The sequence below is a fragment of the Streptomyces sp. NPDC048637 genome, assembly GCF_040650675.1.
In the GTDB taxonomy this organism is placed as follows: Bacteria; Actinomycetota; Actinomycetes; order Streptomycetales; family Streptomycetaceae; genus Streptomyces.
Map to the genome: position 1 here is coordinate 111,307 of NZ_JBEZHQ010000018.1, position 42,803 is coordinate 154,109.

At 70.8% G+C, this 42,803-nt stretch carries 40 protein-coding genes and 1 pseudogene (1 of these 41 running past the window's edge); 17 read left to right on the forward strand and 24 right to left on the reverse strand.

Going from position 1 to position 42,803, the window contains the following annotated elements:
* Positions 1 to 85 (forward strand): annotated as a pseudogene (locus AB0C46_RS22730) (MFS transporter); its annotated part reaches 1,006 nt to the left of the window's first position; the annotation flags it as partial.
* Positions 86 to 222: 137 nt separating this feature from the next.
* Here the strand turns inward: AB0C46_RS22730 and AB0C46_RS22735 are convergent.
* Both AB0C46_RS22735 and mshA read right to left on the reverse strand, forming a co-directional pair.
* Entirely contained in the window at positions 223 to 723 is a 501-nt protein-coding gene (locus AB0C46_RS22735) for a YbjN domain-containing protein (protein WP_362829899.1), read from the reverse strand.
* Between the two features lie 55 nt (positions 724 to 778).
* Positions 779 to 2,149 carry a D-inositol-3-phosphate glycosyltransferase gene (mshA, locus tag AB0C46_RS22740; protein ID WP_362829838.1) on the reverse strand — a complete coding sequence of 457 codons (1,371 nt, stop codon included), beginning with the start codon at positions 2,147 to 2,149 and terminating at the stop codon, positions 779 to 781.
* A 208-nt stretch (positions 2,150 to 2,357) separates the two neighbouring features.
* Here mshA and AB0C46_RS22745 point away from each other — a divergent pair, with 208 nt between their 5' ends.
* Positions 2,358 to 3,194 carry a class I SAM-dependent methyltransferase gene (locus AB0C46_RS22745; protein ID WP_362829839.1) on the forward strand — a complete coding sequence of 279 codons (837 nt, stop codon included), beginning with the start codon at positions 2,358 to 2,360 and terminating at the stop codon, positions 3,192 to 3,194.
* A 12-nt stretch (positions 3,195 to 3,206) separates the two neighbouring features.
* Here AB0C46_RS22745 and AB0C46_RS22750 read toward each other — a convergent pair whose 3' ends face one another.
* Positions 3,207 to 4,070, reverse strand: coding sequence for a helix-turn-helix transcriptional regulator (locus tag AB0C46_RS22750; protein WP_362829841.1), 864 nt, complete (start codon positions 4,068 to 4,070; stop codon positions 3,207 to 3,209).
* Positions 4,071 to 4,263: 193 nt separating this feature from the next.
* On the opposite strand from AB0C46_RS22750, the gene AB0C46_RS22755 reads away from it, so the two are divergent.
* Positions 4,264 to 5,271, forward strand: a complete 1,008-nt coding sequence (locus tag AB0C46_RS22755; RefSeq protein ID WP_362829842.1) for an aldo/keto reductase — start codon at positions 4,264 to 4,266, stop codon at positions 5,269 to 5,271.
* 87 nt (positions 5,272 to 5,358) lie between these two features.
* Here the strand turns inward: AB0C46_RS22755 and AB0C46_RS22760 are convergent, their stop codons facing one another.
* Positions 5,359 to 5,649: a DUF6087 family protein gene (locus AB0C46_RS22760; protein ID WP_362829843.1), complete on the reverse strand. Its 291-nt coding sequence runs from the start codon at positions 5,647 to 5,649 to the stop codon at positions 5,359 to 5,361.
* A gap of 261 nt (positions 5,650 to 5,910) precedes the next feature.
* Here AB0C46_RS22760 and AB0C46_RS22765 point away from each other — a divergent pair, with 261 nt between their 5' ends.
* Together AB0C46_RS22765 and AB0C46_RS22770 are read left to right on the forward strand one after the other, a co-directional pair.
* Positions 5,911 to 6,282: a VOC family protein gene (locus AB0C46_RS22765; RefSeq protein ID WP_362829845.1), complete on the forward strand. Its 372-nt coding sequence runs from the start codon at positions 5,911 to 5,913 to the stop codon at positions 6,280 to 6,282.
* Between the two features lie 238 nt (positions 6,283 to 6,520).
* Entirely contained in the window at positions 6,521 to 7,105 is a 585-nt protein-coding gene (locus AB0C46_RS22770; RefSeq protein ID WP_362829847.1) for an NUDIX hydrolase, read from the forward strand.
* On the opposite strand, the gene AB0C46_RS22775 is transcribed toward AB0C46_RS22770, so the two are convergent.
* Entirely contained in the window at positions 7,092 to 8,432 is a 1,341-nt protein-coding gene (locus AB0C46_RS22775; RefSeq protein ID WP_362829850.1) for a hypothetical protein, read from the reverse strand. The genes AB0C46_RS22770 and AB0C46_RS22775 overlap by 14 nt on opposite strands.
* Positions 8,433 to 8,642: 210 nt before the next feature.
* On the opposite strand from AB0C46_RS22775, the gene AB0C46_RS22780 reads away from it, so the two are divergent.
* Both AB0C46_RS22780 and AB0C46_RS22785 read left to right on the forward strand, forming a co-directional pair.
* The gene (locus AB0C46_RS22780; RefSeq protein WP_362829851.1) at positions 8,643 to 8,852 is read left to right on the forward strand and encodes a hypothetical protein; all 210 of its coding nucleotides are present in this window, start codon (positions 8,643 to 8,645) and stop codon (positions 8,850 to 8,852) included.
* Positions 8,849 to 9,034: a hypothetical protein gene (locus AB0C46_RS22785; RefSeq protein ID WP_362829852.1), complete on the forward strand. Its 186-nt coding sequence runs from the start codon at positions 8,849 to 8,851 to the stop codon at positions 9,032 to 9,034. Before AB0C46_RS22780 ends, AB0C46_RS22785 begins: the two co-directional genes overlap by 4 nt.
* A gap of 62 nt (positions 9,035 to 9,096) precedes the next feature.
* On the opposite strand, the gene AB0C46_RS22790 is transcribed toward AB0C46_RS22785, so the two are convergent.
* The 5 genes from AB0C46_RS22790 to AB0C46_RS22810 form a co-directional block, all read right to left on the reverse strand.
* Complete coding sequence (locus tag AB0C46_RS22790; RefSeq protein ID WP_362829853.1) at positions 9,097 to 9,516, reverse strand: NUDIX hydrolase; 420 nt, start codon at positions 9,514 to 9,516, stop codon at positions 9,097 to 9,099.
* A 128-nt stretch (positions 9,517 to 9,644) separates the two neighbouring features.
* Complete coding sequence (locus AB0C46_RS22795; protein WP_362829854.1) at positions 9,645 to 11,012, reverse strand: CHAD domain-containing protein; 1,368 nt, start codon at positions 11,010 to 11,012, stop codon at positions 9,645 to 9,647.
* Entirely contained in the window at positions 10,975 to 13,257 is a 2,283-nt protein-coding gene (locus tag AB0C46_RS22800; protein ID WP_362829855.1) for an RNA degradosome polyphosphate kinase, read from the reverse strand. Before AB0C46_RS22800 ends, AB0C46_RS22795 begins: the two co-directional genes overlap by 38 nt.
* 590 nt (positions 13,258 to 13,847) lie before the next feature.
* Complete coding sequence (locus AB0C46_RS22805; protein ID WP_362829857.1) at positions 13,848 to 14,894, reverse strand: ABC transporter permease; 1,047 nt, start codon at positions 14,892 to 14,894, stop codon at positions 13,848 to 13,850.
* Positions 14,891 to 15,976: an ABC transporter ATP-binding protein gene (locus AB0C46_RS22810; RefSeq protein WP_362829858.1), complete on the reverse strand. Its 1,086-nt coding sequence runs from the start codon at positions 15,974 to 15,976 to the stop codon at positions 14,891 to 14,893. Before AB0C46_RS22810 ends, AB0C46_RS22805 begins: the two co-directional genes overlap by 4 nt.
* 106 nt (positions 15,977 to 16,082) lie before the next feature.
* On the opposite strand from AB0C46_RS22810, the gene AB0C46_RS22815 reads away from it, so the two are divergent.
* From AB0C46_RS22815 to AB0C46_RS22825, 3 genes are all read left to right on the forward strand, one after another.
* The gene (locus AB0C46_RS22815; RefSeq protein WP_362829859.1) at positions 16,083 to 16,703 is read left to right on the forward strand and encodes a GNAT family protein; all 621 of its coding nucleotides are present in this window, start codon (positions 16,083 to 16,085) and stop codon (positions 16,701 to 16,703) included.
* Between the two features lie 127 nt (positions 16,704 to 16,830).
* Positions 16,831 to 20,202, forward strand: a complete 3,372-nt coding sequence (locus AB0C46_RS22820; RefSeq protein ID WP_362829860.1) for a PQQ-binding-like beta-propeller repeat protein — start codon at positions 16,831 to 16,833, stop codon at positions 20,200 to 20,202.
* Between the two features lie 13 nt (positions 20,203 to 20,215).
* The gene (locus AB0C46_RS22825) at positions 20,216 to 21,541 is read left to right on the forward strand and encodes a hypothetical protein (RefSeq protein WP_362829861.1); all 1,326 of its coding nucleotides are present in this window, start codon (positions 20,216 to 20,218) and stop codon (positions 21,539 to 21,541) included.
* 257 nt (positions 21,542 to 21,798) lie between these two features.
* Here AB0C46_RS22825 and mshD read toward each other — a convergent pair whose 3' ends face one another.
* On the reverse strand, positions 21,799 to 22,716 hold the full coding sequence (mshD, locus tag AB0C46_RS22830) for a mycothiol synthase (protein ID WP_362829900.1): 918 nt from the start codon (positions 22,714 to 22,716) through the stop codon (positions 21,799 to 21,801).
* A gap of 175 nt (positions 22,717 to 22,891) precedes the next feature.
* Between mshD and AB0C46_RS22835 the strand changes: the two genes are divergently transcribed.
* Positions 22,892 to 24,700, forward strand: coding sequence for a bifunctional metallophosphatase/5'-nucleotidase (locus AB0C46_RS22835; RefSeq protein WP_362829862.1), 1,809 nt, complete (start codon positions 22,892 to 22,894; stop codon positions 24,698 to 24,700).
* 118 nt (positions 24,701 to 24,818) lie between these two features.
* On the opposite strand, the gene AB0C46_RS22840 is transcribed toward AB0C46_RS22835, so the two are convergent.
* The 4 genes from AB0C46_RS22840 to AB0C46_RS22855 form a co-directional block, all read right to left on the reverse strand.
* Positions 24,819 to 25,637, reverse strand: a complete 819-nt coding sequence (locus AB0C46_RS22840) for a class I SAM-dependent methyltransferase (RefSeq protein ID WP_362829863.1) — start codon at positions 25,635 to 25,637, stop codon at positions 24,819 to 24,821.
* Positions 25,638 to 25,729: 92 nt separating this feature from the next.
* Positions 25,730 to 26,206, reverse strand: a complete 477-nt coding sequence (locus AB0C46_RS22845; protein WP_362829864.1) for a hypothetical protein — start codon at positions 26,204 to 26,206, stop codon at positions 25,730 to 25,732.
* Positions 26,207 to 26,228: 22 nt separating this feature from the next.
* The gene (locus AB0C46_RS22850) at positions 26,229 to 26,441 is read right to left on the reverse strand and encodes a hypothetical protein (RefSeq protein ID WP_362829865.1); all 213 of its coding nucleotides are present in this window, start codon (positions 26,439 to 26,441) and stop codon (positions 26,229 to 26,231) included.
* A 197-nt stretch (positions 26,442 to 26,638) separates the two neighbouring features.
* Positions 26,639 to 27,604, reverse strand: coding sequence for a helix-turn-helix domain-containing protein (locus AB0C46_RS22855; protein ID WP_362829867.1), 966 nt, complete (start codon positions 27,602 to 27,604; stop codon positions 26,639 to 26,641).
* A 49-nt stretch (positions 27,605 to 27,653) separates the two neighbouring features.
* Here AB0C46_RS22855 and AB0C46_RS22860 point away from each other — a divergent pair, with 49 nt between their 5' ends.
* On the forward strand, positions 27,654 to 28,034 hold the full coding sequence (locus AB0C46_RS22860) for a DUF6415 family natural product biosynthesis protein (RefSeq protein ID WP_362829868.1): 381 nt from the start codon (positions 27,654 to 27,656) through the stop codon (positions 28,032 to 28,034).
* A gap of 101 nt (positions 28,035 to 28,135) precedes the next feature.
* Positions 28,136 to 28,630 carry a hypothetical protein gene (locus AB0C46_RS22865; protein WP_362829869.1) on the forward strand — a complete coding sequence of 165 codons (495 nt, stop codon included), beginning with the start codon at positions 28,136 to 28,138 and terminating at the stop codon, positions 28,628 to 28,630.
* Between the two features lie 159 nt (positions 28,631 to 28,789).
* Here AB0C46_RS22865 and AB0C46_RS22870 read toward each other — a convergent pair whose 3' ends face one another.
* On the reverse strand, positions 28,790 to 29,395 hold the full coding sequence (locus AB0C46_RS22870; RefSeq protein ID WP_362829870.1) for a CGNR zinc finger domain-containing protein: 606 nt from the start codon (positions 29,393 to 29,395) through the stop codon (positions 28,790 to 28,792).
* Between the two features lie 66 nt (positions 29,396 to 29,461).
* On the opposite strand from AB0C46_RS22870, the gene AB0C46_RS22875 reads away from it, so the two are divergent.
* Positions 29,462 to 30,295: an alpha/beta hydrolase gene (locus AB0C46_RS22875; RefSeq protein WP_362829871.1), complete on the forward strand. Its 834-nt coding sequence runs from the start codon at positions 29,462 to 29,464 to the stop codon at positions 30,293 to 30,295.
* Between the two features lie 116 nt (positions 30,296 to 30,411).
* Here the strand turns inward: AB0C46_RS22875 and AB0C46_RS22880 are convergent, their stop codons facing one another.
* Positions 30,412 to 31,299: a helix-turn-helix transcriptional regulator gene (locus tag AB0C46_RS22880; protein ID WP_362829872.1), complete on the reverse strand. Its 888-nt coding sequence runs from the start codon at positions 31,297 to 31,299 to the stop codon at positions 30,412 to 30,414.
* A 104-nt stretch (positions 31,300 to 31,403) separates the two neighbouring features.
* On the opposite strand from AB0C46_RS22880, the gene AB0C46_RS22885 reads away from it, so the two are divergent.
* Positions 31,404 to 32,930, forward strand: a complete 1,527-nt coding sequence (locus AB0C46_RS22885) for an MFS transporter (protein WP_362829874.1) — start codon at positions 31,404 to 31,406, stop codon at positions 32,928 to 32,930.
* 34 nt (positions 32,931 to 32,964) lie between these two features.
* Here AB0C46_RS22885 and AB0C46_RS22890 read toward each other — a convergent pair whose 3' ends face one another.
* Complete coding sequence (locus AB0C46_RS22890) at positions 32,965 to 33,918, reverse strand: aminoglycoside phosphotransferase family protein (protein WP_362829875.1); 954 nt, start codon at positions 33,916 to 33,918, stop codon at positions 32,965 to 32,967.
* Between the two features lie 85 nt (positions 33,919 to 34,003).
* Here AB0C46_RS22890 and AB0C46_RS22895 point away from each other — a divergent pair, with 85 nt between their 5' ends.
* Positions 34,004 to 34,132, forward strand: coding sequence for a hypothetical protein (locus AB0C46_RS22895; RefSeq protein WP_362829876.1), 129 nt, complete (start codon positions 34,004 to 34,006; stop codon positions 34,130 to 34,132).
* Here the strand turns inward: AB0C46_RS22895 and AB0C46_RS22900 are convergent.
* Positions 34,111 to 34,968, reverse strand: coding sequence for an NAD(P)H-binding protein (locus AB0C46_RS22900; RefSeq protein ID WP_362829877.1), 858 nt, complete (start codon positions 34,966 to 34,968; stop codon positions 34,111 to 34,113). The two genes, AB0C46_RS22895 and AB0C46_RS22900, sit on opposite strands and share 22 nt — an antisense overlap.
* Before the next feature lie 298 nt (positions 34,969 to 35,266).
* Here AB0C46_RS22900 and AB0C46_RS22905 point away from each other — a divergent pair, with 298 nt between their 5' ends.
* Positions 35,267 to 36,652 (forward strand): DUF2993 domain-containing protein, encoded by a 1,386-nt coding sequence (locus AB0C46_RS22905; protein ID WP_362829878.1) that lies wholly within the window; start codon positions 35,267 to 35,269, stop codon positions 36,650 to 36,652.
* A gap of 57 nt (positions 36,653 to 36,709) precedes the next feature.
* On the opposite strand, the gene AB0C46_RS22910 is transcribed toward AB0C46_RS22905, so the two are convergent.
* The 5 genes from AB0C46_RS22910 to AB0C46_RS22930 all read right to left on the reverse strand — a co-directional run bounded on the left by AB0C46_RS22910 (position 36,710) and on the right by AB0C46_RS22930 (position 42,110).
* The gene (locus AB0C46_RS22910) at positions 36,710 to 38,191 is read right to left on the reverse strand and encodes a HAMP domain-containing sensor histidine kinase (protein WP_362829879.1); all 1,482 of its coding nucleotides are present in this window, start codon (positions 38,189 to 38,191) and stop codon (positions 36,710 to 36,712) included.
* The gene (locus AB0C46_RS22915) at positions 38,188 to 38,925 is read right to left on the reverse strand and encodes a response regulator transcription factor (RefSeq protein WP_362829880.1); all 738 of its coding nucleotides are present in this window, start codon (positions 38,923 to 38,925) and stop codon (positions 38,188 to 38,190) included. The genes AB0C46_RS22910 and AB0C46_RS22915 overlap by 4 nt, the downstream gene beginning before the upstream one ends.
* A gap of 120 nt (positions 38,926 to 39,045) precedes the next feature.
* Complete coding sequence (locus AB0C46_RS22920) at positions 39,046 to 40,116, reverse strand: trypsin-like peptidase domain-containing protein (protein ID WP_362829881.1); 1,071 nt, start codon at positions 40,114 to 40,116, stop codon at positions 39,046 to 39,048.
* A gap of 116 nt (positions 40,117 to 40,232) precedes the next feature.
* Positions 40,233 to 41,258 carry a LacI family DNA-binding transcriptional regulator gene (locus AB0C46_RS22925; RefSeq protein WP_362829882.1) on the reverse strand — a complete coding sequence of 342 codons (1,026 nt, stop codon included), beginning with the start codon at positions 41,256 to 41,258 and terminating at the stop codon, positions 40,233 to 40,235.
* A 24-nt stretch (positions 41,259 to 41,282) separates the two neighbouring features.
* Positions 41,283 to 42,110, reverse strand: coding sequence for a response regulator transcription factor (locus tag AB0C46_RS22930; RefSeq protein WP_362829885.1), 828 nt, complete (start codon positions 42,108 to 42,110; stop codon positions 41,283 to 41,285).
* Positions 42,111 to 42,803 lie beyond the last annotated feature (693 nt).

Here is a 42,803-nt window from a genome sequence, read left to right on the forward strand (position 1 = left end):
GGGACGGGAGGCCGGGGCCGCGGCGGGGGCCGGGGCGGCAGCGGGGGCCGGGGCGGGGACGGCGGCGGGCGAGCCGGTGGTGTGACGGGGCGCCAGGCGTCCAGGACCTGGCCGTGGTCGCAGGGTGTGCTCCGCTCCCCCGCGCCCGGCCCCGGCCTGCCCCGACCTGCCCCGGCCTCCCCCGCGCCCGGCCCCGACCTGCCCCGACCTGCCGTCGTACGGCTACGCGGAAGGCCGCTGGGTCAGATGCACGAAGGCGTCGAGGTTGCGGGTGGACTCGCCGCGGGACACCCGCCAGGCGTATTCCTTGCGGATCGCCGTGGCGAAGCCCATTTCCAGCAGGGTGTTGAAGCTGCCGTCGGCGTTCTCCAGGACCGTGCCGAGGATGCGGTCGAGCTCGTCGGGGGTGACGGCGGCAAGCGGGAGTTTGCCCACGAGGTAGATGTCGCCCAGCTTGTCGATCGCGTAACTGACGCCGTAGAGGCGGGTGTTGCGTTCGAGGAGCCAGCGGTGCACGGCCGCGTGGTTCTCGTCGGGGTGGCGGACGACGAAGGCGTTGATGGAGAGGGAGTGCCTGCCGACGATGAGCGAGCAGGTCGTGGAGAGCTTGCGGGTGCCGGGGAGCTTGATGACGTAGGTGCCGTCGGAGGGCGACTCCCATTCGAGGCCGGCGTCCTTCAGCGTCTGCTCGATCACGGTCTGCGCGGTCGCACCGGCGGCCATGGCTGTCCCAGCCGTCCCCTTGCCCGTCTCGCTCACACCGTGCTCCTCGCCCGTGTCACCCATGGAGCGATCGTAGGTGACGGCGGTGCTCCTGCATGGCGGCGGAGTAGACGTCGCCCGTCGCCGCGGCGGCGGTGTCCCAGCCGAAGGACTGGGCGTGGCGGGCGGCGTCGGTGCCCATACGGGCGGGCAGGTCCGGGTCCGTGACGAAGCGGGCGAGTGCGCGGGCGTAGTCGGCCGGGTCATGGCCGGAGACGAGGAAACCGCTGACGCCGTCGCGCACCGCCACCGGCAGACCGCCGACGGCGGCCGCGACGACCGGGGTGCCACAGGCCTGGGCCTCGATGGCGACCAGTCCGAAGGACTCGCTGTACGAGGGCATGACCAGCACGGATGCGGCGCGGTACCAGTCGGCGAGCTGTTCCTGGCCGACCGGCGGGTGGAACTGCACCAGATCCGCGATGCCGAGCCGGGCGGCCAGCTTCTGCAGGCCCTCGGGCTTGGCCAGTCCGCTGCCGCTGGGCCCGCCGACCACGGGCACCACCAGGCGGGAGCGCAGCGAGGGATCCCCGTCCAGCAGGGCGGCGGTCGCGCGCAGCAGGATGTCGGGGGCCTTCAGCGGCTGTATGCGGCCGGCGAAGAGCGGAATGACCGCGTCCTGCGGCAGACCGAGGCGGGCGCGGGCGGCGGCCCGGCTCTGGGCGACGTCGTCGCCGGTGGGCCGGAAGCGGTCGAGGTTGACGCCGGGGTGCACCACCGCGACCTTGCCGGGCTCGGCCTCGTAATGCCGGGCGAGCTCGTCCGCCTCCTCGGCGGTGTTGGCTATCAGCCGGTCCGCGGCCCGGACGATCTGGGTCTCGCCGATCACCCGGGCGGCCGGCTCGGGGGTGTCACCCACGGCCAGCGCGGCGTTCTTGACCTTGGCCATGGTGTGCATGGCGTGCACCAGCGGGACGCCCCAGCGCTCGCCGGCCAGCCAGCCGACGTGGCCGGAGAGCCAGTAGTGGGAGTGCACCAGGTCGTAGTAGCCGGGGCGGTGGCCGGCCCAGGCCTGCATCACGCCATGGGTGAAGGCGCAGAGCTGGGCGGGCAGCTCCTCCTTCGCCAGGCCCTCGTACGGACCGGCGTCCACATGCCGTACGAGGACGCCGGGGGCGAGCTCGACGGCGGGCGGGAGGGTGCCGGTGGTGGCGCGGGTGAAGATCTCCACCTCGATGTTGATCGAGGCGAGCTTCCTGGCCAGCTCGACGATGTAGACGTTCATGCCGCCGGCGTCGCCGGTGCCGGGCTGGTGCAGCGGGGAGGTGTGGACGCTGAGCATCGCCACCCGGCGCGGGCGGCGGGGGCTGCCGGGCAGCCGCAGCCGGGCCTGGCCGGGGAACTGGCCCTGGGGACGACTGCGGAGCCGGGACACGTATGGGCTCACGTCGGGCTACCTCCTAGGCGGGGCGGGCGGCGCGCCTCCGACCCCTCCAACAACAGACCCCGGCGATCCATTTCCGTCCGGCACGCGCTCCGCGTACTTTGCCAAAGCGTGACCAAGCGGGGCCCGGCGGGGCCTGGCCCGGCCTCGGCGGGACCCGGCGGGGCCTCGGCGGACGGCGTACCCGCGGCCACCCCATACTCTCGATGGCATGGCCCGCCGCCCCTCCGTCTCCGCCGCCGCTCCGGCGACCGCACCGTCCCGACCCGTCGGAAACGCCACCCGCGGGACCACCAACCCCAACCGGCTACGCCGTATGGACCGCTGGATCGCCGCGGAACACGGCGCCGTGCTGCGCCGCGCCGCCGACCCCGTCGCGGTCGACCTCGGCTACGGCGCCGCGCCCTGGACCGCGGTGGAGCTGCTGGGCCGGCTGCGTACGGTCCGTCCGGACGCCCGGGTCGTCGGCATCGAGATCGACCCGGCGCGGGTCACGGCCGCGCAGGCCCACGCGCGGCCGGGGCTGGACTTCCTCCACGGTGGGTTCGAGGTGCCGCTGCCGGGTCAGCGGACGCGGGCGCCGGTCCTCATCCGGGCCGCGAATGTGCTGCGGCAGTACGACGAGGACGAGGTGGCCGCCGTGTGGCGGCGGCTGTGCGCACGGCTGGCGCCCGGCGGGCTGCTGGTCGAGGGCACCTGCGATGAGATCGGGCGGCGGCACGTCTGGGTGGCGCTGGGCCCCGAGGGGCCGCGCACGGTCACCTTCGCCACCCGCCTCAGCGCCCTCCAAACACCCTCTGACCTGGCAGAACGCCTCCCGAAGGCGCTGATCCACCGCAATGTGCCGGGCGAACCGGTGCATGCCTTCCTCCGGGACTTCGACCGCGCCTGGGCCGCCGCCGCCCCGCTGGGCGCGCTGGGTGCCCGCCAGCGCTGGCGGGCCGCCGTGGCGGCGCTGGCCACGGACTGGCCGCTGGCCGGCGACCCGCGGCGCCGCCGCCAGGGAGAGGTCACCGTGCGGTGGGAGGCGCTGGCCCCCAGGAGGTGAGCGCGTCCGTCGCTACGCGGTCAGCAGCGGCTCCAGCAGCGCCCCCAGCTCCCGGATGCGCCGCTCCGTCTCCGAGCCGCGCGGGGCCGTGTACATCACCAGCGCCTGGTCCGGATCGGTGCTCAGCCGGAAGCTCTCGAAGGTGACGGTGAGCTCGCCCACCTGCGGATGCCGGATCCGCTTGGTACCGCGCAGGCACTCGTGCACCGCCTGCATCTCCCAGATCCGCCGGAAGTCCGGGCTGTGGGCGAGGAGTTCATTGACCACCTCGCAGATCCGCGGGTCGTCGGGGTGCCGGCCGCTGTCGGCGCGCAGATTGCCGACCACCTCCACGGCCTTCGCCTCCCAGTCCGGGTGCAGGGCGCGCGCCGACGGGTCGAGGAAGGCCAGCAGTGCGGTGTTCCGCCGGTCCGGGGCGAGCGCCTCCAGGTCGAAGCCGATCCGGCCGCCCAGCGGGTTCCAGGCCAGGATGTCCAGTCCGCGGCCGACCACCATGGCCGGGACGGTGTCCGCCATCGCGTCCAGGACCTGCTGGATCTCGGGGCGTACGGTCTGCCCGCGCGCGGGCACGGCGCAATAGTCCGCCGCGGGGCGCCGGGGCACGGCGATATTGCGCAGATACGTCACCTCGCCGCCGGACAGCCGCAGCGCCCGCGCGATGGCGTCCAGGACGGAGTCGGAGATAGCGGGCGCCCGGCCCTGCTCGATCCTGGTGTAGTAGTCGACGCTGATGCCGGCGAGCTGGGCGACCTCCTCGCGCCGCAGCCCGCGCACCCGCCGCCGGTTCACCCCGCCGGGCAGGCCGAGGTCGGCCGGGTCGAGCGCCGCGCGGCGCGCCTTGAGGAACGAGCTGATCTCGATTTCCGCGTACAGCATCGGTCCAGTATGCGACGCACGGCCGGTTGGGTGGTTCCCGCCGGCCCAGGATGCGACGGGCCTGGTCCGCTCCCCGTACGGGAAGCAAGGTGGTGCCCGGACGCCTCGGGGGCGCCCCGGAGGCACTCCGGCACGCCCGCGGAGCCGCCCCTGGGACAACCCCTGAGAACTCGCAGAGAAGGTAGGGCACCTCATGCAGCGCAGGATCCTCGGCGGAACCGGCATCTCGGTCAGCGAGTACGCGCTCGGCGCGATGATGCTCGGCGCCTGGGGCAACACCGATCACGACGACTGCGTACGGATCGTGCACCGTGCGGTGGACGCCGGGATCAACTTCGTGGACACCGCGGACGTGTATGCCGCGGGCGAGTCCGAGGAGATCGTCGGCAAGGCGCTCAAGGGACGCCGTGAGGAGGTCGTACTGGCCACGAAGGCGGTCAGCTCCATGGGCCCGGACGCCAACCACAGCGGCAGCTCCCGGCGCTGGCTCGTGCGGGCGGTGGAGGACAGTCTGCGCCGTCTGGGCACCGACTACATCGACCTCTACCAGATGCACCGCCCCGACCCGGCGACCGATATCGACGAGACGCTCTCCGCGCTCTCCGACCTGGTACGCGCCGGAAAGGTGCGGGCCATCGGCTCCTCGACCTTCCCCGCCGAGCAGATCGTCGAGGCGCAGTGGACCGCCGAGCGCCGCGGTCACCTCCGCTTCCGTACCGAGCAGCCGCCGTACTCGATGCTGGCGCGCGGGGTGGAGAACGCGGTGCTGCCGACCACTCAGCGCTATGGCATGGGCGTGCTGACCTGGGGCCCGCTCAGTGCCGGCTGGCTGTCCGGCCGCGACCTCTCGGCCAGTTCACGGGCCGGTCTGGAGAGCCAGAAGTTCGATCTCTCGATCCCCGAGAACGCCCGGAAGGCCGAGGCGGTCGGCGCACTGTCCAAGGTCGCGGCGGAGGCCGGCCTGTCCCTGCCCCACCTGGCGACCGCCTTCGTCCGCTCCCACCCCGCCGTGACGTCCGTGATCATCGGCCCGCGCACCCTCGACCAGCTCGACAGCATGCTGGAGGGCTCCGAGGTGACCCTCGGCCCGGACGTCCTGGACCGCATCGACGCCATCGTGCCGCCGGGCACCGACCTCAACCGGGCCGACGCCTACTACCTGCCGCCGGCGATCGCGGATGCTTCGCTGCGGCGGCGGTGAGGCAGGTGGGGCCAGCGCCGGCCGCCTCTCTGCGGGCCGGGACCAGGCATGGCGGGCGACAGCAGAAGACCGACTGCTTCCATTCATTCACTGCGGCTTGCGATGCCTGCCCCTGCCCGGGCGGAGCGGCTGGTACCCCGGCACCGCGGCCGGGGGCGTAGTGGCCTCGGGGTACAGGATGCGTTTCGCCTCTGCGAGGTTGGACGCGAACCCGTGGGGCTCCCAGGCGTATCCATTCCATCGCTGGATGGCGCGAGGTGCGTCCGGATTCAGATGGGAACCCCTGGGTCCCTCACCGGGGACAAGAGGCACAGCGCGAAGTCGTCCGATCTTCGCGTCACGGCGTTCCGCCCATTCCGACAGCGGTTCGTCGTCCACCTTGCTCCCCTGCCCCTCGGCGGCACCTTCTCCGGGAGAGTAGTGCGCACATGGGCATGATCGCTCAGCCGTTGCTCCGGTGGGATGGCGTGCCGGATGAGCGAACCTCGACCCAATACTCCAGCCGTAGATCGTGAGGTGACGGACGAGTGGCGGAAGATGCGGCTAAGGTCTCCGCGCTCGGCGGTCCTACATAGCGCCTTCCTGCGCGTCGGGCCGTGGCTCACCAGAGCCGGGGCCCGTGTTGTTGGAGGATCACCGGTGATCGGCAAGCTGCAGTGCGTGGTTTTGGACTGTCCGGATGTCCTAGAACTCGCCCAGTTCTACCAATCGCTCCTCGGCGGTGCGGTCAACGAGCCCGATCGCAGGTGGGCAGTCAGTGACGACTTTGCCACCCTTCACACAGGCTCTGGCCGGGTATTTGCGTTCCAGCGCGTGAAGGATCACCGGGCGCCGCGGTGGCCGGACGGCTCCTACCCGCAGCAGTTCCATCTGGACCTCGATGTTCCCGACCTTGACCGGGCCCAGGAGCAGGTCCTTGGCTTTGGTGCCACGCTGCTCCACGTCGACACCCGCGGTTGGAGGATCTTCGCAGATCCGGCCGGCCATCCCTTCTGTCTCCTACGGGGCTGACGAGGAGTGCTGGAGCAACGTTTTCGCCCAGCGATGCCGGTTTCCCGGCGGGGAGACGGGTGCGGCTACCGTTGATCATCCGATCCCCGACCGCTGCCGGGCCGCCGGGCTGGGCGAGGGAGGCGGGCATCCGCTCTTCCAGCAGGACGGGCGGGAGCGTTATCTGTTTCTCACTGTCGGCGTCGGCCGTACGGCCCTCTGGGATGCTTGAGGCACCACGTGAGAAGGGGCGGCGTTCATGCTGTGGAAAGCCCATGGGGAACGGCAGATCTACACCAACCAGTGGGTGAACCTGTGCCTCGTCGATGTCGAACAGCCTGATGGACGGCGCTGGGAGCATCACGTCGTACGCCTGCGCCATCTGGCCGTGGCCGCAGTGGTCAATGAGCGCCGCGAAGTCCTGATGATGTGGCGGCACCGGTTCATCACGGACTCCTGGGCATGGGAGTTGCCCATGGGGCTGATAGAGGCGGGTGAGACTCCGGAGCAGGCTGCGGCTCGGGAGGTGGAGGAAGAGACCGGCTGGCGTCCCGGCCCGATGAAGCCATTGATCTATGCCGAGCCGGCCAACGGCATCACGGACTCCCAGCATTACGTGTTCCGGGCAGACGGCGCGACACACATCGGCCCGCCCACGGAGAAGAACGAGTCCGACAGGATCGAGTGGGTTCCCTTGGAGCGGGTGCGCGGAATGATCGACCGGCGAGAGGTCGTCAGCAGCGGTTCGCTCGTCGGTCTGCTGTATGTCCTTATGGACCAGACGATCCGCGGCCCACACGAAGCGTCGACAGAGCCCGCCCCCGCGGATGTCATGCGACCTTGAGCCGCGCCACCTCCCGCGCCCGTTCGGACAGTTGGCGTACGGCGGGAAGCCGACGATACGGGCGCAGCCCCTCACCCAGAGTGGCGAAGTGCTCGTCCCCGCGAGCACTGGAGGTCCCGGTGTAGTCGTCCAGGAAGCGGTCCCACGCCTCGCAGGACTCCTCCACGTGGCGCAGGGCGAGGAGGCGTCGGGCGAGAAGTCCGTTGGCGTGCAGGCGTCCTTGGCGTTCGGGTGCCGGGCGGTAGCGGTTGGACCGGCGCAGCGCCCTGACCGATTCCGGGCGGTCGCCCAGCTCCCACAACACGTGGGCCACGTGGAATTCGTAGGCGGCACGGTCGTAGCCGCCGATGTGGTCGTTACGGCCGTCGGCCCGCGACAGGGCCTCTTCGGTCCCCCGTAGCCGGGTGAATGCCTGGCGGCGGTCCTTCACCATCGCGGCGCCGTGAGCCTGTTGCCCCCGGAGGAATGCGGTCAGACGGGGCCCCGCGACGGGGGCGGCTGCGGCGGCGGAGTCGGCAAGTTCAAGGGCTTTTGCGCCGTGGCCGAGGTTCGAGGCCTGCAGGGCCATGCCCCGCAGGGTGCGGCAGTAGGTGAGGTGGTCCTCGGCGGCACCGGCAAGTTTGAGGGCCTTGAGGTAATACCGCTGTCCGATGCGGTGTTCCCGTTCGTACATGGCCATCCAGCCCGTGAGATAGACCAGATCGGCGGCGGCCGACCGCATCGCTTTCCGGGCTTCGTCCGTGCCGCCTGCTTTCAGGTAGGGGCCGACGGTGTTGACGAGGAAGGCGGCGGCCATCGGCCGTGCGTGCGCTCCGCCGAGATCGTCGAGGATGTCCGCGATGTTCTCCGTCATCTTCCGGACCGTCTGAATGTCGCCCATGCCGATCCGTACCGTACGGCCGGCGGGCGTCGCTTCGGCCCTTCCGGCGACGGCGTCGAAGCCCGGCACGACCAGCACTGCCGAGTACAGTCCGGCGCCGAGTGCCGCGCGCCGTGAAGGGTCCATGTCGGCCCGGCCCAAATCCATCACTCCCGCCGCGACGTCCGCTGCTTCGCCCGGGTCGGCGCTTTCGCCGAGACCGGCTTCGACCAGCGTTACGGGGCGCTGCAGAAGCCGTGAGAGTGCCTCGGCGACCGCGCCGCGCGCCTCCACCTTCGGTACGGACCCCTTCAGCCAGTGGGACACCGAGGATTTGTCGTAGTGCAGCGTCACCCCGAGCTCTGCGGCGGCCCGGTTCACTGCCCGCGCGAGCTGCGCGTTTCCGATCCCGCCTTCCCGCATGAGGTCTGCGAGCGCGAGGTTCGGAGTTCTTGATCGCGGTGCCATCTCGTGGACCCCCGAGCGTTCAACCAGATCAACCGTCTCTCCACTCTGCTCCCTTACCCGGTGCGCGGTAAGGGAGTTGAGTGAATACCGGCCGTCGGAAGGTTTTCTCCGTCGGCTGCTTGACAGCCCTGCTCGCGCCTGCCCCTGAGAGGTTGGGCGCACGAGGCCACGAGGCCACGAGGCCTCCCCCGACCGATGAGGAGACACCCCGTGATCTCACACATCACGATCGACCAGCGGGACATCGCCTACGACTCACGCGCCCAACAGGCCGCGCTGTCGGTGACCGTCCACCACCGCGACGGCGCCACGGAACCGTCCTTGCTCGTCATGGACCCGGGGCAGGTGGAGCTGTACGCCATCCAGCTGGATCAGGCGATTGCCCAGCGGAAGTCCGCGCAGGAAGAGGCTTCGCGATGAATGCCCTTCCCGAGGTCGGTGACGAGGTTGAGGACCATGGCCGCCGGACGGTCGTGACCGATATCCACCAGGGCGTCTATCTGTTGCGGTGTGGTTCGCGCGTATGGCCTGCTGCGGACCCTGTGGGACTGCGGATCATTCGGACGCGGGCACAGCGGATCGCCGACGGCGACGTCCGGTGAGCGACGCACGCACGCACGCACGCAACGTCGAACGACAGGGCGTGCGGCCGGGACGCGGGCGCTCACGCCAGATGCAACGCTGCCAGCAACGCATCAACCAGCGGCCGGTCCCGTTCCTGGGTGAGGCGGGTGCGGGCCTCGTCGGGGGAGAGCCACTCCAGGCGGTCTACCTCGGTGTTGGGGGTGAAGGCGCCGGCCAGGGCCTCGGCGGCCCAGTAACGGACCTGTTTGGGGCGGCCGTTGGCGTAGTAGGAGGAGGTGGGCAGGGGGGCGCCGGGGCGGCAGTCCATGCCGGTTTCCTCCGCGACCTCGCGCACCGCTCCGGCCAGGGCGTCCTCGCCGCGTTTCAGCTTGCCTTTGGGGTGCGACCAGTCGTCGTACTTGGGGCGGTGGACGAGGGCGATCTCCAGCCCGTCCTCGGTCGTGGCGCGGCGCCACAGGACGCAGCCGGCGGCCCGTACCGGCTTCTGCGGGAACGTCACCTCGGTACCCCTTTCCGTGCGGTCATCCGGCCACTCCGTGCGGCCATACGGCCACTCCGTGCGGCCATACGGCCACCCTCTCAGCCCGGCCGCGCCCCGTCCGCGCGTTCATGTCCCGCGTCGCCTCCTCAGCCTTTGCGGTCCGGTGTCCGGGGCAGCCAGACACGGCCGAAGGCGAACCGGGCCGCCTCCACCTCGTGGCGCTGGTCGGCGTGCAGCACGCCCAGGGCGTAGGCGGTGGACGGGGCGATGCGGGGGGTGCGGGCCGCTGCGGCGGCGGCCGCGGCGGCCTCCGCGGCGTCCCGGTGCCACTCCAGGGCCCGGCCGGCCTCCGCGAGCCGGAGGTCGCTGGTCTCCGGCGCGATCACCTCCCGGGCGTAGCGGCTCAGCCGCACCAGCATCCGGACCTGGTGCCAGGGCGCGTCCTGGCGCTGGTCGGCGGCGAGCGCCGCGGCGTTGTACGGGTAGCCCGCGCGGGACAGCGGCAGTGCGGTGACCGCCTCCGCGAGCCGCCGGTGCGCCTGTTCGGCGAGCGGCGGGAGCGCCTCATCGGCCGGGAGCTCGCCGGCCGCCCCGGCCAGTGGCGCCTCGGAGGCGAGCACCGCCACGGAGTCGGCGACGGCGTGGAAGCGGGAGGAGCCCAGGGCCTGCAGCGCGGCGGAGTGGGCGCGGGTGCGGGCGAGGGTGAGCTGGCGGTCCAGCAGCGCCCCGGCGCGCGCCGCACCGGCCGCCAGTGCGCCGTCCGGGTCCGGGTCGCCGGGCGGAGGGGCAGAGGAAGCCGCGGAGGATGCGGCGGGGGGTGTGGCAGGCGAAGCGGCTGATGAGGCGGCCGGGCCGGTGGCCGGGCCCGTGGTCGGGCCTGTGGTCGGGCGGTCTCCTCGTTTCGCCCGCTCCCCCCGGCCCGCCCGGTCCCCGCGGTCGCTGCGTTCGGGGCCCCGGCCGGTCAGCCGCTGCAGGGCCGCCATCAGCCGTTCGCGGCGGGCCGCACAGGCCTGTTCGCGGGCCAGGGTGCCGGACAGCCAGCCCAGTTCGGAGCGGAGCTGGTCGGCCCAGGCCTCCTCGGTCAGCGGCCGGAAGGTGTGCAGGGTGGCGCTGATCCGGCGGGCGGCGCGGCGCAGCTGCCGGGCGGCCTCACCGGCGCCCTCGGCGTCCGAACCGCTCTCCCGGTGCAGCCGCAGACTGCGCAGGAAGTCCGCGGACTGCTGGTGCAGGTAGGCGGCGAGCACCTCGTCGGCCGTATGGGAGGCGAGGCCGGCACCGATGTCGGGGGCGGCACCGCGGTCGGTGCCGTCGTCGCCGGTGCGGGAGGCCGTCATCGGTCCGTACGAGGCGTCGTCGGGCCCGTACGTGCCGTCGTTCCCCCCGTACGGCCCGTCCACCACTGCGGAACGGGCTCCGGGTGCCCTGCCGGGCTCGTATCCGATACCGAGGAGACCCGCCGGTCCTCCGGTCGGCTGGTCATGTCGCTGGGCCACGCCGGCGCCTCCGGGCGTCAATGAGCATTTCCTGTACGTTGCGCAGCGGCGCGCCGTCCGCGTCCACTGCCTGCCGGGTCCAGTCGCCGTCCGGACCCAGGTGCCAGGACGAGGTGGAATCCGACGTCCCCCTCTCCAGCAGCCGGTTGAGGGAGGCGCGGTGCGCCGGGTCGGTGACCCGCACCAGCGCCTCGATCCGGCGGTCCAGATTCCGGTGCATCATGTCGGCGCTGCCCAGCCACACCTCGGGCTCCCCGCCGTTGCCGAAGATGAAGACCCGGGAGTGTTCGAGGAAGCGGCCGAGGATGCTGCGGACCCGGATGGTCTCGCTCAGGCCCGTGACGCCCGGCCGGAGCGCGCAGATGCCGCGGACCCAGATGTCGACCGGCACACCGGCCTGGGAGGCGCGGTAGAGCGCGTCGACGACGGCCTCGTCGACCATCGAGTTGACCTTGATGCGGACGTAGGCGGGACGGCCCGCCCGCTGGTTCGTGATCTCCTTGTCGATCCGCTGGACCAGGCCGTCCCGGAGGGACTTGGGGGCGACCAGGAGACGGCGGTAGGTCTCGCGGCGTGAGTAGCCGGATAGCCGGTTGAAGAGGTCGGAGAGATCGGCGCCGACCTGGGGGTCGGCGGTCAGCAGCCCGAGATCCTCGTAGAGCCGGGCCGTCTTGGGGTGGTAATTGCCGGTCCCCACATGGGAGTAGCGGCGCAGCATCTCGCCTTCCTGGCGGACGACGAGCGAGAGCTTGCAGTGCGTCTTGAGCCCGACCAGGCCGTAGACGACATGGCAGCCGGACTCCTCCAGTTTCCGCGCCCACTTGATGTTGGCCTGTTCGTCGAAGCGGGCCTTGATCTCGACGAGGACGAGGACCTGCTTACCGGATTCCGCGGCGTCTATCAGGGCGTCCACGATCGGCGAGTCACCGGAGGTGCGGTAGAGCGTCTGCTTGATCGCGAGCACGTCCGGGTCGGCGGCGGCCTGCTCCAGGAACGCCTGGACGGAGGTGGAGAAGGAGTCGTAGGGGTGGTGGAGGAGGACGTCGCGGGAGCGCAGGGCGGCGAAGATGTCCGGCGCGGACGCCGACTCCACCTCGGCGAGGTCACGGTGGGTGCCGGCCACGAACTTGGGGTACTTCAGCTCGGGCCGGTCCAGGGCGCCTATCCCGAAGAGGCCGGTCAGGTCGAGCGGGCCGGGCAGCGGGTAGACCTCGGCGTCGGAGATCTTCAGTTCCTGGACGAGCAGGTCGAGCACGGCCGGGTCGATGGACTCCTCGACCTCCAGGCGGACCGGCGGTCCGAAGCGCCGCCGCATCAGCTCCTTCTCCAGCGCCTGGAGGAGGTTCTCCGCGTCGTCCTCCTCGACCTCCAGGTCTTCGTTGCGGGTCACCCGGAACATGTGGTGCGCGCGCACCTCCATGCCCGGGAACAGCTCCTCCAGGTGGGCGGCGATGACGTCCTCGATGGGGACGTAGCGCTGCGGGGAGGCCTCCAGGAAGCGGGAGAGCAGCGGCGGCACCTTGACCCGCGCGAAGTGGTCATGGCCGCTGACCGGATTGCGGACGACGACGGCCAGATTCAGCGAGAGGCCGGAGATGTACGGGAAGGGGTGCGCGGGGTCCACCGCCAGGGGCGTGAGCACCGGGAAGATCTGCTGGCGGAAGAGGGTGAACAGGCGGGCCTGCTCCTTCTCGGTCAGCTCGGGCCAGCGGATCAGATGAATGCCCTGGTCAGCGAGCTCGGGGGCGATGTCCTGCTGGAAGCAGGCGGCGTGCCGGGCCATGAGTTCGCGTGAGCGCGTCCAGATGAGGTCCAGCACCTCACGGGGCTGCAGCCCGGACGCGGAGCGGGTGGCGACGCCGGTGGCTATCCGTCGTTTCAGGCCCGCGACCCGGACCATGAAGAACTCGTCCAGGTTGCTGGCGAAAATCGCCAGGAAGTTCGCCCGTTCGAGGAGGGGGGTGGCCGGGTCCTCGGCCAGTTCGAGCACCCGCTCGTTGAAGGCCAGCCAGCTGCGCTCCCGGTCCAGGAACCGGCCGCTGGGCAGCTCCTCGCCGTCCGCGCCCACCACGCCCTCGTCCTCGTACGCGTCGGGATCGGCGTCCAGGTCGGGCTCCAGGCCGGGCACCGTGCCCCGGACCGCCTGCGGACGGTGCGCAGCGATGGAGCCCACGGAAGGCTGGACCGACGGGCCCTGGGCCTGCGGGGGCTTCGTGGGGGGCATCTCGGGCTGGACCTGTGCCTGAGCGCTGGGCTGCTGGTTCATGGCCTTATTCTTCCGCGTTCCGGGGCATTCAGGCGCGTCAGGAGGTGGTGGCGGCGCGAGATGGAGCCTCGGGTTCGGGACGTTCGGCACAGCGGGCTGCATTCAGCAATGCTCGCAAGCGACGTTGAATCGCCGGTAACGCGGATATGGCGGACAGGCAAGCGGGGTGCTACTCCCAGGGGTTTTCGGGTCGGCACCGGGGCCGGTCGCCACGCCGGGGCGGCGCGGCTCGGAGGCCGGGACCGGAGGCCGATCGGCGGGCCGCGTCCCGTGCACTACCCCCTGGGCTGCCTTTGTAACACGCCTGGTGAGCCGGGAGAAATGCCGCGGATTTCTTGATCAAGGCATGGCACGGACGGCGACTTTGCGGAATGCGGCCGGACGGGATGGTGGAATGCGGCCGCGGCCGTCCGCCCCGCCGGGACGGGCCCCGCCGGGGCGAGCCCCGGCGGGCGCCGCCGTTTTCCCTCCCGGCCTCTCCGTAGCTGAGCCGGAATTCCGGGGCGGAATGCGACGGCGAAGGGCGCGGGAGGGATATCCCGTCATGGCCGGGAGGGGAAAACCGCCGGGATATCGGGGCGGGCGGATTTTCAGCCGTGCCGGCGGCGCATCACCCGGAAGGCGATCACGGTCAGTACCGCCGTCAGCACGAGCACGATCCCGCTCTCGATCCACGCCAGCGGCCAGTGGTGCGACGCCGGGTGGTAGTCCATGTACTGGCCCACCACATCGTGGGTGCGCAGACACGACTCGTAGTCGCCGGCGGAGTCACAGAGCGTGTCGGACAGATGGGCGCCGGAGCGGGTGTAGTACCCCCGCCCCACGAGCCAGGCGCTGTCCGGCAGCTGGGCCGACTGCTTGGGCCGGAACTCGGTGCTCCCCATCGGCATCAGATACGGCCTGAGCTGCTGGAGCGCGACCTGGAGCAGGACCATGGCGCCCAGCGTCACGCCCATCGTGAGCACCGTACGGCGCAGCAGCAGCCCGGCGAGCACCCCGACCGCCAGGGCCAGCAGGGAGTAGGCGACCGGCACCGGGCCGAGGGAGGCGAAGCCGAGCGTCGAGTACCAGTAGGAGCCGGAGACTTCGTCGCCGAGGACCTGCCACATCCAGGCGAACACCGCCGAGAGCGCCGTGGTGGCGGTCAGCACGACCAGCGCGGGCAGCGCGGCCTTCGCCGCCAGCCAGCGCAGCGGGCCGACCGACTGGGTCAGTACGAGCTTGTGGGTGCCGGCCTCCAGCTCGCGGGCGATCAGCGGCGCGCTGAGGAACAGGGCGATCATTACGGGCAGCAACAGCAGCCCCGCCTCGGCGAGTTGCAGGGGGCGGCCGTAGGTGCTGCGGAATGCGGTGACCGCCGCCTGGGTGCCTTCGCAGCGCGGGACCAGGGAGATCAGCGAGCAGCCGTCGATGTGCTGGGCCGCGATGAACCCGGCCGTCCGGTCGCGCAGTACCGCGCACCAGACCGCGCCGCTGACCACGGCGGCGAGCAGCACGCCGAAGAACAGCCGGTGCTGCCGCCAGACCAGCCAGCCGAGACCGCCCAGCCATCCGCGGCGGCCCGGCTCCCGGGCGCCGCCCGGATCGCCCGTGGTGGGCCCGGTCCCGTTCGCCCCGAGGTGTGCTGTGGTGGTCATGCCGCCGCTCCCTTGCCGCTGTGATGGTTGTGCCGTATGCGTGGTGTGCTGTCCGGCGGCTGCTGCCAGCCGCCCCGCAGGCCTGCCGGGCCGGGCGGCCCGTTGCGCGGCAGGCCGGGGATACCGGGCTTGTTGCCGGGCCCGCGGCGCACGGGCGCCGAGACCGGTTCTGCGCTCGGTGCGATCAGGTCGGGTGCGTCGGGCGTGCGCAGATAGGCGAGCAGAAGTTCCTCCAGGGACGGCTCGGCGGCCTCCCAGGGGCCGGCGGCGACCGGGCCCTTCCGCCGTACGACCGCGGTGAAGTGACGCCCCGACAGCTGCGCCTCGACCACCGGATGCGCGGCGATCTCGGGCGGCAGCGCCTCGCCCCGGCGCTGCCCCATCACCAGGGCGTGCGCCCCGATGACGTCATCGACCTCGCCCGCGAGCCGCACCCGGCCGCCGCCCAGCACCAGCAGATAGTCACAGACCCCGTCGAGCTCGGCGAGCAGGTCCGACGACAGCACGACGGTGGTGCCGTGCTCGGCGGCCTGGGCCAGCAGCAGCGCGGTGATCCGGTGCCGGGCGAGCGGGTCGAGACCGGCCAACGGCTCGTCGAGCAGCAGGAGTTCGGGGCTCCTGGCGAAGGCGAGGGCGAGCGCGAGGCGGGTGCGCTGCCCGCCGGAGAGGGTGCCGACCCGGGCGTCGGGGGAGAGATGGCCGTCCCGGACGATCCGTTCGGCGCACCGCCGGCTCCAGCGGCCGGGGTTGAGCTCACGGCCCAGCCGCAGGGTCTCGGCGACCGTCAGCCGGGGGTAGAGCGGCTTGTCCTGGGTGAGATGGGCGACCCGGTCGCGGGCCGGGGCACTGGCCGGCGCCTCGCCCCAGACCCGTACGGCCCCTTCGCGGGGGCGGGTCAGCCCGGAGACGAGCGAGAGCAGGGTGCTCTTGCCCGCGCCGTTGGGTCCGACCAGCGCACAGATACGGCCGGCCGGCAGCCGGAAGGTGCAGTCGCGCAGCGCCCAGCGGCGGCGGTACCGCTTACCGAGGCCGACCGCCTCGATGGCGGTACGCCCCGAAGCCCGGCCGGTCACCTGGTCCATGGCCCTCGACCGCATCCCGCACCCCCGAGTCATTCCACTAATTAAGTAGTGAAAGGGTGGGGGAAATGGGCTGCAGCTGTCAACCTCCGCTGCCTACGCTGCGCGGGTGGCCACCTCTTCCGCACCCGCGACACCACCGCTGCCGTACACCCCCGACTACCCGATCCGCACCGAACGCCTGGATCTGCGCCCCGTCGCCCACGACGACTTCGAGGCGATCTACGCCTACCAGCGCCGCCCCGACGTCTGCCGCTATCTCTACTGGGGCCCGCTCGACGAGGCCGGCTCCCGGACCTCCGTCACCACCAAGACCACCCGTACGACGCTGCGCGAGTCCGGCGACATCCTGCAGCTCGCCGTCGTCGTCCGGGACGGGGGCACCCTGGTCGGCGATGTCACCTTCGTCTGGAACAGCCGCGAACACCGCCAGGGCGGTATCGGCTATGTCTTCCACCCCGACCACGCCGGCCACGGCTACGCCACCGAGGCGAGCCGGGCGCTGCTGAAGCTGGGCTTCGAGGAGCTGCACCTCCACCGCGTCCAGGCCGAGTTGGACGGTCGCAATACCGCCTCGGCCCGGCTCCTCGAACGGCTGGGGATGCGCCGGGAGGGCCATCTGCGGGAGAACGAGTTCCTCGACGGGGAGTGGAGCGACGAGGTCATCTACGCGATGCTGGCGCGCGAGTGGCGGGCACAGCAGGCACACCGCTCCGTGTCGGGCACCTGACGGTCCGCTCCCCCGCGTGAATCCAGGTCCCGGTTGCGGGAGCGGGCGCTGAACGCTTGCGGACGACTTGATGAAAGTCGCCCCCTACCGACCGGAAACCGGGCAGCGTATCCCTAACGTCCCGTCCATGACACACATACGCACAGCGGCCGGGCTCGCCCTCGCGCTGCTGTTCCTCCTGCTGGGCGTCGGAGCCCAGCCCGCGTTCGCGCACGTGTCGCGCGAACATGCGGAACTCGTCATCGCGACCGGGAACCACGTCACCAGCGGTCGCCTCATCGTGCACCACGCCGTCGCGGCCCCCGAGCAGGCGGGTGCCTGGGCGGCCGGACTGCTGTCCGCCCCCTGCCCGGCCACCGGCTCGGGCGTGCCCGGCGACAACGGCGGAGTGCCCGGCGGTGTCGTCGTCGAACTGGCCTGGAGCTGCCACGTCGACGCGCTCGATCTGGCCCCGCTCATCGAGGCGGGCGGGCTGTCCCAGGTAGTCGTCGAATTCGACGGCACCGCCGTCGACGCCTCCGCCGGCACCCCGCTCGTCGACGTCCGGGGCGCGCACTCGCTGCCGGCCTCCCCCTGGTTCACCGTTGCCCTCGTCACCGCCGCCGGAGTGCTGCTGCTGATCGCCGCCCGGCGACTGCCGTCCCTGGTCGGTGCGGTGCGCCGCAACCGGCGCCGGTTCCGGCCGGCGGCCGCGGGCGCCGTCGTGCTCTCCTTCCTCGCGCCCCAGGCGGCCTTCGCCGAGGACACCGGCCCGGCGGCGGCCACCGCCACGGCCGAGGGCACCGTCTTCAAGGACCGCAACGGCAACGGCAAGCGCGACGCGGCCGAGCCGCCCATGCCCGGTATCGACGTCACCGACGGCGCCGCCTGGACCACCACCGGCGCGGACGGCTCGTACCGCCTGGACATCGACCCGGCGCGACGCGAGACCGACCTCGTCAGCATCGTCTCGCCCGACGGCTACACGCCCGCCCTGCGCAAGGACTACATCCCGCAGTTCTTCCACAAGGTGCCCGAGACCGGCGGCACGGGCCTCGACTTCGCCCTCGTCCCCGACCGCAACGCCTCGAACCCCACCGAGAAATGGGTCATGAACTCCGACCCCGAGGTCGGCAACCGCACCGACGCCGAGGCCCGGAGCGTCCTGCCCCAGTGGACCGGCCAGGTCCAGGCGATGTCCGAGGTCGACGGCGCGACGATGCAGATCGCGACCGGTGACCTGACCGTCACGGACTATGCGGCCGAACCGCGCCGCCAGGGCGGGTACGACCTGTTCAGCAAGGGCCTGGAGAAGGGGCGGCTCGGCCACCCCTTCTACCCGGTGATGGGCAACCACGACTTCGGCGGCACCGCCTCGTCCCAGGGCTACGCCGGAAGCCTGGAGCACTACCGCCGCAACCTCGCCCCCGAGTGGTACAGCTTCGACCGCAACGGCCGCCATATCGTCGTCCTGGAGGACAACTACGACGCCAGCGGACTCAAGCCGCAGCTGGAGTGGCTCCGCAAGGACCTCGCCCGGCACGCGGCCGGCAAGCAGGTCTTCGTCTTCGCGCACCGCTCGCTGTTCACCCAGTGGGGCCCGGGTGCGGGCATGCAGCCGACGATCGACGAACTCGCGAAGTACGACGTACGGATGGTGGCGGCGGGCCACAACCAGCAGGCCGAGTTCCGGCGGGGCGCCTTCAAGCGCTCGGTCGAGGTCAACAACCAGGGCACGTACGGCATCGACGGCGCCCACCCCGACTACAAGGTCCTCGACTTCAGCGCCATCACGGACAATCCGCGCACCCGCCGCAACGAGGACACCGGCCATGTGGCGGGCACCCACCGGCAGTTCGAGATCGACGACGACTCCGCCCTGGTCAGCCCCGCCCGGGGCAGCGTCCACGGCGCGCAGGCCGGAGTCCCCGTCGAGATCTACGCGGAGGACGACGGCCGTACGCCCGCGAAGGCCTCGCTCACCGTGCGGGACGGCCGGGGCCAGGTGGTGCAGCGGACCACGGTCCGCTTCGGCAGGGGAGCCGGCAAGCCCGGTACCGAGAACTGCTACACCCCGCCCGGCGGCAAGCCCGAGCCCTGTCCCGACGCACGCGGCGCATGGACCCGGGCGAGTCACACACTGCACGGGCTGCGGCCCGGCACGTACACCGCCGAGTCGGTCCCGTACGACACCCGGGGCGGGAAGTTCCCCGTGGTCAAGAACGAGTTCGAGGTCGTTCGGGACTCCGCGCTCGCGAAGCCGCGTACCGGGCAGGACTGGCTGCGGCAGGGCGGCGGCGAGGCCGGACGTTCGGCCAGCGGCGATGAGCCGGGCGCGAAGCTCGATCTGAAGTGGGCCCGGCAGACCGGCGAGCAGTTCAACCTGAACGGCTCGGTGATCGCGGACGGCAAGCTGATCGTCTCGTCCCGCGCCTTCGACTCGCCGTACAGCATGATGCTCGCGTACGACATCGCCTCCGGTCGCGAGGTCTGGCGTACCTACCTCGACGGCGACGCCGAGTCCGCGCCGACGCTCCACAACGGCACGGTGTATCTGACGACCGGGGTCGGACGGATCTACGCCCTGGACGCCGGAACCGGCCGTATTGCCTGGCAGTCGATCGACCGCGAGGAGACCCACGGCGACACCGTGCGCCGCTACGGCCGCGCGGGCGGGCCGGTCAGCGTCTTCGACCTCACCGGCAAGGACGCCCGGACGGTCGCCGTCCACCAGGACGCGGACATGATCCGTTGCCGTGACGCGAAGACCGGCGGGCTGCTGCCCGGCGGATTCGGAGCCGCTCTCTCGTGGGGCCAGTCCCACAGCACCGCAGTCCGCGAGCCCGGCTCCCACACCGCCTATCTGCACTCCTCGTCGAGCAACACCGTCATCGCCATGGACCTCGCGAGCTGCAAGCAGCTCTGGGTGAAGGACACGGCGGGCGACATCGACAGCCACTCCTCGCCCGTGCTCACCGACCCGGCCACCCCGGGCGGCGAGGCGAAGCTGGTGACGTTCACGGCGTACGGCACCCGCGGGCACGACCCGAAGACGGGGGCGGTGACCTGGGAGTCCAAGCTGGGCGGCGGCAGCGTCTGCGAGCCGGGCCGCGCCCCGCTCACCAGCCCGGCCGTGTGGGGCGGCACCGCCTATGCCGCGGGCCGGGACGGTGTCGTGCGGGCCTACGACACCGGGGCGGCCGACCCGTCGAAGCCGGTGTGGGAGTCCAAGTCCGGCTATCTGCCGGGGGAGAGCCCGCTGGACGACAAGTGGCGGGTCGCCATGGGCTGTTCGGCCGGCAGCGGGTCACCGACCATGCATCCGCTGGTCACGAAGGCACATGTGTACGTGGGGACCTGGGACGGACGGCTCCTCGTCCTGAACCGTGACACCGGCACACAGGTCGCCTCGTACAACCTCGGTGCGGGAGTGGCCTCGGCCCTCTCCGTCAGCGGCGACTGGGTCTTCGCCCTCACGGACGATGGCACGGTCCACGCACTGTCCGCACGCCGGGACTGAGGGGAAGCACCACGTGCGATCACTTCGTACCGGGGTGCTGCTCCTGCTGTCCGCCGTCCCCGCGCTGCTGTTCGGCAGCGCGGGGACGGCGCAGGCGCACCCCTTCGGCACCCCGCCCGTCGTCAAGATCGAGACGGCGGGCGGCGCCCCCTCGAACACCGTCGACGCGACCTGGTCCGCACAACCGGACGACATCGCCGTTCTGAAGCGGGAGTCCGGCGGCGACGAGGCGGGCTATCTGCGCGCGCACCTCGTCATACGCCAGCACGGCCGGCAGTGCCGCGTCGACCGGGCGGAGGGACGGACGCTGCGCTTCGTCTGCCCGCGACCGGTGGACCGGATCGACCTGACGGTCACCGCGCTGACGGACATCGACCCGGCGTACCGCACGCTGTCGGTGACGGATGCGGGCAGGGGCGGACTGCACACGGCGCGGGAGCCCACCCGCACGCTCGCCCTCACCCCGTCGGACACCGGATCCGGTGCGGCGTCCTCGGCGCGGGCCTGGACCACGGACCTGGCCTCGCTTCTGGACCACGGCGGCGTGCTCCCGGTGGCGCTGCTCGTGGCCACGGCGGTGGGCGCGCTGCATGCCTGTGCGCCCGGGCACGGTAAGTCGCTCGTCGGCGGATACCTGGTGGGCGGCCGGGGCCGGCCGCGCGATGCGGTGTGGCTCGGCGGGATCGTCGCCGTGATGCACACGTTCTCGGTCGCGGTCCTGGCGATCGGCTGGTGGCTGGCAGCGAACAGCACACCGGACATCGCGGCTCTCACGGGGTGGCTGCAGCTGATCGCGGCCCTGGTGGTGGCGGGGGTGGGCGTGAGCCTGCTCAGTCGGCATCTGCGCCATCGAAAGCACCACAATCACCACGCGCATGACCACGAGGACGGGGACGAGGACGGGGGCCAGGACGGGCCCAGGCACGGACACGGACACGGGCACGGGCACGGACCCGGACACGGACCCGAACACGGGCACAGTCATCACATCCCGGACGCCCATTCGCTGCTCACCTGGCGCGGTCTCGTGCTGCTCGGCGCATCCGGCGGCCTGTTGCCCTCGCCGTCGGCGTTCCTCGTCCTGCTCACCGGCCTGCTGACCGGGAAGGTCGCCCTCGCCCTGGCGATGGTCGCCGCCTTCGGTCTCGGCATGGCGCTGACGCTCACCGGCGTCGGCCTGATCGTGCTGCGCGGCCGGGACGCACTGCTGAACCGGGTCTCCCGTTCACCGGCACTGCGTACATGGAGCCTGCGGATTCCGCTGCTCGCCGCCTCGGCGGTGGTGGCCGGAGGGACGGTGGCCTCGGCGGTGGCGGCGGGCCGGCTTCTCGCGCCGTAGCCCCGGCGTGGCGTCCTCAAGCGTGCCTGCTGCGTGATCGCCTACCGCCGCGTCAGCGCATGCTGTCAGCGCCGCCGAGGCACGGCCGCGGGAGAAAGCCCCTGGGCGCACGAGCAAGCCCCGCTGCAAAGACGAAGGGGCGGACCACGAGGGTCCGCCCCTTCGTCTTTGCAGCGGGGCCGGTCTCAGGCCACCGCCCGATCGCAGGTCTCCGCCCGATCTCAGGCCACCACCCGACCTCAGCCCTACGCCCGGCCTCACGTCTCCGAGCGGTACATCAGATCCGTCTCGTGCGTCGCGAACCCCATCCGCTCGTACACGGTCACCGCCGCCTTGTTGTCCGCGTCCACGTACAGCATCGCCGTCGGCAGCCCCTGCCCGGCCAGATGGCGCAGCCCGATCGAGGTCAGCGCCTTGCCCAGGCCGCCGCCCTGGGCGCCCGGCCGCACCCCGAGCACATAGACCTCCCCGAGGCCCGCGTCGGCGTGCACCTTGGTCCAGTGGAAGCCGACCAGCCGCCCTTCCTTCTCCGCCAGGAAGAAGCCCTTGGGGTCGAACCAGGCCTCGGCCTTGCGGTCGTCCAGATCGCGCTGGATCAGCGAACCCTGCTCCGGGTGGTGTGCGAACGCCTCCGCGTTCACCTCCAGCCAGGCCGCGTCATCGGTGCCCGGCTGGAAGGTCCGTACGGACACCCCCTCCGGGAGCACCGGCTCCGGCAGCTCCAGATCCGTCAGCGAGCGCCGCATCTGCCGCAGCTCCCGGAACATCGTCAGCCCCAGGGTCTGCGCGAGGTGCCGGGCGGCCGGATGCCCGCCGTGCGCCCAGACCCGCAGCCGGCGCCCGGACTGCTCCAGCAGCTCACCGCCCAGCGCCCGGCCGTGGCCGCGGCCCCGGTGCCCCGGGTGGACCACCAGTTCGGCGGCCGGCGCCTCCACCGGGTCGTTGTCCTCCAGCTGCCCGTACGCGACCAGCTCCTCGCCCTCGTCGCCGCGCGAGTACACCAGCACATGGCGCACGCCTTCGCGTTCGCCCCCGCGCAGCTGCAGCCGCCCCTGCTCGGACACGGCGGGCTGCCCGTCCGTACGTGCGGCCCGCTCGATCAGTTCGAGGACGGCCACGCCCGCTTCCGGCGCCAGCTCGTCGACCACCTGGATCCTGCGGCCGGCCCGGCCCATCTCCTGTGCAGCGTCATTCATGTGTGAAGCGTACGACTCCGCCGGGTCCCCGGAGGGGCACCACCCGCACTCCGTCCCTTCCCCGGCAACCAGCTCGTCACCCGGGCGCCCCTGTTGCACTACGCGCGTCGACAATAAGCTGCCGTCCGCTCAGGAACATCCAGGAGGGGAACCCATGTCCGCGACACCGCAACGGCGCCGCACCGTACGAAGATTGACGATCGGCGCCACCGTTCTGGCCGCCGCAGGAATTGCCGCCACCGCCCTGCCGGCCGGCGCCGACACCGCCCACGCCGCCCGCACCGGCCGCACGGTCGATGTCCAGCTGCTCTCCTTCAACGACTTCCACGGCAATCTGGAACCGCCGCAGGGCTCCTCCGGCACGGTCGAGGAGATCCAGCCGGACGGCAGCAAGAAGAGCGTGCAGGCGGGCGGTGCCGAATACCTCGCGCAGTCGCTGCGGACGGCCCGTAAGGGCCACCCCTACTCGGTCACCGCCGCGGCCGGCGACCTGGTCGGCGCCAGCCCCCTGCTCTCCGGTCTGTTCCACGACGAGCCGACCGTCGAGGCGATGAACAAACTGGGCCTGGACGTCACCTCCGTCGGCAACCATGAATTCGACGAGGGCCGGAAGGAACTGACGCGCCTCCAGAAGGGCGGCTGTCACCCGAAGGACGGCTGCTACGAGGACGGCAAGAAGTTCCGGGGCGCCAGTTTCCCCTACCTCACCGCGAACGTCACCGACGACAAGACCGGTAAGCCGCTGCTCAAGCCGTACACCGTCTGGAAGCACAAGGGCGTCAAGATCGGCTTCATCGGGGTGACGCTGGAGGGCACCCCGGACATCGTCAACGCCGAGGGCATCAAGGGCCTGAAGTTCCATGACGAGGTCAAGACGATCAACAAGTACGCCAAGGTCCTCAACCGGCAGGGCGTGAAGTCGGTTGTGGCCCTCATCCACGAGGGCGGACTGCCCGCCTCCACCTCGTACAACTACAACTGCGACAGCCCCGGCCCCGGCGACGGTATCTCCGGACCGATCACCGAGATCGCCAAGCACGTCACGCCCCAGGTCGACGCGCTGGTCACCGGCCACACCCACCAGGCCTACGCCTGCACCGTCCCGGACCCGTCGGGCAGGCCGCGCACCGTCACCTCCGCCGCGTCGTACGGCAAGCTCTACACCGACACCACGCTCACCTACGACCGCCGCACCCACGACATCGTGCGGACCACCGTCAAGGCGCCCCATGCGGCCAACCACGTCGTCGACCGGACCCAGCCCAAGGCCGCGGACATGACGTCGCTGATCACCCGCTGGAACAAGCTGGCCGCGCCGGTCGCGGGCCGCCCCGTCGGCCATATCTCCGCCGATATCGCGGGCCGCGGCGCCAATGCCCCCGAGTCACCGCTCGGCGACGTCATCTCCGACGCCCAGCTGGAGGCCACCAAGGCGGACGGCAAGGGCGGCGCCCAGCTCGCGCTGATGAACCCCGGCGGAGTGCGCTCCGACCTCGCCTTCAAGGCGTCCGGCTCGGAGGGCGACGGGGTGGTCACCTACGGCGAGGCGTTCACCGTCCAGCCGTTCACCAACATGATGAACGTCGTCGACCTCACCGGCGCCCAGCTCCTGACCGCACTCCAGCAGCAGGTCAGCGGCCCCAACGAGGCCTCCCCCAAGATCCTCCAGGTCTCCAAGGGACTCACCTACACCCTCGACATGACCAAGAAGGGCGCCGACCGGATCGTCAAGGACTCGGTGAAGCTGAACGGAGCGGCCCTCGACCCGGCCAAGACCTACCGCGTCGCGATGAACGAGTTCCTGGCCGGCGGCGGCGACGGCTTCCCCGCCTTCAAGGACGGCAAGAACAAGTACGTCGGCCCCTCCGACCTGGACGCCTTCACCGCCTACCTGACCGCACACTCCTCGGCGGACAAGCCCCTCACCCCGCCGAAGGCTGATCGGATCACGGTGGTGAAGTAGCCCGGACCAGCCGGCCGGCGCCCCTCGACGACGTCGGGCACCGACCCGCCTCCCTCGCACACCGCGTCCCCGCTCCGGCTATGTGCCGGAGCGGGGACGTGGTCGTCGGTGGGACCGCTCAGCGAGTGCAGATGAGCATTCCGCCAAGACACCCGATCTCGAACGCGCCGTTCCTCTTGATGTGGTCGGACACGATCTCCCGGGCCCGCTCGACCGTTTCCTCGAACGGCACTGCATGGTGATCGGCCCACGCGCGGTACGACTTCATGTGAGCGATGACCGGCTCGGGACTGCGCACGGCGATGGTCCCCGGTAGCGCGATCGTCTCGACCTTGTCGAACGCCGCGCCAAGCAGGTCTGATGCCTGCTCCAAGGAGAAGCGGGCACTGAGGGAAATCCTGGTCGGCCCCTTGTCCACGCCGAGCACGTCGCCCGCAGAGCGCTCCCACAGATGGTCGAGTTCTGCTTTGTCGCGGGCGCTGTTGGTGGACGCAATCACGACTCCGCCCGGCTTGACGACTCGGGCGAGTTCCTTGACCGCCGTCGGAATGTCCTCGACGTGGTAGAGCATGTGAAGAGCGAGCACACCGTCGACGCTTGTCGACGCCAAGGGGAGCTGCGCGGCGTCTGCCACAGCCACTGGACGCGGTACTCCGGCGAGGATGCCGAGCGAGACATCGAGGCCGAGCAGCCGCATTTCGGGCCGGTCCCACCGCAGTCGCTCGATGAACTTGCCGTTGCCGCATCCCACATCGACGACCGTGCCTCGCGTCCCCTCCAACTGCTCGACGACGATGCCCGGTAGGTCATAGCGCGGCGTTTGCCACTGATAGAGCGACTGCCGAGCGGAAAGGTCCCGCCCGGTGTTGTAGGCACTACCAGTAAGGATTGCGCGATCGGTCACAGCGGCGTCGTGCTCGGCAGAGGGGTCGGTCACGTCAGCGGCTCCGATGAGTCAGCGGCGGACAGCACCACGGGCATAGCGGCGTTCACGATGCGCTCGCGCAGATGGGCGATCGCTGGCTGTGTCTAGTCGCGCGTTGCGCCCTCGGGCCAAACGATGTCCACGGGCACCCCTGTGCGCCGCGCGTAGGCCACCACGTCAGCCGTTCCTCCGAAGCCACGTGCGGGCTGCCCGTCCCATACAGCGATCAGCCGGTCGACGAGGCCGACAAGGATTTCGCTACCCGTCATATGCGCCTGTGACGTTGATTCCCTCATGCCCGTGTGATGCACCTCTACGGCCTGTTGGAGCAGTGCGTCGTAGGCAGTGTGATGTGTGGAAGGCAAGCCATCCCGGTACTGGACAGCAGGAATCACCACCTCAATCCGCCCACCAGCAGCGAGCACAGACTCGGCGAACCATGTGTCGGGGCCGTCCGCGATGCACGAGACACCACACAGCTCCGTCGGCTCGTGCTTCTTCACCTCGGCATCAAGGCCCGCCCTGACCAGCTTTTCGACAGCGGCTGACAGTCCGCGATGCCCCGTGATTCCGATCCTCACAGCAACGCCCCTTTCGTGGTGGTCACAGGAAAACGCCATAGAGACGTTCGTCGAAATCGCGCACGATCTTCGCTGGCGTTGCCGATGCATAGCCCCGGCGTAGCGCGCGGGCCCGTTCTACGATCCGTCCAGACTTGTACCGCAGGCCGATCTCCAATGCGCGCGAACCCAACCCAAACGCCGCGTCCAGGCGACCGCCTGCCAGGTGCCCGGACGCTACGTCGAGTGCCAGCAATGCCCTTTGCTTCTCATGCCCAGCTGTCATGGCCGCACCGGCTGAATCCTGGGCACCCGAAACCCATCGCGGAATCCCAAGGCGAGCGCCACAGGAGACACGACACGCTGCGACCTTGTTGTCGTTGAAGGTGAATACCCATGGCCATGGGGGCGATTCGTCGTCCGTGATCTTTTCCGCGCTACGAGCAGCAGCGGTCAGTGCCGCGTCCGCTGCTGCCTCGTCCCTCGCCGCAGCATGCGCCAGGGCCTCCACACTCGACAGCCACGCATCAGCGGTGTGTGGGCGCCCCCCAGCTGTTTGCGTGCAGCGCGGCACAGGTCCAACGCCTGTGAAGCATTGCCCGCGTGCGCTTCAAATTGTGCCAGGCTGCCTACCTGATATGCCGTCAGGAGAGGGTTGGCAGCGCTCCGTGCTGCCTTTACCGCTGAGCCGTACCATGTGCGGGCCGACCCGTAGTCGCCCATGTCCCATGACAGCCAAGCGGCAAGGCCGGCAACCTCGCTCCCCACAGCGGCGAGCCGTACCCGTTGCTCCTTCGTCTCAGCCTCGCCGGCCAAGCCTTGCGCAAACCGCAGGTGCGCCAAGACTGGTTCCACAAGAAGACGCGAGGCCGTCGAGCCGTCCATCCGCCGAAACGCTGAAGTCGCCACACGCAGTGTGGCAGCCTGCCCGCCGTCCGCAGGCTGCGGACGGGTAGCCGGGAAAGCCGAGAAGGCCGGCGCGGCGGCAACAGCCGCAGCACCCGCGAGAAAATTACGCCGTTCCACGTCAGTGCCCTCTACTTTTGCTTTCGCAGCGAGAGCCGCTGTGCGATCGGCGAGGCCGACCAGGTGCGGAGGGATCTGTAAGTGCTGTGCCGCTCCCGCCAATTGTGCAGTGTCGTACGAGTCAGACCCACGCTTCTCCAGACGGGACACAGCAGACTGGCTCGTTCCGCAGGCTTCCCCAAGCTGTTTCTGTGACACGCGACGTGCCGCACGTGCGAGCTTCACGACCTTGCCGTAGTCGCCTACTCGTGAAGCCTCCAGAATTGCCTGCGACGACCAACTCATCAGCCCCGCCCCTTCGGTTGTACAAGCGCTGCCCCCGACGCCCGCGCCACCATTCACTTTGCGCATAGCCGTATGCAGAACGCGGGTCATTCCTGGCTCGTCCAGCATGCCTGGCGATTGAGTCGGTTCACTACCCGTCACCGGGAGGGAACACACGATGACGACGCAACAGAGGGCTTCAGCGTGCGAGGCAACCGCAGCGGACCTCAACGGGCAAGACCTCGACCTCAACAGCGTGCGGTACGCGATCAGCCGCGCCCGCGGCCAGAGCAGCGCGCCGCTGAACCATGAAGCACTGACCGAGCTGGAAACCGAACTCTGCGGCTATATCGGCTCGTTGCTGCCGACCGCCAAGGCGGCTGTCGACAAGCTGTGGCACGGCGGCATCGCATGGCACCAGCAGATTTCCCGCCTGGATGGCATCGAACGCCAGGTCGGACAGGGTCTGGGTACAGGTGTGCTCTCGGCGCACGTTCAAGTGCAGCAGCTCGCAAAAGACTGCCAATGGCTCATCGACCACCAAGGGCAGCAGCAATGACAGACCGATCGAAGACGAGCCCGCCAAGGGTCACCCCCGCTCGAAGGCAGGGAACGCCGCAAGGACCATGGCGCCCGCCCGCGGGGGCGCAGGTGGTCCCCATGCGGATCGGCAAGATCCTGGACGTGGTCGAGGCCCCCGACGTCATCGGCACGGCAATGCTCGCTCTGGGGACCATTCCCGTTCCACACATCGTCGTCCCGGATGGCGACATGGTGCATTGGCTACTGCCGCGCGGCGCCGCCAACCGTCGTCCGTGGCCCTGGGCTCGCATCTCCCGTTACGTGAAGGTACGCACAGGCGTCACAGAGTTCGGCGTACCTGGTACCGACCTCACCGACGGGCCCGGCCCGCACTGGGCGTACCCGGATGGATGGGACGGCGGCCACATCGCTGACGAGTGGCTCGTGGAAGACCTCGCGGTCTGCACCCTCGCGCATCTCGGGCAGCCGGCGCAGCGCTGCGAGCTGTGCCCCGAACCCCTGTGGCCCGAGGACGGTGTTCGTGTCGTTCTCCCGCGCAGCCCTTTGCGGACGCTCCCCGACAACACCCTCCGCGTGCACAGGCCTTGCGCCCGAATGCATGGCCTCATGTGACCGTCGTCAAGCCCCACACCCACCGCATCAACTCCTGAGCGCCTCGGCGGACACATGCCGTGGGCGGCAGCCCGCGGTGCGGCCGCCGAGGCAGAACCCAAACTCCCGCCCTAACCGCCGCAAGAGGACAGCGACGAAGTCAGGCAACTCGCCAACCCGTCAAGGAGACACACTCCGGGTGGTGCCCGCGCTGTCGCGGGCCCGCCGGGCGCGGTGGTTGGCGACGTTGCGCCGGTTGCCGCACACCTCCGGCATGCAGTAGCGGCGCTTACCGGCTTTGCTGGTGTCGACGAACATGCCCTGGCATCCCTCGGCAGTGCAGTGCCGGAACCGCCCATGACTCAGGGTCCGCAACGCTCCCAGCAGCCCGACGCCCATGAGGACGGCCAACTCGTCAGCGAGCGAGGCCTCCGGCCGGGCCGCGACGCACCACTGCCATCGGCCTTCGCCGTCGCGGAACAACGAGGGGCCGATACCGGCGCGGGCCACCAGCCCGGCCGCAGCGTCCACGACGTCCTCTTCGGCGGGCGCCTCCAGGATGGCGCGGATCTCCTGCCGCAGCGCGCGCACCTGATCGAGATCGTCCGGCGTCGGCCTGCGCCCGTCGGCCAGCGCGTCCGGATGCAGATGGTGCTCGGCCAGAAACGCGGTCAGGGCAACCGGGTCGGCCAGCACTTCGCCGGCGCTGCGCACGCGGGGAGAGGTGTTGACGAGGCTGGTCGCCACCCCCGCCCCCAACGAGTAATCGGAAAAATCAAATTTCACGCCTTACTCCATGCTAGCGTAACCGGACTAAGTCGATTTTACCCCTTAGCGAGGGAGTGGGTTGCCGTGACCGTGCAGACTGCTGCGACATGGAAGCTGGACCAGCGCGTCAGCGTCTCGGGAGGCGAGGTCGCCACCGGCGTCTTCGGCCAAGGCCCCCCGGTCGTCCTCGTTCACGGCACGCCGGCCTCGTCCTACCTGTGGCGGGGCGTGGTCCCCCTCCTCGCCCGCGAGCACACCGTGTACGTATGGGACCTGCTCGGCTTCGGCGGTTCCCGCACGGCCCCGGGCGGCACGCCCTCGATCGCCCGGCAGGCCCGCACCCTGGCGGAGCTGACCGAGCACTGGGGCCTGGAGGAGCCCACCCTGGTCGGCCACGACATCGGCGGCGGGATCGTGGCACGGACCCATCTCGTCGAGCGGGTGCCCGTCCGCCGGCTGGTACTGCTCAACGCCGCCCTCCTGGGCCCCTGGAACACCCCGTTCACGGAGCACCAGCAGCGTCACGCAGACGTCTACCGCACCATGCCGGCCGACATCTTCGGCGACCTCATCGCCGCCCGCTTCCGCACCGCCACCCACCACCCGATGGCCCAGGAGACGGCCGACGGCTACCTCGCCCCGTGGGCAGGCCTCGACGGACAGCAGCGCTGGATCGACCAGGTCGCCGCCGTCAGCCACGAGGACACCCGCGAAGCCGTGGCCCGCCTCGGCGAGATCACCGTTCCCACCCTGGTCCTGTGGGGCGAACAGGACGCGTGGCTCGACCCTGCCACCAGCGACCGCATCGCCGCCGCCATCCCCGGTGCCGTCCAGAAAACCCTCCCCGGAGCGGGCCACTTCGCCCCCGAGGACGACCCCCACGGCACCGCGGCGGCGCTGCTGCGCTTTTTCGCCTGAAGTGTGGTGCCGCTTCGGCGAATCCAGGTGTTGCGGGACGGGACGTCATGGACGCCCCCTACGGCGCGTGGACCCACCGCCGGCATCAGGGGCAGAGGCACCAGTTACCTGTCCGGCTACCTGGGCGCCTCTGAGAGGGCGATCTCATGTTCCTGCTGATCGGCAACTTGGTCGGACAGCAGTCGCAGCGCGTCGGCCGAGGCGGTGTCGTTGGGTGTATAGACCTCAAGCCGGTGATCGGGGCTCTCGGGCTGGAGCCACACCTGGTAGTCGACGTCGAGCGCTCCGACGGTCGGGTGTTGCAGACGCATGGTGCCCACCGTGCAGTCCGCGACGTCTCCCTTGGCCCACAGCTGCGCGAAGTCGCCGCTGCGCATGGCGAGTTGGCCGATCAGTTCGGCCAGCCGGGCGTCGGTGGGATGCCTGCCTGCCGTGAGCCGCAGGTAGGCGACATGCACCAGGGCCAGTTCAGCCCAGTTTCTGTGCAGGTCGCGGGCGAGGGAGTCGAGGAAGAACATCCGAGGGATGGACGGCCGTCGCGCGAGATCGTGGGGCGCGTCGAAGTCGACATGCTCTGCGACGAGGGCATGGCCGGTGCGGTTCCAGGCCAGCACATCGCCACGGCGGCCGAGCACAACGGCCGGCAGGGTCTCTCCCAGGGAGGCCAGGAGCGCCAGCACTCGTGGGTGCGGCCTTTCCGGACGGGGGCGCACCAGACGTGAAGTGGCGGGCTGACGGGCGAGGTTGTACAGGTGGGTCGTCTCGGCCTGATCAAGCTGAAGCACCTTGCTGAGCGCGTCGAGGACCTGCCGGGAGGCCATACCGGCCTGGCCCTGTTCCAGCCGCGTGTAGTAGCCGGCGCTCACGCCCGCGAGCTGGGCAAGCTCCTCGCGGCGCAGACCCGGCACCCGGCGGGCAGTTCCGTAGGCGCGCAGTCCGACGTCGGCGGGTGTGACCCGATCGCGGCGGCTCTTGAGAAAGGCCCCGAGGCTCTCCAACTCCATGACCTCGACCCTAGGCGGAGCGGTCCCGGTTCCGGGTATCCCTGCGAGAGGTACCCATGACGCTGGGATGGTTGCCGAGCGGACGACGCCGCATCCTCCCCAGCATGAATGAACAGCGTGTTTCTCACTCACCCGGTCCGCGGGCCTGGCTCGGTCTGCTGGTGGTGCTGGGCCCGGTACTGCTGGTCGCGATGGACAGTTCGGTCCTGTTCCTGGCGATGCCCAAGGTCTCCGAAGCGCTGTCGCCGACCGCTGATCAGGCGCTGTGGATCCTGGACGCCTACGGATTCGCCGTCGGGTCCCTGCTCATCGCGTTCGGGAACATCGGCGACCGGTATGGCCGGCTGAAGCTGCTGATGGCGGGCGCAGTGGTGTTCGGCGCGGCCTCGGCGGGAGCGGCGTTCGCCCCCGGGCCGGAACTGCTGATCGCTTTCCGGGCGCTGATGGGCGTGGCCGGTGCCACGCTGCTGCCGTCGGCTCTGGCGGTACTCAGCGAACTGTTCACCGACCCACGCCTGCGGGCGAAAGCGATCGGCATCTTCGCGGCCACCTTCGCCGCCGGCTTCGCGATCGGCCCGGTCGTCGGCGGACAGCTGCTGAACCGATTCGGGTGGGGATCGGTCTTCCTGATCAATCTCCCCGTCGTCGTGCTGTTCCTGATTCTGGCCCCGGTCCTGCTCCGCGAGGTACGTGCCACCCGGACCGGCCGCATCGACGCGCCGAGCGTCCTGCTCTCCGCCGCGGGCATCCTGCTGACCGTCTACGCGATCAAGCACGCGGCGGCGGAGGGGCTGACCACGACCCCGCTGGCCGCAGGAAGCGTCGGCGTCGTCACCCTGTGGTGGTTCGCTCGGCGGCAGCTCCACCTTGCACAGCCGCTGATCGACATCCGCCTCTTCCGCGACCGGGTGTTCACGATCGCAGCCATCACCGGACTTCTGCCGCTGGCCGCATGGTCGGCGGTCGCCTACCTCGGCGGCATCTACCTCCAGTCCGTCCTCGGACTGACCGTCCTGGACGCGGCTCTCGTTGCGCTCCCCGGCGCCGCTGTGCTCACCCTCACCTGCATCGTGACACCGGCCCTGGTCGCGCGTATCGGCACCCGGGCAGCGCTCGTCACCTGCCACTTCTTCATCGCCGGAGGGCTGCTCCTGCTGCTGGCCACCGGCGTCTCCAGCGGCATCGACCGGTACGTGGCATCCACCGTGATCGCCGGCATCGGCTACGGCATCTCCTTCAGCGTCGTTGCCGACACCGCCATCGCCGCGGTCCCCACCGAGCACGCCGGGTCCGCAGCCGCAATCGCCGAGACCAGCAACGAGATCGGCAACGCCCTCGGCATCGCACTCCTCGGCTCCCTGGCCGCCCTGATCTTCCGGCTCCAGGGACCTGACCTCGCCGGTACCCTCAACGAGACATTGCAGGTCCCCGGCCTCACGGCCGCGGTGATCGGCGAGGCGAAGGCAGCCTTCGTCACCGGTCTGCACGCCGCTGCCGTCATCGCCGGCACGCTCCACGCCGCACTGGGCATCTTCGCCCTGCGCCACCTGCCGAGGGCCTTCACCAGCACCGACGATGCCCCTCCGGTGCCTCTGCCCCAGGACACCGTCGAAGAGGGCAGCGTTCGATGACCCATGCCCACTCCTCACCGGTCCCGCCCCGCCCTCACCCCGCCCCGAACCAGGTCTCCGCGAGGGAGTCCAGGGTCGGCTCGGGTGGGGCGGGGAGTTCGCGGAGGTACCGGGGCAGGTTGCTGTAGATGTGCAGGAGGGTGTGGGTGAGGAGTTCGGTGGGGGTGAAGGTCGTGCCGTAGGCGCGGAGGATGCGGGACAGCAGGCGGGGGTCGGCGCGGGAGACGAAGAGGCCCACGGCGACGAAGTCGTAGGCGCGCTGCCCGATCATCGCGGGTTCAAAGTCGAGGAGTCCGGTCAGCCGCCAGTCGTCGTGCTCGTCGACGGTCAGATGCTGCCGCATGAACTCGGTGTGGAGCAGGACACCGGGCTCGTGGGCGGCGGGGGCAGCGGGAGCAGCGGGGGCAGCGGGGGCCGTGGACGCGAGGTAGCCGGGGATCTGTTCCAGCCAGAGTTCGGGAAGGCCGTGGGCGCGCTGCCGGGCGACCGCCGTGGTGCGCTGCCGGTCGAGGAAGGCGGCCCAGTCGCCGGGGCCGAGGACCCCGGCGAGCGGTGCCGGGTCCAGGGCGTGCAGGGCGGCCAGGGTCTCGCCGGCTTCGGTGGCGATCCGGTCCTGGTCGGCGCGGGGGATGCGGGGCCAGGTGACGGCCAGGTCGGTGCCGCGCAGCCGGGACATCAGGACGTAGCGCCAGCCGTTCTCGTACTCACCGGCGTCGTGGACGTACGGGGTGGGGATGGGGAGCTGCCCCTGGAGGTGGGTGAGCACCCGGGCCTCGGTCGCCCCGTCGTCGGCAGTGACGGCGGGGAAGAGCTTGAGGACATAGCGGTCCCCGACGGCGTAGACGGGCTGGGAGCCCGCCGGATAGCGGGTGAGGGGGTCGGCGCGGATGCCGAGCCGGGTGCAGAGCGCGGCGACGCCCGGCCGCATCACCGCTTCGTCGGGGACGACCGCGTCCCACTCGTCATCCGTGTCCACGCGAGGCAGCATGCGCGGACGGTATGGCGGTGGGCGAGGCGGCGGCAAAGGGTTTTCGGCGGGGCCCGGGTGCCATCGGGGTTCGCCCTAGGGGGAGTTGGGGGCCCATACGTACTTCTTCGTGGGCGCGGTGCTGATGCTGCCGCCGGCCGTGCTCCCCCACAACGGACTGCGGGCCGCCGGGGGTACCGGCGGCCCGTCCGGTCAGGAGAAGTCGGCGGCGTGATCCCGCGCCCACTGGGCGAACGTCCGGGCCGGCCGGCCGGTGACCCGCTCGACGGCGTCCGAGACGGGGAACGCCGGTGCCTCGACCGACCGGCCGAACATCCGGACCAGCTCCAGCGCGGCCTCCTTGGGGAAGTGCGGCCCGGCCATCGCCTCGGCCGCCGCCTCCTCGGAGATCTGCTCGACCCGGGTCTCCTTTCCGGTCGCCCGCCCGATCTCGGCGACCTGCTGTGCCACGGTCAGCTCCGCCGGGCCGGTGACGAGATACGCCTGGCCGAGGTGCGCGCCGCTGCGGTCCAGCAGGGCGGCGGCCGCGACATCCGCGAGGTCGGCCTCGTGGACGGGGACGCCCCGGGCGCCCGGGTGCGCGTCGCGGACCACGCCGGTCGCGCGGATGGCCGGGGCCCAGGCCAGCGCGTTGGTGGCGTAGTTGGCGCCGCGGACAAAGGTCCACTCCAGGCCGGAGTCCCGTACCGCGCGCTCCAGACCGGCGTGCAGCCGGGCGATGTGGTGTGTGTCGTCGGCCGGGGTGTCGGTCACCGCCATCGAGGAGTTGAGGACGATCCGGCGGACCCCGGCGCGGACGGCGGCCTCGGCCAGCGCCGTCGCGGCCCGGTCGCCGCCGGCGGCGAGATTGAGGAACAGCGCCTCGGCACCGGTCAGCAGCGGTACCAGGTCGTCCGCGCCGGTGAGGTCGGCGCGGACGGTCTCGGCCCCGGCGGGCAGTCCGGCGCGCGCCGGGTCGCGGGTCAGCGCGCGTACCGCGGCGCCGTCCGCGAGGAGCCGGCCGACAAGTGCGCGGCCGATATTGCCGGTTGCGCCGGTCACAACGATCATGGGGGCAGCTTCCTGCGACTTCATGGGATGACGACCGTCTTCCGTTTGTTGGGTGAATGCACTGAATGCGAGGAAGGAAACGAATAAGCCGGACAATGGCGCGGAGAGTCCAGGTATGGATCAATGGACGCGGACAAGCCGCGTACTGTTGTCCGGGTCACAAGAGAGGTGACGGTAGTTCAAGTCGCCGCAGATGCACGGCAATTTTTTGCCAAGACCGGCGGGACAACCGTCATCTATCCGACTTACTTCCGGTACGACTTGCGTTCAAGGGACCCGCTCATGGTGAGATGAACGGATGCGAACCCCCACACGCATATCTTCACCCTCATCCACGCCCGCCGCGCAGCACCCCGATTCCCTTGCGCCGGGCGCCCAGGGCGACCCCACCGGCGACACCAGAAAGCTCGAGACGGTTAATCCCTACGCGGACCTGGCAGCCCTCGCCGACCCCGAGCCGGAGCCGGAACCCGAGCCGGAATTCGGCTCGTTCGACACCACCGGCGCCGCTCGGCGCCGCACCTACCTCAACGAGCGCGACGACAGCGACGACCCGCTGGGCCTCGGACTGCGCTCGGACGAGGAAGCGGCCGAGGCCTGGAAGCCGCCGAACCACCGCCGCAAGAACCGTCGCAAAAAGCGCGGCTTCAGCCGCTTCGCCGCCATGTCGATCACCCTGAAGCTGCTGGTCACCGTGCTGGTCGGCGCCTCATTCGTGACGCTCTTCGACCGGTTCGCGGTGCTGTACGCACAGAACGCGGCCGCGGAAAAGGTGAAGGATGCCCTGCATCTGAACGCCACTCCCGAGGTCGACATCGAGGGATTCCCGTTCCTCACCCAGGTCATGGACAAGCGCGTCGACCAGGTGAAAGTCACGATTCCCGACCTGGCCGCCGACCGGGTTTCGCTGGCGAAATTCGAGGCCACCGCGAACGACGTACGCATCGACGGCGATCTGCCCACCTCCATCAAGGGCGCCACGATCGGCACCATGCACGGCAGCGTGCTGCTCGCCTTCGACGACATGAATCGCGAGCTGGGTGCCTCGCAGGTGAAGTTCAGCGAACGGGGGCCCAACGCGGTCCGCGCGGTCGGTCAGCTGCCGATTGCCGGCCATGAACTGCGCGTACGGGCCGAGGCGCACATTCGGCGGGCCGGTGACCGCGGTGTCTCCACCGACATCAGCCAGATGCGCCTGGACATCGGCGATATCGCCGTCTACCGCCCCGGCACCGGCAAGGAGGAGGGCCTGCGGCTGACCCGCAAGACCGCCGCCGAGCTCAGCCGGCAGGCCGCCAAGGTCAAGTCGATGCTGGGCGTCCCGGCGATCGCCGACCGGATCGGCATCCCCAAGCCGTACATCCAGGAGGCGCTGCACAACGAGGAGAAGCTCCACGAGCTGACCGGGTCGCCGCGCTTCGTCCAGAAGCTGATGAAGGTCAACCTGGTCGATGTGGTGGCCGACCACCCGTGGCTGCTGGAGAAGGTCGGTATCGACCCGAAGATCCTCGGCGCGCTGACCGGGCTCACCAAGCCGCAGCTCGCGGACCAGCTCTCGCTGTCCTTCCAGCTGCCCAAGACGCCCGGGAACGTCCGGCTGCGCAATATCTCCGTCGAGGAGGACGGCATCCGCGCCGACATCACGGGGTCGGAGCTGCCGGTCGGGGGCCCGTCGAAGAAGTAGCCGAAGCAGGGGACGCGCGACAGGGTTGCGCAGCGCGGACGCCGTGGGGCGCGTCCGCTACTGCGGCCCCTGGGGACCCGGCGGCTCCGGCATCCCGGGCGGCGGGGTCGCGGCGCCCGGCAGCGTCAGCACCGCCTCGGTGCCGCCGAGGTCCGCGGACCGCAGCCGTACCGCGCCGCCCGCCTGCTGCGCCGTACGCGCCACGATCGACAGTCCCAGGCCACTGCCCGGCAGGCTGCGGGCGGACGACGAACGCCAGAACCGCTCGAAGACATGCGGCAGTTCGTCCTGCGGAATACCGGGGCCGTGATCGCGTACGGTCAGCTCACCGCCGGTCAGCCGCACCTCGACGGTCCCGCCGGCCGGGCTGAACTTCACCGCGTTGTCCAGCAGATTCACCACCGCCCGCTCCATCGAGGCCGGCTCGGCCCGTACGAACCAGGGGTCGAGGTCCGCCGCGATGGTCAGCGACGGGCCGCGCAGCCGGGCCCGCTCCAGCGCCGCGCCGACGATCTCGTGCAGCGCCACGACCGCGACGGCGCTCTGCCCCGGCTCCGGTGGCCGCGACAGTTCCTGGAGATCGCCGATCAGCGCCGCCAGCTCCCCCATCTGCGCCTTCACCGAGGCCAGCAGCGCCTCCTTGTCGGCGGGCGGGATCGGCCGGCCGGCCCGCTCGCTGCGCACCAGCAGATCGATATTGGTACGCAGCGAGGTCAGCGGCGTACGCAGCTCATGGCCCGCGTCCGCGATCAGCTGCTGCTGCAGATCGCGGGAGGCGGCCAGCGCCGCGGTCATGGCGTTGAAGGAACGGGAGAGCCGGGCGATCTCGTCCTCGCCCTCGGCCGGGATGCGGATGGTCAAGTCCTCGGTACGGGCGACCTGTTCGACCGCGTCGGTCAGCCGGTCCACCGGCTTGAGGCCGGAGCGCGCGATGACCAGACCGGCGGTGCCCGCGCCGACGACGCCCAGCCCCGCGACGGCCGCCAGCAGCAGCGCCAGGCGGTTCAGCGCGCTGTCGACCTCGGTCAGCGGGCGCGAGATGGACACCGCGAACTGCACGCCCTGGACACCGATGTGCTTGGTCAGCACCCGGACGTCCACGCCGTCGGGGGTGACGGCGTCATGCAGGGTGTCCCGCGCCACCCCCTGCGCCACCGCGACATCCGCCCGCTGCACCTGCACCGGCTGGGAGTTGGGCCCGATGCAGCGCGAGCCGTCGACCTGCACGATCTGGACGTTGTAGTACGAGGGCGGGGCGTTCTTGCTCTCGGTCGGGTCGGTGGGCTGGCAGTTGGCGTAGGTCAGCTGCAGATAATCCGCGGGGACGCTGACGTTCTGCAGCGAGCTGTCCACCTCGTCGCGCAGCTGGGCCCGGGTGAGCAGCCAGCAGGCCAGCGCGGAGACCGCCACCGCCACCGCCACCGCGGCCGCCGTGAGGAGGGTCAGCCGCGAGCGCAGCGGCAGCCGCGCGATCCATGCGCCGAGCCGGCTCTGTGCGGTGCCCGCCGCCGCTCCCCCGGTCGTGGTCGCCGCGCTCATTCCGCCCCGCCGTCCGCCCGCAGGACGTAGCCGACCCCCCGCACGGTGTGCACCAGCCGCGGCTCGCCGCCCGCTTCCGTCTTGCGGCGCAGATACATCACATACACATCGAGGGAGTTGGAGGTGGGCTCGAAGTCGAAGCCCCATACGGCCTTCAGGATCTGCTCACGGGTGAGCACCTGCCGCGGATGGGCGAGGAACATCTCCAGCAGCGTGAATTCGGTGCGGGTCAGCTCGACCTGCCTGCTGCCCCGGGTCACCTCACGGGTCGCCAGGTCCATCCGCAGATCGGCGAAGCTCAGCACCTCGCCCTCCTCCAGCGGAGCACCGGCCGCCGCCGGGTACGAACTGCGGCGCAGCAGGGCGCGGATCCGGGCGAGCAGCTCGTCCAGCTCGAAGGGCTTGACGAGATAGTCGTCGGCGCCGGCGTCCAGCCCCGTGACCCGGTCGCCGACCGTGTCCCGGGCGGTCAGCATCAGGATCGGCACGGTCACCCCGCTCGCCCGCAGCCTGCGGGCGGCGGTCAGCCCGTCCATACGGGGCATCAGGACATCGAGCACGATCAGTTCCGGGTCGTAGGACGCGACCTTCTCGACCGCGTCCAGGCCGTCGACCGCCTGCTCGGTCCCGTATCCCTCGAAGACCAGCGAGCGCTGCAGGGCCTCACGGACCGCGGGCTCATCGTCGACGATCAGGATGCGGGCGGGATGGTCACCGTGCTCGGCGGGGCTCATGTGCGTGGTTACCTCGGACCTCGGGTGGCTGCGATCGGCTGGTCTTCAGCCTTGCACGCCGACGGGCAATCCGAGAGGGGTGACGCAAGGCCGCTCGTGCGGCGGGCGACGGGCGGGCGGTCACACGCCGCGGTTGCCGCCGCCGCGCAGCGCGTCGAGGTCGTCCTTGACGGTGTTGATCGGGATGGCGAAGCCGAGGCCGACGCTGCCCGCGCTGCTGCTCGATGCCGAACTCGGCGCATACATCGCAGAGTTGATGCCGATGATCTGCCCCTGCATATTGATCAGGGCGCCACCGGAGTTGCCGGGGTTGAGCGAGGCATCGGTCTGTATGGCTTTGTACGAGGTCTTCGACGAACCGGTTTCGCCGTTGTACTGGTTGCCGCCGAACTCGAACGGCCAGCCCCCGCGGTCGCCCGGATTGCCCTGCTGCCCCTGCCCCTCCTCCTTGGGGACGGTGACATCCCGGTCGAGGGCGGAGACGATTCCGCTGGTCACGGACCCGGTGAGGCCCTCGGGCGAGCCGATCGCCACCACCTGGTCGCCGACCGTGATCTTGCTGGAGTCGCCGAGCGAGGCCGCGGTGAGGTTCTTGGCGCCGCGCACCTTGACCAGCGCCAGGTCCTTGCCGGGGTCGGTGCCGGCCACCTCGGCCGTCTTGTGGCTGCCGTCGCTGAAGGTGACGGTGACGGTGTCCGCACCGGCCACCACGTGGTTGTTGGTGACGATCTCGCCGTCGCTGGTGATGACCACACCGGATCCGGTCGACTCACCGCCGCGGGCCTTTGCCTTGATCTCCACACTCGCCGGCCTGACCGCCTTGGCCACCCCCGAGACCCCGCTGCCACTGTTCTTGCCCGCGTTGACCAGCGGGGTGGACGAGCTGTTCTGCGCCGCCGGATTGGTGGCGCCGGCGATCAGCGCCGCACTGCCGCCCCCGATGAGACCCGACACGAGGGCCACCGCCGCGATCAGCGCCACCGGCCGCCGGGCCCGGCGCCGCGGCTCGGGCGCATACGGGGGCGGCGGCGGAACCGCCTGCTCACCGACGGCGGCATACGGGGCGCCCGGGGCCCCCTCGTACGCCTCGTGGCCGTAGCTCTGGCCGTATCCCTGGCCGTGATCGTCGCCGTACGCGTACGGCCGGTCCTGTGGCATCTCATCGCCGCTTCGGCGGTAGCTCTGGGTCATGCAGATGACTCTGCGTCCGCTGCATGAGAGCTGCCTGAGAACGCCCTGAGAGACCCGATAGAAGTGGGTATGCCCGACATAAGGACGCCCGGCCTACCGGCGCGCCCCGGCCTCTCTCAGCCGCCGCAGCCGCAGGAGCGCCGCACCACCAGCCGCGACGGGAACTGCCGCAGCCGCTCCCGCCGGGAGCCGACCACCCGCAGCCCGTCGTCCAGGACCAGGTCCACCGCCGCCCGCGCCATCGCCTGGCGGTCCGAGGCGACCGTGGTCAGCGGCGGATCGGTCAGCGCGGCTTCCTTCACATCGTCGAAGCCCGCGACCGCCAGCCCACCGGGCACATCGATCCGCAGCTCGCGGGCGGCCCGCAGCACCCCGATCGCCTGGTCGTCCGTCGCGCACATAATGGCCGGCGGCCGCTCCGGACCGGCCAGCAGCTTCAGCGCGACCTGGAAGGCGTCATAGCGGTTGTACGGGGACTGGAAGTAGTAGCCCTCCGGCGACCGCCCCGACTCCAGCATGGCCCGCCGCCAGCCCTCGACATGGTCGGTGACCGGGTCGCCGGACTTCGGGGTCTCCTCCGTACCGCCGAGGAAGGCGACATACGGGTGGCCGTGCTCCAGCAGATGCCGGGTCGCCAGCTGGGCGCCCCAGATGTCGTCCGTCATCACCGCGACATCGTCGATGGCGTCCGGCCGGCGGTGCAGCAGCACCACCCGGGCGTCCCAGGCGTCGATCTCGGCGGCGGCGTGCTCACTGGGGCCCTGGCTGATCAGGATCAGCCCGGACACCCGCATACCGAGGAAGGCCCGCAGATAGTGCACCTCGCGCTCGTCGAGGTAGTTGGCGTTGCCGACCAGGACCATCTTTCCGCGCTCGGCAGCGGCCTGTTCGACGGCGTGCGCCATCTCCGCGAAGAACGGCTGCCGGGTGTCCGGCACGATCAGACCTATGAGATCGGTACGGCGGGACGCCATCGCCTGCGCGACGCGGTCCGGCCGGTAACCGAGCTCCTTGATGGCGGCAAGCACCCGCTCGCGCGTGGCCGGGGCAACCGGCCTTGGTCCGTTGTTGATGACGTAGCTGACAACGGCGGTGGACGTACCCGCCAGTCTTGCCACATCATCCCGCGTCACCTTGGCCACGCGCGGCAGTCTACGCGGGTGGTGCTACCGGCGGGCAGGTCGTGGGGCCGGGGAGTCCGCGCCCGCGGCGACGGCCTTCCCGGAGCCGTCACCGTCCCCGGGCACACGGTCCGCGGCGGGCACGGACTTCGCCGCCTTCGCCGCGTCCTCCTTGGCCTTCGCCTCCGCCGCCCGCTCCACCTTCTCCGGCGTCACAAAGCGGTAGCCGACGTTACGGACCGTCCCGATCAGCGACTCGTGCTCGGGCCCGAGCTTGGCGCGCAGCCGCCGGACGTGCACATCGACAGTCCGCGTACCGCCGAAGTAGTCATAGCCCCACACCTCCTGCAGGAGCTGGGCACGGGTGAAGACCCGGCCGGGGTGCTGCGCCAGATACTTCAGCAGCTCGAACTCCTTGAAGGTCAGGTCCAGGACCCGCCCCTTCAGCTTCGCGCTGTAGGTCGCCTCGTCCACCGAGAGATCACCGTTGCGGATCTCCATCGGGCTGTCGTCGGTCGTGATCTGCTGGCGGCCCATCGCCAGCCGCAGCCGCGCCTCGACCTCGGCGGGGCCTGCGGTGTCCAGCAGGACGTCGTCGATGCCCCAGTCCGCGGTGACGGCGGCGAGCCCGCCCTCCGTCACCACCAGGACCAGCGGACAGCCGGGCCCGGTGGAGCGCAGCAGCTGGCACAGCGACCGCACATGCGGAAGATCGCGGCGGCCGTCGATCAGTATGACGTCGGCCCCTGGGGTGTCGATCAGGGCCGGGCCCTCGGCGGGAGCCACCCGCACGCTGTGCAGCAGCAGGCCGAGCGCCGGGAGCACCTCCGTCGACGGCTGGAGTGCGTTGGTCAGCAGCAGGAGCGAACTCACTTCCGACCACCTACCCGGTTCCCGGAGCGCTGTGTCCTCTGTTGCGTGCGGTCCTGCCTGCTTCGCTCGCCCATGACGTCTGGTTCCTCCTCGGTCCCTGCGACGGGGGCACCTCCCGGCCCTGGCCGGGGGAGTCTGCGGCACTGCTTCGTACGGTCCTCATAGCCGCGCAGCACGCGGCTGAAAGCACAAAAGGACCCGGGGGCAACGCTGCCCGGATCCTTCTTGCCCAGCAGAATAGCTCACCTGGCCGCCGAACCGGAGGCCGACTCTGCAGCTTTTTGTGTTCCGCCGATCACTTCGAGTGGTCAACGGGCGCCGCCGTTGACCGCCGACGGGACCCCCACCGGGGTCGCCCGCACCCCCCGGCAGCCCCCATTTGACGCGGCTGCGGGCGCCTTGGCCGGCGCCCCGTCCGGCGGCCCCACACCCCGCTTCACCGGCGCCGCGGAAGCGGCGCAATTCTTTCCTGCGGCCGTCCCACGATGCGGACGTTTTTGGCTTCCCACGTTTTCGGCTTTCCCGCCGTGGGGGTTGCTCGCCGTTTCGCCTGGCGGCGGGCCGGGTCCGCTGCGCGGGGCTTTCGGGGTGCGGTAACGGGCCTGCGCGGGTGGGGGTGTCCGGACTGCTTCGCTTTACGTCCGCACACCAGGCCCCTCCGGCCCGTCCCCTCCCGTGGGAGGAGTGAGTACA

Bases quoted from the DNA above. Each gene is read 5' to 3' on its own strand.
- AB0C46_RS22735 (WP_362829899.1), bottom strand. From the start codon at position 723: ATGGCCGCCGGTGCGACCGCGCAGACCGTGATCGAGCAGACGCTGAAG.
- AB0C46_RS22905 (WP_362829878.1), top strand. From the start codon at position 35,267: ATGCGAACCCCCACACGCATATCTTCACCCTCATCCACGCCCGCCGCG.
- AB0C46_RS22785 (WP_362829852.1), top strand. From the start codon at position 8,849: ATGAATGCCCTTCCCGAGGTCGGTGACGAGGTTGAGGACCATGGCCGC.
- AB0C46_RS22800 (WP_362829855.1), bottom strand. From the start codon at position 13,257: ATGAACCAGCAGCCCAGCGCTCAGGCACAGGTCCAGCCCGAGATGCCC.
- AB0C46_RS22745 (WP_362829839.1), top strand. From the start codon at position 2,358: ATGGCCCGCCGCCCCTCCGTCTCCGCCGCCGCTCCGGCGACCGCACCG.
- AB0C46_RS22750 (WP_362829841.1), bottom strand. From the start codon at position 4,070: ATGCTGTACGCGGAAATCGAGATCAGCTCGTTCCTCAAGGCGCGCCGC.
- AB0C46_RS22900 (WP_362829877.1), bottom strand. From the start codon at position 34,968: ATGATCGTTGTGACCGGCGCAACCGGCAATATCGGCCGCGCACTTGTC.
- AB0C46_RS22860 (WP_362829868.1), top strand. From the start codon at position 27,654: ATGACGACGCAACAGAGGGCTTCAGCGTGCGAGGCAACCGCAGCGGAC.
- AB0C46_RS22855 (WP_362829867.1), bottom strand. From the start codon at position 27,604: ATGCTGGACGAGCCAGGAATGACCCGCGTTCTGCATACGGCTATGCGC.
- AB0C46_RS22820 (WP_362829860.1), top strand. From the start codon at position 16,831: ATGACACACATACGCACAGCGGCCGGGCTCGCCCTCGCGCTGCTGTTC.
- AB0C46_RS22805 (WP_362829857.1), bottom strand. From the start codon at position 14,894: ATGACCACCACAGCACACCTCGGGGCGAACGGGACCGGGCCCACCACG.
- AB0C46_RS22835 (WP_362829862.1), top strand. From the start codon at position 22,892: ATGTCCGCGACACCGCAACGGCGCCGCACCGTACGAAGATTGACGATC.
- AB0C46_RS22885 (WP_362829874.1), top strand. From the start codon at position 31,404: ATGAATGAACAGCGTGTTTCTCACTCACCCGGTCCGCGGGCCTGGCTC.
- AB0C46_RS22920 (WP_362829881.1), bottom strand. From the start codon at position 40,116: ATGACCCAGAGCTACCGCCGAAGCGGCGATGAGATGCCACAGGACCGG.
- AB0C46_RS22915 (WP_362829880.1), bottom strand. From the start codon at position 38,925: ATGAGCCCCGCCGAGCACGGTGACCATCCCGCCCGCATCCTGATCGTC.
- mshD (WP_362829900.1), bottom strand. From the start codon at position 22,716: ATGGGCCGGGCCGGCCGCAGGATCCAGGTGGTCGACGAGCTGGCGCCG.
- AB0C46_RS22890 (WP_362829875.1), bottom strand. From the start codon at position 33,918: ATGCTGCCTCGCGTGGACACGGATGACGAGTGGGACGCGGTCGTCCCC.
- AB0C46_RS22865 (WP_362829869.1), top strand. From the start codon at position 28,136: ATGCGGATCGGCAAGATCCTGGACGTGGTCGAGGCCCCCGACGTCATC.
- AB0C46_RS22770 (WP_362829847.1), top strand. From the start codon at position 6,521: ATGCTGTGGAAAGCCCATGGGGAACGGCAGATCTACACCAACCAGTGG.
- AB0C46_RS22880 (WP_362829872.1), bottom strand. From the start codon at position 31,299: ATGGAGTTGGAGAGCCTCGGGGCCTTTCTCAAGAGCCGCCGCGATCGG.
- AB0C46_RS22910 (WP_362829879.1), bottom strand. From the start codon at position 38,191: ATGAGCGCGGCGACCACGACCGGGGGAGCGGCGGCGGGCACCGCACAG.
- AB0C46_RS22810 (WP_362829858.1), bottom strand. From the start codon at position 15,976: ATGGACCAGGTGACCGGCCGGGCTTCGGGGCGTACCGCCATCGAGGCG.
- AB0C46_RS22755 (WP_362829842.1), top strand. From the start codon at position 4,264: ATGCAGCGCAGGATCCTCGGCGGAACCGGCATCTCGGTCAGCGAGTAC.
- AB0C46_RS22775 (WP_362829850.1), bottom strand. From the start codon at position 8,432: ATGGCACCGCGATCAAGAACTCCGAACCTCGCGCTCGCAGACCTCATG.